Genomic DNA, 54,967 nt, shown 5'->3' with positions numbered 1-54,967 from the left:
CATCGAACACACGCCTTCCGAGACCCAGCCCACGCAGAACGTGCACGGCTGGGAGCGCATCGGCTCGGTGGCCGGTGGCGTGATGATGGTGGGCAAAGGCCTGCGCCGTGGCGGGATTTTCGGCTTGATCCAGGTGGCGATCGGCGGCGTGGCGCTGGCCCGTGGCTTTACCGGTCACAGCTCGCTCAAGGACAAGCTGGAACAGGGCCGCCAGGAAATGAACACGGTGCGCACGAAGATCGAACGCGCCGGGGCCGAGCTGAAGAACCTGAAGACCAAGGCTGAAGTGGCGGCCGAGAAGGCCACCAAGACCACCGGCTAACGCAGCAGCTTGTTGTCCAGCACCACCGACGACTCGCCGATGATACTTTCAGCCAGTTGCACGAACTCCGCGGTGGTGATGCTGTTGGCCCGCATCACCGCCTGCGCGAGGTCATCCAGCGAGCGCTTGTTATGCGTCTTTACGCGGATCTCGCGGTCCAGCTCCTGCAACACCACCACCGCCCGTGACACCGTCGCACCGCTGGCGTGTTCGCCGCGCAGGCTGGTCACATCTTTGCCTTCCTTGTTCAAGCGCGCCTGTATCGCCTGATACCGTTCGTCGGTGATGCCACCTGCCCGACGCACCAGCTCAATGGCGTAGTACTCGGCCAGGCCTTCGCTGATCCAGTCACTGGTGTCGTGGTCATTGAAACGCCCAATCGCCTGCACCACTTCGCGGATCAACGGGCTGCTGCCGTTTTCGCTGACCAGCGGCGTCCGGCTGTTGAGGTAGACCGAATCCCGCGCCGAGAACGCGCCACGGCGCATCGGATCACTGGCGCCCACCACCAGCAGCTTGGCCGGATGGCGCGGGAAGGCCGCTTCCACTTGCGGCCAAACGAAGGTCAGCAACGTCAACACATCCATGCGGCGCATGGCCTGGCCTTTGGGCGAAGCCACGGTGACTTCCGTCTCGCCCAGGCGCACGCGGCGGCTGCCGAGGTTGCCGGCGAGCATCCAGCCGGTGGGCCGGTCGAACAGGCGGGAGACGTTGTCGATGCGGAACTTGTTCTTGCCGATGCGCGGCCAAGCGGTTTCGACGCTTTTCCAGCCGGCCGGCAGTTCGAACACCAGGCGTGAGACCAACTCGACGCCGTCCTGCTGGTCGAGCCGCGCCGTCGGCACCAGGTCTTCGCCGCGAAACAACGCCCAGCCCGGCGTCACCCGCGCTTCATAGAGACCGGCCTTGCGTGCATGGGTGAGGCGTACGCGGTAAGTCAGACTGGCCTTGTTGGCGCTGGGCTGCCACAGGCCACGATGTTCGGTGATGCTCCACTGGCCGTCAGCCTTGAAGTCGCTGTAGTCACCGTCAGGGCCGAGGTCGAAGTTCAGGCTGCGCACCGCCGAGCCTTGGGACAGGCTCACCCGCACCTCGGCCTGATCCGTCTGGGGCAACAGTTTGACGTGATAATCCAGGTCGACTTTCTTCGCGCACCACGCGGATGTACTCAGCGCCAGCAACACCACAGATGCCGCCAGCTTGATTGCCCCCCTCATACCCACTCCTTGTCAGCCCGCGCGGAAAATCAGGTAATCCTCCCAGTCATCCTCAGGCACGCTGCCTTCGCTGAGCATGCGCCCGGACTGGGAAATGCGTTCGTGGTGCACGGCATCGCGGTCGCCGCAGACCAAGTGGTGCCACAGTGGCAGGTCCTTGCGTTCGCTGACCAGGCGATAGCCGCAGGTGGGCGGCAACCATTTGAACTGGTCGGCCTGTCCCGGCGTGAGCTGGATGCAGTCCGGCACCGAGGCGCGACGGTTGGGGTAGTCGGTGCACTGGCAGGTTTTCAGGTCGAGCAGTTTGCAGGCGATCCGCGTGTAATAGACGCTGTTGTCGTCTTCATCCTCAAGCTTTTGCAGGCAGCACAGGCCACAGCCGTCGCACAACGACTCCCACTCCTCCTGGTCGAGGTGTTCAAGGGTTTTGCGTATCCAGAAAGGTTCGACTTTGGCGGCCATGGCTCTACATCAGTATCGGTAGGTGAAAAGGCCGCCAGTCTAGTGCCCAAGGCCCCTGGGGCCAAGCGCTTACGACTGGCGGTGTAACAACACTTGTCAGTCTAGTGGCCGCGCAGTAGTTTTGAGCGCCGAATTGACGATCAGGAACTGCTCCATGACACGTGTTGCCGATTATCCGATCCACACCCAGTTCACCGACCGTTGGTCGCCTCGCGCCTTCACCGGCGAGAGCATTGACCAGGAAACCCTGCTGAGCTTCTTCGAAGCCGCGCGCTGGGCGCCGTCCGCCTACAACTCGCAGCCATGGCGCTTTCTCTACGCGCGCCGCGACACGCCGGACTGGGAGCGTTTCCTGGGCTTGCTGAATGAATTCAACCGCAACTGGGCGCAGCATGCGTCGGCTCTGGTGATCATCGCCTCGAAAACCGACTTCACCGCCCCCGGCGCTACGGAAGAAACCCCGGCGCTGTGGCACACCTTTGACACCGGTTCGGCCTGGGGCCACCTGGCGCTGCAAGCCAGCCTCAGCGGTTGGCACACCCACGGCATGGCCGGTTTCGATCAGGAACTGACCCGCAAAGAGCTGAAAATCCCGGAAGGTTATGCCCTGCATGCCGCCGTGGCGATCGGCAAGCTGGGGGACAAGTCGACCTTGCCCGAGTACCTGCAAGGTCGTGAGGCGCCGAGCCCGCGTCGGCCGTTGAGCGAGTTGGTCTCGGAAGGTGATTTCAGCCTGTAATGCCAAGAGGAGCCGGCATGCCGGCTCCTCCGCTATCAGTAACCGCGCTCGAAATCCACGTTCCCGCGCAAAGCTTGCTTGGCCTGATACGCCCGCACATTTTGTACGAACAGCTCTACCATCAATGCCGGTGACGTCGGCGCCGAACTGTGACCCGTCAGCAGAAGGCCCCACGCCGTCCAGAACGGATGACGTTGCGGCAACGGTTCCTGGCGGCACACATCAATCACCGCACCGGCCAAATGCCCTTCTTTCAAGGCCTCGACCAAGTCCGCGTCCACTACCGACACACCACGCCCGACGTTGATAAACAACCCGGTCGGCTTGAATTGCTTGAACAGCGCCGCGTCGTACAGGTCATGAGTGCTTGGCGTGTTAGGCAGCAGATTGATCACGTAATCCACCTCGCCCACCAGGCGACCCAGGGCTTCAAGCCCGGCCACTTCGATAAACGGCGCCTGTTCCCGAGCGGAACTGGCGATGCCGTACAGCTTCACGCCGAAGGGCACCAGGAACTCGGCAACGCTCTGGCCGATGTCGCCGGTGCCGACGATCAGCACCTTGCGCCCCGCCAGGCTCTGGCCCATGCGGTTGTCCCATTTGCGCTCGACCTGGCTGACCAGGCGCGCCAACACTTCACGTTCATGGCCGAGCATATAGGTGAGCACGAATTCGGCCATGACCTGGCCATAAATACCGACCGCACGGGTCAGGCGATAGTCGCGTGGCAAACCTTCAGCCAGCAGCGGTGTTATGCCCGCCCAAGTCGATTGCAGCCATTGCGGCTGATGGCCTTGGCGCAACAGCGTCGCCAGCAAGTCCGGCTGGCCCAGCCAGACCGGGCAATCGGCGGCCAGGCGCGACAGTTCGGCCGAGTCGCCACTGGTCAGCACTTCAAGGTCCGGTGCCGCTTCGCCGAGCAATTGGGCGTAGAGCGGGTGATCCTGTTCAGCAATCAGAACACGCATGCATAAAACCTTTCAAAACAGTACGGACGGCTGCCCGCATCCTTACGGCCACCGCCCACTTATACGATTCCATTGAAGCACGTGCCCCGGACGGAGCACGGGTCGATCACATCGGGTCGTTGCGACGCAGCAGCTCTTCGGGCAAGTGTTCGATGTACTCGTCCTCGGGTGGCGGCATTTGCAGGTGGTAACCCTGTTTGTCGAGGTTTTCCAGCACCTGCACGATGTCTTCCTGTTGCAGCTTGCGCTCAGGCGTCAGCACCAGGTTGAACGCGTGTACCGGCTTGCCGAATACGGTGAGCAGGCCTTCAGGCACGCGCTCGAGGGCATCGCTTTTCAGGACATAAAGGTACATGCCGGCGCGTTTAGGGCTGCGGTAGATGGAGCAGATACGTTTCAAGGCTGTTCTCCGGCGGAGGCCAGGCTGTCGAGCAGCGCTTGGCCCATCAACTCGCGGCGCCAGCCACGCAGCGAGTCTGGCAATTTATAAGGCCCATCGGGGTAGCCACTTTTGACCAGGGCTTCGAGGGTTTTCTTGCGCAGCATCAGTTCCGGCGCCATCTCCAGGCGTTCGGCCTCTGCCTGGCCAAGGGCGCGCAGTTGCTTGATCAGTGCGGCGGCATCCACCGGCAACGGTTCGGCAACGGCGGGTGGCCATTGGTCCATCGGCACGCTGCCGGCACGTTTGATCAGGTCCAGCAGGAACTGGCCGTCCTGACGCACGGTGCGCGGGTGCATGTCTTCGATCTTGCCCAGGGCGGCGAGGTTATCCGGCTGGGATTTGGCCAGGGGCCACAATGAGTGTTCGCGAATGATGCGGTTACGCGGCAGGTCACGGGCGCGGGCCTGCTGCTCGCGCCAGGCGCAGAGTTCACGCAGCACGGCGAGTTGGGCGCGGGACAGTTTCCAGGCCAGCTTGGCGTCGCGGTACACCTCGTACGGGTCGACTTCGCGGCGCAGGTTGGCGACCAACTCCGCGCCGTCTTCCAGCACCCAGGCGTACTTGTCGTCCGACAGTTGGGGACGCAGGCGGGTGTAAACCTCGGCCAAGTGCACCGCGTCTTCGGCGGCGTAGCTGACCTGCGTCTCGGACAAGGGCCGCTGCAGCCAGTCGGAACGGGTCTCGCCCTTGGGCAACTCGATATCCAGCACGGCTTGCACCAGGCGCGAGTAGCCCATGGAGAAACCAAGATTCAGGTAAGCGGCGGCCAATTGGGTGTCGAACAACGGCACTGGCAGGCTGCCGGTCAAGCGCAGCAACACTTCGAGGTCTTCGCTGCAGGCATGCACCACCTTGATCACCGCCTGGTTCTCCAGCAAGGCGGCCAAGGGTTGCCAGTTGTCGATGGTCAGGGGATCGATCAGGTAAGCGCGTACGCCATCACCAATCTGGATCAGCCCGGCAATGGGATAAAAGGTGTCGACCCGCATGAATTCGGTGTCGAGGGCGACGAATGGCAACTGCTGCCATTCGGCGCAATGCTGGCCGAGGCTATCGTTGTCGCAGATCCAGTGAATATCGATGGCCACACGGCTCTCCCTTGAAGAATGGCGCGCAGTATATATCGCGAAAGGGGCTAGCGAGCATCCGCAGTGCACAGGCAACCATGAAAACTCAGACAGGAGTTGAAGAATAGTCCGACAGGCGGGAGTTATCCTCTCTTACGCAGCACGTAGACCCGCCACAGGCTTGATCCTGGCATGAATTCCTGATGATGCAGGACCTTGAAGCCCGCCTGGCGGAACTCCTCTTCGACGGCAGTACGGGAATGGACCGAGACAATCACCGTGTCGCGGCTGACCCGGTGGAACTCCCGCAGCAGGGCCGAGCGCCCTTCACTGCTGGGCACATGGCGAAACAATTCCAGGCAGAAAATGCAGTCCACCGCATTCGCCGACAAACCGATGGAAAACGCTGAGCCCTGGAACGTCTTGACGCGCTTGAGCAACGACGCCGGGTGATGGGTGCGGGCATGGTCGAGCATGTCCTGGGAGTTGTCCGACGCCAGGATCACCCGATTGACGTGTTCGGCCAGCACGGGCCAAAAGCGCCCCGAGCCACAGGCCAGGTCCAACACCAACCCAGGCTCGCCCGCGACTTTCAGCGCCTGGCGCACCATCCACTCGTCGCGCCACGACGCCAGGCGCTGCCGCAGCCCTGGCGGGCGTGTATCGCCGCAGACCCTGGCGTGTTCGCGGTCACAGCGCTCGGCGTATTCGATCTCGATGGATGAGGGTGGTTGTGGCGACATCGCGGGCTCATGTGGGTGGAACGGCAGTGAACGACCTTGATTCGCAGCTTAACCAGTGCAATGTCAAAAAAAGGTCGAAACGTTCACCACCGAAGCCGGTTCACGCCTGATGCAGATACCAACGCCAATCCTGCTCGCCCACCTCGCCCATGAACTGGCGGTATTCGGCGCGCTTGACCGCCAGGTACACGCCGAGGAATTCACTGCCAAACGCGTCCCGCGCCCAGCTCGACCCTTCCAGGGCGCGCAAGGTGGTCAGCCAGTCGGTGGGCAGCAACTCCTTGGCCTGGGCGTAGCCATTGCCTTCAACCGGGGCGCCAGGGTCGCGCTGTTCGCGGATACCGCGATGGATGCCGGCCAGGATCGCGGCAGCGGCCAGGTAGGGGTTGGCGTCGGCGCCGCAGATGCGGTGCTCGATATGCCGGGAATTCGCCGGACCGCCCGGCACGCGCAGGCTGACGGTGCGGTTGTCCACGCCCCAGGTGGCGGCCAGCGGGGCGTAGCTGTTGGTCTGGAAGCGGCGGTAGGAGTTGGCATTCGGGCAGAACATCAGCAAGGAATCAAGCAAGGTGCTGAGCATGCCACCCACGGCGTGGCGCAACAGCGGCGTACCGTCGGTGGCTTCGCTGGCGAACAGGTTGTTGCCCTCGGCGTCTGCCAGGCTGACGTGCATGTGCATGCCGGTGCCAGCCAGGTCGTCGAATGGCTTGGCCATGAAGCAGGCGGTCATCCCGTGTTTATGCGCCACACCCTTGACCAGGCGCTTGTAGCGCACCGCTTCGTCCATGGCTTGCAGGGCGTCGGCGCGGTGTTCCAGGGTGATTTCCACCTGGCCAGGGGCGTATTCGGAGATGGCCGTGCGCGCCGGGATGCCTTGCAGTTTGCAGGCGCTATAGAGATCAGCGAGGAAAGGCTCGATCTGCTCCAGCTCGCGCAAGCCGTAGACCTGAGTCGAACGCGGGCGACCGCCGTCCACATCCCGCGCCGGCTGCGGGCGGCCGTGGCTGTCAGGTTTCTGGTCGAGCAGGTAGAACTCCAGTTCCGCCGCCATCACCGGGTAATAGCCGTCGGCCTTGAGTCCGTCAATCACCTTGGCCAGCAAATGCCGGGGGTCGGCGACGGTGGCGGGCAGGCCTTCGGTGGGGTGCATGCTGACTTGCACGGCCGCTGTCGGAATCAGGCGCCACGGCATGCGCTGCAAACTGCCGCTGATCGGGTAGGCGCGGCAATCGATATCACCCACTTCCCATACCAGCCCGGAGTTTTCCACGTCGTCGCCATTGATGGTCAGGCCAAGAATGGTACTGGGCAAAGGCCGGCCACTTTCATACACCGCCAGCAACTCATCGCGGTGCAGCAACTTGCCGCGTGGCACGCCATTGTTATCGAGGATAAACAGCTCGAACATCTCAATGTCCGGGTTCTGTTCAAGGAAGGACTGGGCTTCGTGCAGGCAGGCAAAGACACTCATGGGCATTCTCATACGTGTGGGTCAGGCAGGCGCGCAGGTGCGCGCCATCCAGGGGATGGATCAACGTAGGAATGCAATATCTGGTGGGCGTGCGTGTCGGCAGTGGAACAGGGCCCAGAACGCGAGATCGGACGGCAGTGTCGCGGGGTGGGTGTCGGAAGAGCCGTCCATGCGGGGATCACAGTGCTAGAGATAACCGCCAGCGTCACACGCCAGCACAGGTGATTAAATTCAGGGTTGGCGGAGTTTGGTTGCGACTTGGCTAAACATTCGCCACACCTTGCTACCGTGCCCGGTGCTGGAAATAATGAGCGCCCACGCCCATGCCCCAAGGACTCGACCGCATGAAAGCTCCTTTCGCCCTCTGTGTACTGGCAAGTCTGGCCACCAGCGCCCTGGCCGACACCGCGCCGTCGCGCCTTGACCAGGTGTTGCAACGCGGCACGCTGACGGTCTGCACCACCGGCGACTACAAGCCCTACACCTCGCTGCGCGCCGACGGCCGCTACGAAGGCATCGACATTGCCATGGCCGAGTCCCTGGCCAAGAGCCTCAACGCAAAGATCCAATGGGTGCCGACCACCTGGAAAACCCTGATGCCGGACTTCCTGGCCCAGCGCTGTGACATCGCCGTAGGCGGCATTTCGGTGTCGCTGGAGCGCCAGAAAAAAGCCTTCTTCAGTCAGTCCCTGGGCGTCGACGGCAAGATCCCGTTGGTACGCTGTGCCGATGTGCAGCGCTACCAGAGCGTCGAACAGATCAACCAACCCCAGGTGCGCGTGATCGAACCGGCCGGCGGCACCAACGAAGTATTCGCCCGTGCCCACTTGGGCCAGGCGCAGATTCGCCTGCACGACAACGTGACCATTTTCGACGAACTGCTGGCGGGCAAGGCCGATGTGATGATCACCGACGCCAGCGAAGCCCGTTACCAGCAGAAGCTCAAGCCGGGGCTGTGCGCGGTGAACCCCGAGCGGCAGATGCAGTACAGCGAAAAAGCCTTCCTGTTGCCCCGTGATGATGTGGCCTGGAAAAGCTACGTCGACCAATGGCTGCACCTGAGCCAGGCCACGGGGGCCTATGACGCTGTCGTCAGCCAGTGGCTGGCCGCGCCTTGATCAACGCCACGAAGGCGCGACACGCGGCACTGCGATAGGCGCCCTTGCGGCTCAACAGTGCCACGGTGCGTTGGGGTAATGCCGGGCTGATCGCCACCGCGTTCAACCCTGGCTGGGCCTCGGCGATCGCGCTGGGCAGGATGGTCGCCAGCGCCGTGCTGCGCACGATTTCGATGATCGCGCTGATGGAGTTGGCCTCCATCGCAATCAACGGGCTTATCCCCTGGGCACGGCAGTAATCATCGATGTAGCGGCGGGTCGCAAAGCCAGTGTTCAACAACACCAGGGGTTGCGCCAGCCACTGCTGGCTATCCAGGCCCGGATGGTTCTCGCCGACCACCCCACTCAGCGTTTCAACAAACAGCCCTTCGCACTCGATGTCCGGCAGATGCTCGCCGGTAAAACCAATGCCGATATCCAGCGCGTCTTCCGCCAAGGCGGTTTCCATGCGGTCCTGGGTCAGTTCCTCGATGCTCACGGTAATGCCCGGATAGCGCTGGTTGAACTGCGCCAGCAACGGCCCGATCAGGTAGGCGGTAAAGGTCGGCGTCATGGCCAGGCGCAGGTTGCCTCGGCTCAAGTCCTGCACGTCATGCATGGCGCGGGTGCCGGCCTGCAGGTCCTGCAAGGCCAGCCGCGCAAAGCGCACATAGGCTTCACCGGCATCGGTCAGGCTGACGCTGCGCCCGGAGCGGTCCAACAGCGGCGCACCCAAGGTGTCTTCCAACTGCTTGATCTGCTGCGACAAGGTCGGCTGCGACACATGCAGTGCCTCGGCGGCACGGGTGAAATTGCGGTGTTCAGCCACCGCCAGCAGGTAACGGATATGGCGCAGCAGCATCGAAGCCCCCAACTATAGGCATGACCAATAGAAACCATAATAAGCCGGTCTTGGACGCTATAGCTAAAAACTTCCATCCTTGCCTCATCAGCGACGCAAGGAGAACTTCCCATGCAACATCTCATCGACGGCTTTCGCAAATTTCAGGCCGAAGCCTTTGCCCAACGCAGCGACCTGTTCAAACACCTGGCGACCACGCAAACCCCGGGCACGCTGTTTGTGTCGTGTTCCGACAGCCGCGTGGTCCCCGAGCTGCTGACCCAGCAGGAACCGGGTGACCTGTTCGTGATCCGCAACGCCGGCAACATCGTGCCGTCCTACGGCCCGGAGCCGGGTGGTGTGTCGGCCACCGTCGAATACGCGGTGGCGGTGCTGGGGGTCAGTGACATTGTGATCTGCGGCCATTCCGACTGCGGCGCGATGACCGCCATCTCCACCTGCAAATGCCTGGATCACCTGCCGGCCGTGGCCAACTGGCTGCGCCATGCCGAGTCGGCCAAGGTGATCAACGCCGCACGCCAGCACACATCCGATGCCGCCCGCTTGAGCGACTTGGTGCGCGAAAACGTGATCGCCCAGTTGGCCAATCTCAAGACCCACCCCTCCGTCGCCCTGGCCCTGGAACAAGGTCGGCTGACGCTACACGGCTGGGTGTACGACATCGAAACCGGCGCCATCGACGCCCTGGACAGCCGCAGCGGGCGCTTCGTGTCGCTGCTCAATCAGATCCACGCTGCCTGACCCCATTTCAACCCAGAGGACAACACCATGTTGCAATCCAACTTCTCCCAAACCCCACGCCTGGCCCTGGCCGACACTATCATCGACCTCAAGGCCCGCAAGAGCCTTTCCTGGCAGGACCTCACCGACGGCACCGGGCTCAGCCTGGCGTTCGTCACCGCCGCCCTGCTCGGCCAGCACCCGCTGCCCAAGGACGCTGCGGATGCGGTCTGCGACAAGCTCGGCCTGGACCAGGACGCCAGCCGCCTGCTGCAGAGCGTGCCCCTGCGCGGCAGCTTCCCCGGCGGCGTGCCGACCGACCCGACGATGTACCGTTTCTACGAAATGCTCCAGGTCTACGGCACCACCCTCAAGGCGCTGGTCCATGAGCAGTTTGGCGACGGCATCATCAGTGCGATCAACTTCAAGCTGGACATCAAGAAGGTCGAGGACCCGGACGGTGGTTCCCGCGCAGTGATCACCCTGGATGGCAAGTACCTGCCGACCAAACCCTTCTGAGTCGCCCGCGACCGTCTACGCTCTTGTCACACCAACAAGAACGAGGGACGGATAATGAAGGCAGTGTTCCGACTCACCTGGCTGCTGCTGTTGTGTTTCAGCCAGGTGCACGCCGCAACGACTCAGGATGAAGACGCCCAGGCGGCCAAGGCGCTGCTGGAAAAAGCCTTGGCCTACTACCAGAGCAACGGCGACAAAGCGTTTGCCGCCTTCAGCCGACAGGGCGAATTCGTCGACCACGACCGCTATGTGTTCGTGGTCGACACCCAAGGCATCCTGCTGGCCAGCGGTGGCCCCTCCTCCGCCTTGATTGGCCGCGATGTATCCGAAGTGCTCGGGCCGGATTTGCGCCAGTCCTTCAAGGATGCGCTGAAGGTGCCGGAAGGCCAGGGCATCCAGCAGGCCGATTATCGCTGGCAGAACTGGAACGATGGCAAGGTCGAACACAAGCATGTGTTTTATCAGCGCGTGGGCGAACGCATTCTCGCGGTGGGTTATTACCTGCCACGGGCCACGCCGGAACAGGCCCGGGCCCTGCGCAACAAAGCGGCAACCGCCATGCTCAAGGATGAAACCGGCACACTCAAGGCCATCAACTCATTGCAGGGCGGTTTCCTGCAGGATGACCTTTATGTGTTCGTGGTGGACCTCGATACCCAGCGCTATGTAGCCCACGGCACCAACCTGCGACTGGTCAACACCGACTTCAGCAAGATCAAGGACCCGGACGGCAAGCCCGTGGGCGAGCCGATCCTCAAGTTGATGGCCGAGCAGGATCAGGGCGAATACAAATACCGCTGGAAAAACCCGGTGACCGACAAGGTCGAGAACAAGCATGCGTATGTGCGCAAGGCCGGGCATTTCATGGTGGCGGTGGGTTATTACAGCCCCTGATTGGACTTGAAATACGATCTCCTGTGGGAGCTGGCTTGCCTGCGATAGCGATGTATCAGTTAAATCATTGGCCACTGAAACACCGCTATCGCAGGCAAGCCAGCTTGTGTCTTCAAGATCTCTTAAACTCAGAAGGGTGAGAGCAGTGGATGGCAGACTGAAAGCCAGCGGTGCTTAAAGCACGAGTGGGAGCCAAGTCGCCATCCACCTCTCACTCTGACCAGAAGCCCGAACAGTTGGATGAGCGGCAAAACTCGAAATCACAAGCTAGGGATAGGTCAGAGTGCTCTCACTTCTTGAGTGTAAGAGGGTTTGGCGATGATTTCCTACTATGTTGGTCTCGATGTTTCGAAAGCGACTGTGGATGTGGGGTTTCTTCCTGCGAATTACACGCAGTTTCAGGTCAGTAATGACCTTGAGGGCTTCACTCGGCTGATCACATGCCTGAACGAGCTTGAGGTGGGAAGGGTCTTGCTTGAAGCCACCGGCGGCTATGAAAGGGCATTGCTCAGAGCCTTGCGGTTGGAGGGTTTGAATGTCTTTCGCGTCAATCCAAAACGCGCTCGCGACTATGCGAGAGCAATGGGCAAGATAGCTAAAACCGATAAGATCGATGCTCAGATGCTGGCGAAATTTGCGAGAGATTTCGAGGACTTGCCGCATGTTGAACCGAATAAGGATCGGGATGAGCTGGGCGAATTGCTCAAGCTGCGAGGCAGCTTGGTCAAGAGCCGGGACAGCGACAAGCGCCGGATGAAGCAAACCACATGCGCTAAAGCCATATCCACTTACACCGATCACATCGCTTACCTGGAGGGCCAGATCAAGTCATTGGGTAAGGAGATTGAGGATGCCTCGACCGTGCTGGATCAGGAGAAAGCCAGACGACTGAGGTCGGTGAAAGGGATCGGAGCCATCACCTGCGGAACGCTCTTGGCATTTCTTCCTGAGCTTGGAACCGTGTCGGGACGCAAGATTGCGGCTTTGGCAGGGTTAGCGCCCTACAACAACGATAGCGGCAAGAAGAGCGGCCCTAGATCAATCGAGGGCGGGCGCTATACGGTGCGTGGCGCAACCTATATGTCGACCTGGTCAATGGTTCAGCACGATCCGCAAGTCAAAGCCGAATATGAGGCTCTGCGAGCGCGAGGCAAGCTTGCGAAGGTCGCTGTTGTGGCATGCATGCGAAAGCTCTTGATTCGTCTAAACGCAATGCTGCGAGATGGCACGGGTTGGAGAGAGCAGAAATCTCAGGTCCCCGCAGCCTGATGACAAATGAGGGGCACTTTACTGAAGCGCGGGCTTCGCCAGTAATACCGCTACGCGGTATTACTGGCGAAGCCATGTCCGAAAGGATTATTTTTAAAATAAATCCTCAAAGACAGTTGCTCCCACATTTGGTTTTTCATGGTGTCAGTTATTTTGCTTTGTCTTCGCGGCCACGCAGCACCCGATTGGGCATCGCAATCGCCGCCGCCAGCCCCAGCAGTGACACCGCCGCACTGACCATCAGCAAATGCCGGAACGTCACCGCCAACTCCCCGCGCAGGGCATCCTGCGCCGGGCCGGGGGCGGCATTGAGGCCGTCGAGCAGCACGTTGCCGGAACTGCCTTCGGCCACCAGCGCGCCGCTGGCCAGGTGGGCGAAGCTGGAATCCTGCAACAGCGCCAGCAACAGCGCCGACATGCACGCCACCCCCACCGCCCCGCCCAGGGAGCGGAACAGGTTGGTGGTGCTGGTGGCGACGCCGATATCGCGCTGTTCCACCGAATTCTGAGTGCCCACCAGGGAGGTCGGGAATTGCATGCCCGCAGCGATCCCGCACAACAACATAAACAGGGCCGTCAGCCCCACCGCCTGGGGCGCGCTCAAGGCCATGCCGAGAATCGCGAAGGGGCTCAGCAATGCGCCGCTGAGGATCATCGGTTTATAACGCCCGGTCACCGAGGTCATGCGCCCGGCAAAATAAGCCCCCATCGGCAAGCCCATGGCCAACGGCAACAGGTGCAACGCCGCGCTGTCCGCACCCGAACCGGTCACCGTCTGATACCGCAGCGGCATCAGCACCGTCAGGGAAATCGCCTGGAAGCTAGTGAAAAAGATCGTGCACCAGCACAACACCGCGCTGCGGTTGGCAAACAAATGCATCGGCAACAACGGCTCTCGCGCCCGGCGCTCGTGCCAGACAAACACCGTCAACGCCACCAGCGCACACACCAGCAAGCCCAGCACCTGATTGTCACGCCAGTGATGGCCCTGGCCGATTTCGGTAATGCCCAGCAGCAAGGCGGTCAAGCCGATGATCATCAGCACAGTGCCAAGGTAATCAATGATCGGCTTGCGCTGCGGCACCGGCAGGCCCACCAGCGTGCGATGGGCCACGTACCAGGCGCCGGCGCCCAAGGGCAGGTTGATCAGGAACACCCAGCGCCACGAGAGGTATTCGGTCATGTAGCCGCCCAGCACCGGCCCGGCCACGCTGGCCACCGCGTACATGCTGCTGAAATAGCCTTGGTAGCGGCCGCGTTCGCGGGGCGGGATGATGTCGCCGATGATCGCCTGGCTCACCGAAATCATGCCGCCGGCGCCGATGCCCTGGAGGATCCGCGCCAGCACCAGTTGCTCCATGCTTTGCGCCATGCCGCAGAACAGTGAGGCCAGGGTGAACAGACCCATGCCGATCAGCATCATCGGCCGCCGCCCGTACAGGTCGCCGAGCTTGCCGTAGATCGGCACCGCCACGGTCATCGCCACCATGTAGCCGGAGATGACCCAGGCCAGCAGGTTGACGTCGTGGAACTGGGCGGAAATAGCGGGCATGGACACGGCGACAATGGTCTGGTCCAACGCCCCCAAGAAGATCGCCATCATCAGTGAGGCGAGAATACTGCGCACAGCGGGCAGTGGCGGAGCAGGCTGATTGAGGTGCGTCACGGCAAGACCTTCGAGCAAGGCCCGTGGGAAAAGGCGGCCCACGGGAATGCTCGATACGATAGCAGGCTATTCGATAGCTTCGTAAGGAAGTCCGACGTAATTTTCTGCGATGGTCTTGCGCCCCGCCTCGGAGTGGATGAAGTAGTCAAGTTCACTCTCGGCGATGCGCTGGCTGAAACCGTCGGCCTCGGGAAACTGGTGCAACATTGAGGTCATCCACCAGGAAAACCGCTCGGCCTTCCACACCCGCCGCAGGCAGATGGCGGAGTAACGCTCCAGAAGATCCACGCGCCCTTCGCCGTAGACCTTGAGCAGAATCCGGTACAGCGTACTCACATCACTGGCCGCCAGGTTCAAGCCCTTGGCTCCGGTCGGCGGCACGATATGCGCCGCGTCGCCGAGCAGGAACAGGCGCCCGTACTGCATCGGTTCCACTACAAAACTGCGCAGCGGTGCGATGCTTTTTTCGATCGAAGGGCCGGTCACCAACTGATCGGCGAGGTGGCTGGGCAGGCGGGTTTTCAGTTCATCCCAGAAGCGGGCGTCGGACCATTCGTCAATCGGTTCCTCCACCGGCACCTGCAGGTAATACCGGCTGCGCGTCGGCGAACGCATGCTGCACAGCGCAAAACCCCTCGCGTGCTTGGCGTAGACCAACTCAGGGTGAACGGGCGGCGTGTCAGCGAGGATGCCCAGCCAGCCGAACGGGTAGACACGTTCAAAGACCTTGAGCGATTCAGCCGGGATCGATTGGCGCGCAATGCCGTGATAACCGTCGCAACCGGCGATGTAATCGCACTCCAGGCGGAACGCTTGGCCCTGATGCTCAAAGGTCAGCCAGGGTCGATCACTTTTGAGAGCGTGGGGCTGCACATTGCGCGCTTCATACAGGGTGGTGGCACCGGCGGCGGCACGGGCGGCCATCAGGTCGCGGGTGACTTCGGTCTGGCCGTAGATCATCACCGATTGACCGCCGGTCAGGCCCTTGAGATCGATATGGGTCAACCGGCCGTTCAACGCCAACTCGAAACCGTCATGCACCAGGCCTTCGTTGTCCATACGCTGGCTGACGCCGGCCTGCCGCAGCAGGTCGACCATGCCTTGTTCCAGCACGCCGGCACGGATGCGGCTTTGCACGTAATCGGCGCTCTGGCGCTCTAGAATAAGGGTCTCGATCCCTGCCTGATGCAGCAGTTGGCCAAGCAGCAGTCCGGAAGGACCGGCGCCGATAATGGCGACTTGGGTTTTCAGCGTTTTCATTATTTTTATGGCCCGCAAGTTCCACTCGAACGGATCGGGTGAAAGAGTTGTCATTGGTCTTGTTGCTGACATTTTTCACTTGAGTGAGCGGCATAAGAAGGTGAAAACTGCGCCAAAGCCTGCGCTTTTTGCCAATCGGGGCGATTACCGCACCACTCTTCCGAGTATCGGGTTGAAACCATGACCAAAACCGCAATTCCGGTCTTCAAGCTTTACGGGGAACACCAGCAATGGCCCACCCCCGATTTGTTGCACTGCGAAACCATTTCCCGGCGCAGTCGGGAATACCAGTGGGAAATCCAACCCCACCGGCACGCGGATCTGTGCCAGTTGCTCTACGTGCACAAAGGCCAGGCACAGTTGGAAATCGAAGGCCAGCGCACCACCCTGAACGAAGCAACCCTGCAAGTCCTGCCACCCTTGTGCGTGCACGGGTTCCGTTTTCCTGAGGACGTCGAAGGCTACGTAGTGACGCTTTCCGCGCCGTTGGTCAGCCACCTGCAAGCACAATTGGGCGCCACCGTGGACGGTTTACAAACGCTCGGCAGTTACCCGGCGGGCAAAGACAGTGATTACCTGAACAGCCAGTTCGCCCGCTTGCAGGATGAATACGCCGATGAACAACCGGCACGGGACATGATGATGCACGCGTTGGTCAGCGTGTTGCTGGTATGGATCAGCCGCCAAGCCATCCAGCGCCGTCACCCACGGGCGCCACGGGGGCGTGAATACTTCCGGCGCTTCACCCAGTTGGTCGAGCAGCATTACCGCGAACACCCCAAGATCGAGGATCTTGCCCACAAGCTGGGGATCTCGGTCTCACACCTGAACGGGACGTGTCGGGAATTGGGTGGGCAACCTGCGTTGCAGATCATGCATGACCGCCAATTGCTCGAAGCCAAACGCCTGCTGACGTACACCAGCATGACCATCAATGAGATGTCGGAGGTGTTGGGTTTTTCCGACCCCACCAACTTCTCTCGGCTGTTCCGCCGACGGGTCGGGTTCTCACCCAAGGCGTTTCGCGAGCAGTTGAAAGCCGAACCATCGGCTATCTGAGCGCGCTGAAACTGCCGGTGCGGGGCACGCATTGATCCTGATGGCAGCTGATCGCAAAGGTCGGCTGCATACGGGTCTGCTCCACGCGGTAGGCGGCGGTCCCGTAAAGTGCGCTGACAATGGCGCACAGGCTGAAAATCATCAGGTACTTTCTGGTTTTAATGCTCATGGCACAGACCTCTGCGGATCTACAGGGTGCTGTCTAAAGCATAGGTCAACCAGGCCAAGTTGCCATTATCGGACGACATTCAACCGGCTGATCCCAGCCTAGAGCCCGACATCCCACGCCGGCTCTTCCGGAAACCTCAGCACCAGGAAATCCAACAGGCTGCGCAACGCCGACGGCATGTGCTTGCGCGAGGCGTACACCGCGTAGATGTTCATCTGCCGTGGCTCGGCGTCGGGCAGCAGGCGCACCAGTTCGCCGCGCCGGATGTAATCGCCGGCCTGGTAAGTGGGCAACATCGACACTCCGGCACCGGCCAACGTCACGCGTAACAACGTACTGGCCTCGTTGGAAGTGATATTGCCGTTGATCGGCACCGAGACAGGCTCGCCCCGCTCCTCGAAATGCCACAGGCTTTTGCCGAAATAGGAATGGGTGAGGCAATTATGTCCGGCGAGGTCTTCGACCTTCTGCGGCGCTGGATGCTCCAGCAGGTAGGCCGGCGAGGCACACACCACCGAGCGGCACACCGTGAGGCGCCGGGCGATGAGGTTGGGGTCCAGGTCGTTGCTGGTGCGGATAGCCAGGTCAATGCGCTCATCCACCAGGTTCACCGTGCGATCGAGCATCTGCAGGTCGACCGTCACCAGCGGGTAGCGCTTGACGTATTCGGCAATGGCCTGGGCCAATTGCGCCTGGCCGAACGAGGTGCTGACGCTCAAACGCAGCAAACCACGAGGCGCTTCATCGGGCTCGCTGACGGCGGCTTGCATGTCGCAACACAATTCCAGCAATTGCCGACAGCGTGGCAGGGTTTCACTGCCCGCTGCCGTCAGGCTGAGCTTGCGCGTGGTGCGGTGCAACAAACGGGCGCCGACCCAGTCTTCCAGCTCCGCCAAATAACGCGACACCACCGGCCGCGACAGGTCCAGATGATCGGCGGCGGCCGACTGGCTGCCCAGGTCCACCACCGTGACGAACACGCGCATTGCTTGAAGACGATCCATGATCTGCCCGCTTTCAGAAACAAACTATGTCCCAGCATCGCATTTTTAGTCTGGTTTTGTGCAACTAAGCTCTGTGCATCCTTTACCGATGCTGGAGCTGCCCGATGTTCTCAACCTTCAAGCGCCTGACCCTCGCCACCGCCGCCCTGGCGTTCGCCGCCCATGCGGCCGCGGCCGAGCTGAAGCTGGATGTGTACAACCCTGGCGAGGCAGCGATCTTCCCGGTCAGCTCGGTGCTGGTCAGCGGCGCCAAGGACGCGATCCTGGTGGACGCCCAATTCGGCAAAGGCCAGGCCGAGCAACTGGTGCAAAAGATCCGCGCTAGCGGCAAGCACCTCACCACCATCTACATCAGCCATGGCGACCCGGACTACTACTTCGGCCTCGACACCCTCACCGCCGCCTTCCCCGACGCCAAGGTGCTGGCGCCACAACCGGTGGTCGACCACATCAAGGCCACCGTCGCCGGCAAGCTGGAGTTCTGGGGCCCGAAAATGGGCGCCGACAAGCCGTCTAAAACCATCGTGCCGCAGGTCCTCGAAGGTCACCGCCTGAACCTGGAAGGCCAGCCACTGGAGGTCATCGGCCTGGATGGCCCGCAGCCGGATCGCAGCTTTGTGTGGATCCCGTCGATCAAGGCCGTGGTCGGTGGCGTGGTTGTCTCCGAAAACATCCATCTGTGGATGGCCGATACCCAGAGCGCGAAGTCCCATAAAGACTGGCTGGCGACACTGCAACGCATCCAACAGCTGAAACCAAAGACCGTGATCCCGGGCCACTACCTCGGCACACCGACGCTGCAATCGGTGGCCTTTACCGCCGACTACATCAAGGCCTTCGACGCCGAGACCGCCAAGGCCAAGGATTCTGCCGCCCTGATCGCGGCCATGAAAAAGCGTTACCCCACCCTCGCCGACGAAAGCTCGCTGGAACTGAGCGCCAAAGTCGCCAAGGGCGAAATGAAGTGGTGAACCGTTTCAAACCCTAACGTACTGGAGAACGTCATGAGCAAGATTGCAATCATTGGGGCCACCGGCCGTGCCGGTAGCCAATTGCTGGAAGAAGCGCTGCGTCGCGGGCACACCGTCACCGCCATCGCACGCAATACCGACACGCTGGCCGTGCGCCCTGGCGTCACCGTCAAACAAGTCGACGCCCTGGACGCCAACGCCCTGCAACAGGCGGTGAGTGGCAGCGACGTGGTGATCAGTGCGGCGCACTTCGCCACCCTGCCCGCCAGCGCCGTGATCGAGCCGGTGAAAAAGGCCGGGGTAAAACGTCTGCTGGTGGTGGGCGGCGCCGGTTCGCTGCTGCTGCCGGGTGGCGGGCGGGTCATCGACAGCGTGGGTTTCCCTGAGGAATACAAAGCGGAAGCCACGGCGGGTGCGGCGTTTCTTGAGGCACTGCGCCAGGAGAAGGAACTGGACTGGACGTTCCTGTCGCCGTCGGCGGAGTTCGTCGAGACCGAGCGCACCGGTCAATTCCGAGTGGGCCAGGATGACTTGTTGGTGAGCAGTGAAGGTCGCAGTTGGATCAGTTTTGCGGACTATGCGATTGCGTTGATCGACGAAGTTGAATCGCCGAAGCACTCACGCCAGCGTTTCACCGTAGGTTACTGATACGCCCCTTCTCTGTAGGAGCCCGGCTTGCCGGCTCCTACAGGGGGGACTTGGCGTTCATGACCAACCAATCCATCAGAGCTTTAAGACCGGCCGAAGGTTCGGTGCCTGGCGGATACACCAAGTAATACCCCATCCCCGTCGGCACCCGCAGCTCAAACGGCATCACCAACCGCCCCGCCTTCAAATCCTCGCCAATCAACGCACTGTCGCCAATCGCCACACCGGAACCCTGGGACGCCACCGTCATCGCCAGATCCAGCGTTTCAAAATGATGCCCCTGGCCCAGATTGCCCAATCGCGTCTTCGCCGCCTTGAGCCACAACGCCCAATCCCGTTCATCCCGCGTGGGGTGCAGCAAGACCTGTTGCTGCAAATCTGCCGGAGTGTTCAAGCCCGTGAGCAGTGCCGGCGCGCAGACCGGTGTGAGCTGTTCATCGAACAGATGTCGCGCCTCGGCCGATTGCTCGGCGATGGGCGCATAGATCACCGCCGCGTCGAATTGCTCGCGGCGAAAGTCCACGGTGTAGGCCACGGTGGTGGTGAGTTCCACTGGCACGTCCGGGCGTTCCTTCTGCCATTGCATCAGGCGCGGCAGCAGCCAGCGCATCACACAGGTGGACGCCTTGAGCTGCAGGACCTGACGACGACTGCCGATCTGCTCCACCGCTTCGCCGAGCAGGCCAAACACCTGCTGTGCGCGCAGTGACCATTCGCGGCCTTCTTCGGTCAGGCTCAAGCCACGCGCCTGGCGCTGGAACAGCGCATAACCCAAATGACTTTCCAGCCCGGCAATCTGCCGGCTCACGGCGCCCTGGGTGATGTGCAGTTGCTCGGCGGCGCGGGTGAAGTTGCAGCACTGGGCCGTGACCCAGAAGGTGTGCAGCGCGGGCAGTGGCGGGAGGCGTTTCATCGGGGCGCAGCCATGACGTGAGGACATGGCTAGTATGACTTTTTATCGATTGTTGCCGCTACAGGCCAGCCGGTCCAATAACGCCTTACCTCAACAATAAGAGCGACCTATATGGCGACCTGCGGCGAAGTATTGGTCAACCTCCTGGAAGGCTACGGCGTGGACCAGGTGTTTGGCATCCCCGGCGTGCACACCGTGGAGTTGTACCGCGGCCTGGCCCGTTCCAGCATCCGTCACGTCACCCCGCGCCACGAGCAGGGCGCCGGCTTCATGGCCGACGGTTACGCGCGCACCAGCGGCAAACCCGGCGTGTGCTTCATTATCACCGGCCCCGGCATGACCAATATCACCACCGCCATGGGCCAGGCTTATGCCGACTCGATCCCGATGCTGGTGATTTCCAGCGTGCAGTCGCGCAGCCAATTGGGCGGCGGGCGCGGCAAGCTGCATGAGCTGCCGAACCAGGGCGCGATGATGTCCGGCGTGGCGGCGTTCTCACATACCCTGATGTCAGCGGCGGAGTTGCCCGGCGTGTTGGCGCGGGCGTTTGCGTTGTTCCAGGCCGGGCGGCCGCGCCCGGTGCACATCGAAATCCCGCTGGATGTGCTGGTGGAAAATGCCGATGCGCTGCTGGGCAGTGAACCGGTCAGCGTGGCCCGTGCCGGTGCCGCGCCGTCGGCGGTCAAGCAAATGAGCCAGTTGCTCGCAGCCGCCAAGAAACCCTTGATCCTGGCCGGTGGCGGCGCCATCGACGCGGCGCCGGAACTGACCCGACTGGCCGAAGCCCTCGGCGCGCCGGTGGCCCTGACCATCAACGCCAAAGGCATGCTGCCCGCCCGCCACCCACTGCTGATCGGCTCGACTCAGACCCTGGTCGCCACCCGCGCACTGGTGGCCGAAGCGGACGTGGTGCTGGCCATCGGCACCGAGCTGGCGGAAACCGACTACGACGTGACCTTCGCCGGTGGTTTCGAGATGCCCGGCGCGCTGCTGCGCATCGATATCGACCCCGACCAGACCGTGCGCAACTACCCGCCGCAAGTGGCCTTGGTGGCTGATGCACAAATCGCCGCAGCGGCCTTGCTGACCGAACTGAGCAGCAAACCCTTGCCACCGCGTAACAGCGCGTGGGGCGCTGAACGCGTAGCGCGCCTGTGGGCGGAACTGACGCCCAGCTGGGACGCCGCCACCCGCGCGCAAACCCTGTTCCTCAAGACCGTCTTCGAAGAATTGCCCAACGCCGTACTGGTGGGCGACTCCACCCAACCGGTGTACAGCGGCAACCTGACCCTGAATCTCGACCACCCGCGCCGCTGGTTCAACTCGTCCACCGGCTACGGCACCTTGGGCTACGCCCTGCCCGCCGCCATCGGCGCCTGGCTGGGGCGTGGCGATGGGCAGCCGGTGGTGTGCCTGATCGGCGACGGCGGCCTGCAATTCACCCTCCCGGAACTGGCCAGCGCGGTGGAAGCGCGCACGCCGGTGATCGTGTTGCTGTGGAATAACCACGGCTATGAAGAGATCAAGAAATACATGGTCAACCGCGCCATCGAGCCGGTCGGCGTGGACATCTACACGCCGGACTTTATCGGCGTGGCCAAGGCACTCGGTTGCGCCGCCGACAGCATCCAAGGGATTGAGTCGCTGCGCGCGGCACTACGCGCAGCGGCTGATCGCCAGGGGCCGACGCTGATTGAAATCGAACAGGGGCTGTGGATGAAGGCGGTGGCGGTATGAGCGCGGTATTGAACGGTGTGTATATCAATGGGGCATGGCGTGCCGGACTGGCCTCGCTTGAGGTGATCAACCCTGCGACTGAAGCCGTCCTGGCCCACGTCAGCGTCGGCGATGCGAGCACGGTCACCCAGGCGGTCGACGCCGCCAGCGCCGCGTTCATCGACTGGTCAAAAAGCACCGGCCGCGACCGCGCCGCGCTGTTGCGCAAGATCGCCCAAGGCGTCAGTGAGCAGCGCGAACAGCTGATGCACCTGCAGTCGAGCAACAACGGCAAACCGCTGTTTGAAGCCGCGATTGATGTGGACGATGTGATCGCCACCTTCGACTATTACGCCAGCGTGGCCGAAGCGATGGATGCCAGCCAGGATAGCCCGGTGGCATTGCCCAGCGCGGATTTCAGCGCACGCCTGCGCCGTGAGCCGTGCGGTGTGGTCGGGCTGATCGTGCCGTGGAATTTCCCGATGGTGACCACCGCCTGGAAACTCGCTCCCGCCCTGGCGGCCGGTTGCTGCGTGGTGCTCAAGCCGTCGGAAGTCACGCCGTTGGCGGAACTGCAACTGGCGCGGATTATCGCCGAGGCCGGCTTGCCGGCTGGGGTGTTCAACCTGGTGTGCGGCACGGGCCTGGAAGTGGGCGCGCCACTGGCGACGGATCGCCGCGTGGCGAAGATTTCCTTCACCGGCAGCAACGCCGTCGGCGTGCAAGTGATGCAGCGCGCCGCCGAAACCATCAAGGGTGTGAGCCTGGAACTGGGCGGCAAATCTTCCCTGCTGGTGTTGGCCGATGCCGACCTGGACCTGGCGGTGGAACTGGCCTGTGGCGGTGGGTTTTTCAACGCCGGGCAGATGTGTTCGGCCACCAGTCGCGTGCTGGTAGCCGACAGCCTGGCGGATGAATTCCTGCAACGTGTACAGGCACGGGCTGAAGGCATTCGCGTGGCTGACCCGTTTGCCGATGACGTGGAAATGGGCGCGTTGATCAACCGCGTGCAATATCAACGCGTGCTGGGGCACATCCAGCGCGGCGTTGCGGATGGCGCACGCTTGCTGTGTGGCGGTGAACGCCCGGCGGACCTGCCGAAGGGTTTTTTCATCCGCCCGACCGTGTTCACCGACGTACCGCTGGACAGCGCGCTGTGGAACGAAGAGATCTTTGGCCCGGTGCTCTGTGTACGACGTTTCACCTCGCAAGCCGAGGCCATTGCCCTGGCCAACGACAGCGATTTCGGCCTGGTGGCGAGTGTGGTCAGCGCCAGCCATGAAACCGCCGAGCGCGTGGCAAATGCCTTGCAGGCCGGGCTGGTGTGGATCAACGCACCGCAGGTGATCTTCCCGCAAGCCGCGTGGGGCGGTTACAAACAGAGCAGCCTCGGCCGCGAGTTGGGGCCTTGGGGGTTGGCGGCGTTTCAGGAGATCAAGCATGTGATCCGGTCCCTTTAGCCCATAACGATCTTTTGTGGCGAGGGAGCTTGCTCCCTCGCCACAAAGTCATCCGCATTTTTTAGATAGCCCCTGCGACTTTCTCATTTGCCCCCCTCCTCCACTCATGGCCTGATTCGCCCTTGTTCACTCAAGGCCGTCCCATGGAAACCGTCCAAACAAAACCCACCACCGCCGTCTGGCTGATGATCAGCGTCGTGCTGGTCGCCCTCAACCTACGCCCGTCGATGGCTGCTGTCGGCCCACTGTTGTCCTCGATTCGCGGCGACGTGCCCTTGAGTTTCAGCAGCGCTGCGTTACCGACCATGTTGCCGGTGATGGCCATGGGCTTGGCGATGTTTTTTGGCATGGGCGTGGCCAAGCGATTTGGCGAGCACCGCAGCATCGTGGTGTCGCTGCTGGTGATTGGCGTGGCGACGTTGTCGAGGCTGTTCCTCGATTCAGCACTGGAGTTGATTGTCAGCGCCATCGCCGCCGGTGTGGGGATTGCGATGATCCAGGCATTGATGCCGGCACTGATCAAGTCGCGGTTCAGTGACAATGTCTCGCTGTTCATGGGCCTGTACGTCACCGCGATCATGGGCGGCGCGGCGCTGGCGGCGTCGTTTGCACCGTTCGTGCAGGTGCAGACCGGCAGTTGGCGCATCGGCCTGGCGATCTGGTCGGTGCTGGCGTTGCTGGCCTGGATGTTTTGGTACGCGCAACGCTCGGTGTTGCCGCCACTGCCCCAAGCCGCTGCGGGCCCTCAAGAATCATTTTTCGGCAACGGTCGCGCCTGGTTGCTCGCGGTGTTTTTCGGACTCGGTACCGCGTCCTACACCTGCGTGCTCGCCTGGCTGGCGCCGTATTACGTGGAGCAAGGTTGGAGTGAACAGAACGCCGGCTTGCTGCTGGGTTTCCTGACGGCGATGGAAGTTGTGTCCGGCCTGATCACCCCCGCTATCGCCAACCGTCGCCAGGATAAACGCGGCGTAGTCGCGGTGTTGCTGGTGCTGATCATCCTGGGTTTCTGCGGCCTGATCCTCAGCCCGCAACACCTGAGCCTGCTGTGGCCTTGCCTGCTCGGCCTGGGCATCGGCGGCCTGTTCCCGATGAGCCTGATCCTGTCCCTCGACCACCTGGAGAACCCGCGCCGCGCCGGTGGCCTCACCGCGTTTGTGCAAGGCATCGGCTACCTGATTGCCGGGCTGTCGCCGCTGATCGCCGGGATGATCCGCGATCAACTGGGCAGCTTCGAATGGGCCTGGTGGTCGCTCACGGCAGTGATCGTGGTGATGCTGTTGATCGTCACGCGCTTCAACCCAAAGCATTACGCACGACATATCCGCTGAGGTCGTGTTGCAAACAGTATTTGTCTCACGCCAAACATAGAAACGCCCTACAGAGCATTCTATTGGCACGCTCGTTCCGTTAAGCTTTTGTGCTGTCTTGTACTGAGTTCGGTACAAAGGGTTTACGGACGAAACCGATGCTAAACAGTAACTTGCTCAGAAAGCTCGATATGCAGGACTTGATGGTGTTTATCGCCGTCTATGACCAGAGCAGCGTTACCGAGGTGTCTGAAACGCTGTTTGTCAGCCAGTCCACCGTGAGCTACAGCCTGAAGAAGCTGCGCACCAGTTTTGAAGACGAGCTGTTTATCAACACGCGCGCCGGCATGCGCCCGACGTACAAGGCCACCACCATGTACGGCCATGTGCAGAAGATCCTCGAAAGCATCAACCTGTGCCACGCCGGCAGCCAAGCCTTCGATCCGACGCTGAAGGCCGTGACCTTCAACGTGTGTGCGCCGGAATATTTCGAACAGTTGATCCTGCCGCGCCTGTTGAAAAACTTCGACCGCGCCGACCTGCCGGTGATCGTCAATGTGCAGAAGCTGGAAACCGACATCCCCGCCGACGACCTGCGCGAAGGTCGCCTCGATCTGGTGATCTGCTTCGGCCCCAACTTCCACCGCGCCCACAAAGACTTCCGCACCCAAATGCTGCTGGAGGACGACTTGGTGTGCGTATTCGACAAACGCTCGGCGCCACGGGAGCCGGCCTTCAGCCTGCAGTCCTTCGTCGAGCGCCGCCACGTGTTCCCCACGCCGTGGACCTCCGACACCAACATGATCGACGGCTGGCTCGCACGCCAGGCCCACAAGCGCCAGGTCATCGCCCGTGCCAACAGCTACAGCGCAGCCTTGAAGATGATCACCGGCACCGACTTCATCGTCACCCTGCCGCGCCGCGTGCAAAAATTGCTGGCGCCGTCCACGGTGTTCGGCCATTGCGAAGCGCCGAACGGTTTGCCGGGGTTCACCCTGGAGATGCAGTGGAATGAAACCAGTGAACAGGACAGTGCCAATACCTGGTTTCGTGAGCAGGTGGTGAAGGTGTGTGCGGATCAGGGCTTGTTGTAGGGCTTAACCGATTGCGACCTTGCTGTAGGAATCGCGATCCATATCCACCAACAGAACACTCAGCTGAACCTGTACGCCCGCCGGCCAGTCGCCAAGGTCCTGCAAGGCAGCCAACAGGCTTTCCGACAACTGCTTCTTGACCTGCGGCGACCGCCCGCTGAGCAGCGACAGCTTCACCGCGATAAAACCGCGAGGGTCGAGGGAGGTGCCCACCTGGAACGTCTCGACCTTGACCGCACGGCTTTTGATATCGAATTCGGAACCGAACTGGCCAGACACCATCAACACGTTGTTGAGCCGTAGCAGGGTTTTCTCAACGGCCAGGTTCGTCAGGTTGGCGGTGTATTCCAGATGCAGGTGTGGCATGTAGGGCTCCGAGTCTTTGGTAGGAAGAATCCTAGATATACCACGGAGTCAGGCCTTGGTCGCCAACTCACGATCACTCATGAACGCTTCCAGTCGTGAGCGTACCCAGCGCTCGGCCGGGTCAGTGTCCACGTGGCTGAGCCAGACCATGGACAAATCCAGGGTCGGCGTCTCGAACGGGAACGGCTCGCAGAACAGGTGGCCCGACACGGCCATGGCCTCGGCGGTGTAGTCCGGCAGGCTGGCGATCAGGTCGGTGCCGGCGAGCAACGCCGGCAGTGCGCTGTATTGCGGCACCGACAACACCACGTGGCGCTTGCGGCCGATTTCCGCCAGCCATTCATCGGCGAACCCCGCCACGTTGGCGGTGTGGGACACCAGCACGTGAGGCCGTGAGCAGTATTCGTCAAGGGTCAGCGGTGTGTCCGAGGCATCGGCACGCAGGATGCGCGGGCGGATATGGCGCAGCAGCTTGCGCTTGGCATTCGCTGGCAGGCCACGGGTCTGGGTGATGCCGACGGTGATATCGCCGGAGGCCAGCAGATCCGGGATGCGCCAGTAGTCCACATGTTGCACCACGAACACCACTTGCGGCGCTTCCTGGCGCAGGGCGCGCAGCAACGGCGGCAACAGGCCGAACTCGACATCATCGGACAGGCCGATGCGAAAGGTCATGGTACTGATCGACGGGTCGAAGTCATGGGTCAGGCTCAAGGCCGAGGACAACGAGTCCAGCGCTGGCGACAAATGCTGGATGATTTCCTCGGCCCGCGCCGTGGGCTCCATGCGGTGGCCGACGCGAATGAACAGCGGGTCATTGAATAAGGTACGCAAGCGGTTGAGGGCCGAGCTGATGGTCGGTTGGCCGAGAAACAGCTTCTCTGCCACCCGCGTCACGTTGCGTTCCAGCATCAGTGCTTCGAACACCACCATCAGGTTGATGTCGGCCTTGCGTAATTCATTGCGATTCATCGGCGCCTGCCCCTTTCCCCAAGACAAGCCGCAGTGTAGAAAGCCGCGTTGCCGGCGTCTACGTGTAGGACGCTTCGCTGGCCTGTGCGCCACGCTCAGGCTCGTGCCCCATGCGCAACCGCAGCGCCGCAATAGCCGCCACCACCAATACCAGCGCAATTACCTTCAGGCCGTTCATGGGATTGCCGGTGCTTTGCTCGATCACGCCCATTACCGAGGGGCCGACAAACCCGCCGAGCAGCCCGCAGGCGTTGACGAAACCCAGCCCACCCGCCAGCGCAACGCCCTTGAGACGCGAAGCCGGGTACAGAAAAATGATCGACTGCACCACAAAGAACATCACCGCCGACAGGCAAAAACCGAGCAGGCTGAACACCGGCCCCGATATCGACGCGATGCCCAGGCCCAGCGCCATGGTCAGCAGCCCTGTGACTAGCAACCGCCGGCAGCGTCCGGGCGTCGTGGCGAAACGCGGAATCAACAAGGCCCCGAGTGCCGCCGCGATCCATGGCAACGAGGTCAGCAGGCCGACGCTCATGGTGCTCAGCTCGCCGTATTTGCTGATGATGCTCGGCAGGAAAAAGATCACCGTGTAGATGGTGATCTGGTGACAGAAGTACACAAAGATCGCCAGCAGGATTTGCGGGGTCAGCCAGTTTTTCAACGAGTGACCACCCTCGCCCGCGCCCTCTTCGGTTTCCTGGGCGATGCGCTGTTCGATGCCGCGCGCTTCCTCGGTCGACAGCCATGGCGCCTTGCTCGGACGGTCCGGCAGTTTGCGCCAGACCACCCAGGCAAACGCCACCGCCGGCAGGCCTTCGAGCATGAACATCCACTGCCAGCCGTGCCAGCCGAGCATGCCGTCCATGCGCATCAAGGCCGCACCCACAGGGCCGCCGATGATGTTGGCGAAGCACACGCCGAGTAGGAAATAACCGGTGGCGCGTGCCCGCTGTTCGCGGTTGAACCAGTAGGTGAGGTAGAGCATGACGCCGGGGAAGAGTCCGGCTTCGGCAATGCCCAGCAACAGGCGCAGCACATAGAACGAGGTCTCGCCCTGCACAAAGGCCATGGCCGCCGAGATCAGGCCCCAGGTCACCATGATCCGCGCGATCCAGAACCGCGCGCCGACCTTGTGCATGATCAGGTTGCTGGGGATTTCCGACAGTGCATACGTCAGGAAAAACAGCCCCGCGCCCAACCCGTACGCCGCGGCGGAAATGCCCAGGTCGACGTCCAGGTGATGCTTGGCCAGGGCGATGTTGGTGCGGTCCAGGAAGCTCAGGATGTAGGCGATGATCAGCAAGGGCATCAGCTTGACGAACATCAGTTTGTTCAACGCCTGCGGTGTGCGGGCGGAAGTCGCGGTAGTCATCGGCAATTCCTCTTGGCGCCCCGCCAGCCGGGCTGGGGGGCGCATCGGTGTTGTTCTAGGAGTCGAGTTGCATAGCCAACGCCTGGGGGCGATGGGAAAACAGTTGCAGCAACGCGCCGCCCAGGGCGCAGCCGGCCATCACGAAGAAACACACGGTGTAGCCGTGCAGCGTGGTCCAGCCGCCGCCCATGGCGATCAGGCTGCCCATCAGCACCGGCGCCAGGCCGCCACCGATGAACATCGCGGTGGTGATGATGCCGTTGGCGGTCGACGTCGCCGACGGTTCGGCCGAGTCGCAGGCCACGGCGTAATAGATCGGCCATACCGCGTTGGCCACCAGGCCGAACAGCAGTTGCACGACGACGATCAGCGTCAGGGTGTTGGCGAAGTAGAACGCGCCGACACTCGCCGCCATCCACACGCCGCAGATGATCAGGGTGGTGCGTCGGCCGATGATGTCCGACAGCGACGGCCACACCAGTTGCCCGAGGATGCCGGTGAGGGTGAACACCACGCTCATCCCCGCCGACTCGGCCAGGGACAATCCGGCGATGTTGTAGAGGTAGGCCGGCAGCACGATGTTGACGCCCATGTACACCACTTGGGTCAGCATCGTATTGCCCGCCGTGAGGGCGATGTTGCGGTTGCGCAAGGTGGCGACAAAGGTGCGCCAGGCTTCGCCTTTTACCGAGCTGGCCGGGGCATTGTCGGGCGGGGTCATGCCTTTGGCGGCGATGTCGACGTACAACGCAGTGATGCGCTCGGCCGTGGAATAACGCGCCCAGAAAATCATCAGCGGCAGCGCCACCACGAAGGCAAAGAAGAACACATAGCGCCAGTTGTCCTCACCAAACACGGTGATGACAAAACTCGCGACGATACCGCTGAGCATCGCGCCAATCGGGTAACCCGTATGGTGCGCACCCAGGGCAAAACCGCGACGCTCAACCGGCCACCATTCGGCGGTGTTGCTCACGCCCACCGGCTCGCCCCAGCCAGCGCCGAGGTTGACGCCGACGCGTAGGGCAATGAAGGTGGCGAGGTTGCCGCTCAACGCCTTGAAGCCGGACAGAAACGAGATCGCGGTGTAGCCCAGCACCAGCGGCACCTGGAAGCGCGCACGTTTCCAGCCGCCGCCGTAACGGTCGCTCCACATCGAACCGGGGATATCCAGCAGCGCCAGGGCCAGCATCACCACCGTGGCCACGGTGCCCCATTGGTCGGCGGATAAGTCGAAATGCTTGGAAATGGTCGGCCCCAGGCGCAGCACGATCTCACGGTCGTAGGCGTTGAGGATCCAGATCATCCAGCAGACCAGCAGCGACACCCAGGAATGCCGGTGAATACTGCGCAGCGACGCTTTTTTAATAGTTGCCATTGGCCTCTCCAGGCGCGCGAGGGCGCGCACTGACACAAGGTTGCGAAGGAATATGCCTTGTCACACACACGCGCTAGCTGGCGAACCGTCGCTCGGCTATTCCTTGCACGCCCAACCCAGTAATGGCGAACAGCGCTCCGCGCTGCTGGCCGTCTGCCGGAAAACGCGGCAGCGGCGGCTTGGCCATGGAGGTCACAAACAGGGTGTCCAGGTTCGGCCCGCCAAAGGTCAGGCTGGTAACCTTTTTCACCGGCATCTGAATGATGCGATCGACGTGGCCGTCGGGGGTGTAGCGCACCAGTTTCCCGGCGTAGACCAGCGCCTGCCACAGGCAGCCTTCGGCATCCACGGTGCAACCATCGGCGGCGCCCCCGTCGGAGGTGTCGACCTTGGCGAAGGTGCGACGGTTGCTGACGTTGCCGGTGGCCGAGTCATAGTCGTAGGCCCAGATCTCGCCGGACCAGGTGTCGCAGAAGTAGAAGGTGTCACCCGATGGGCTCCAGCACGGGCCGTTGGACACGATGATGCCTTCGTCCAGGGTGTGCAGGCTCAGGTCAGCGTCCAGGCGGTAAAGCTTGGCGCTGGCGCTGTCTTCCAACGTGTCCATGGAGCCGAAGATAAAACGGCCTTGGCGGTCGATCTTGCCGTCATTGAGGCGGTTGTTGGGCAGGTGCGGTTCCGGATCAGCGACAAGGTCAAGTTCGCCCCTGTTGAGGTCGAGGGTGTGCACGCCGTTTTGCAGGGCGACGATGGCCGACTCGCCGTCACGGCGCAGGGCCATGGAGCCGATTTTCTGGCCCACGTCCCAGGCCCGCAGTTCGCGGCCGTCGTCGGTGCAGCGCAGGATGCGGCCGTCAGCGCTGTCGATCCAATACAAGCGTTGTTGCTCGACGTCCCACACCGGGCCTTCGCCCAGGGTGGTCTTGACGTCGACGAGCACTTCGATACGCATGGTGATCCCCTTATTGTTGTTGTGCGGGATGCAAGCCGCGCCTTGACGCGGCGGTTTGTTGGGTTAGAAGTTGACCTGATCGCGCCCCTTGAGCCCGAGGATTTCCCGCGCTTCATCCGGCGTGGCGACGCGGTGGCCGAGGGCTTCGATCACGGTACGAATACGCCGGACCTGATCGGCATTCGACGCCGCCAGTTTGCCCGGTCCATCCCACAGCGAATCCTCAAGCCCCACGCGCGCATTGCTGCCCATGGACAGGCCCATGGTCGCCAGCGGAATCTGCCCACGCCCGGCGCCGAGGATCGACCACACGTAGTCGTCGCCAAACAGACGGTCGGCGGTACGGCGCATGTGAGCCAAATCTTCCGGATGCCCGCCGATGCCGCCACGCAAGCCGAACACCGACTGAATAAACAACGGCGGCTTGAGCAGGCCGCGCTCCAAGAAATGCGCGGCGGTGTAGAGGTGGCCGATGTCGTAACACTCGATCTCAAAACGCGTACGGTTTTCGGCGCAGGAATTGAGGATGTGAGTGATGTCGCGGAAGGTGTTGCGGAAGATCCGGTCGTCACTTTCTTCCAGGTACGGCCGCTCCCAGTCGTGCTTGAAATCGGTGAAGCGGTTGAGCATTTCGTACAGGCCGAAGTTCATCGAGCCCATGTTCAGCGAAGCCAGTTCCGGCTTGAACTGCATCACCGGTTGCAGGCGTTCTTCGACGCCCATGGTCGGTGCGCCGCCGGTGGTGATGTTGATCACCACGTCGCTGGCGTCCTTGATCTGCGGCAGGAATTCGGCGAACAGCGCCGGGTCCTGGCTGGGGCGGCCGTCGTTGGGGTCACGGGCATGCAGGTGCACAATCGCGGCGCCGGCTTCGGCCGCACCGATGGCGGCGTCGGCAATTTCCTGGGCGGTGATCGGCAAATGCGGTGACATCGACGGCGTATGAATCGCACCGGTAACGGCGCACGTGATGATGACAGGACGATTTTTGGACATGACGAATCTCCGACTTTTATTCTTATGAAAAAAATCCTGGGTGCAGCGCGATGTGTTCTTCCGTGGCTTACAGGTACTCGACGTTACCGTCGACGCTGATCGCCTGGCCGGTCACGTTGCGTGCGGCGGGCGAGCAGAGGAACAACGCCATGGCGGCCACGTCTTCGGCGGTGACCATGCGCTTGAGGGAAATCTTGTTGAGGTATTCCTGGCGCATCTCGGCTTCGGGCACGCCAACCTGTTCGGCACGGGCGCGGATCACGCCGTCCATGCGCGGGCCTTCGACGATGCCGGGCAGCAAGGCGTTGACGCGGATATCACTCTCGCCCAACTCCGAGGCCAGGGATTTCATCAAGCCGACGATCGCCCATTTGGTCGCCGCATAGGGCGTGCGCCACGCGTAACCCAAGCGCCCCGCCACCGAGGCGATATGCAGCAAATGGCCGTGGGACGATTCCTTGAGCATCGGCACCGCGTGGTGGGCAAAGCGGTATTGTGCGGTGAGGTTGATATTGATGGTGGCTTGCCACTCGGCGTCGCTGATCGCATCGATCCCGCCGGTAGGCCCGGCGATCCCGGCATTGTTGACCAGCACATCGAGGCCGCCGAACTGCTCGCGCTGCACCTGGAACACCGCCTCGATCTGCGCGGCATCGCTGACATCCGCGCGGGTGGCGACGCTGCCTGGATATTTGTCGCGAAACACGGCCAGGGCCGGCTCACTCACATCACACACATGCACCTGCGCACCGGCTTCCAGATACGCCGCTGCCAGCACTTCACCAATGCCGGCAGCCCCGCCGGAAATCAACACACGTAACCCAGGATAGGGCTGCAGCCGTTGTAGGACACTCATGCACGTTTACCTCCTGAAGCAGACGACCGCGAACGGTCGTTCTTGACGAGCAGACGCGCCAGGGAATCGGCGGCCTGCATGATGTCATCGGTCACCGCCGCGCGTGCGCCGGCGCCATCGCGGGCGGCCAGGGCTTCGACGATGCGCGTGTGCGCCTCCATCGAGCGTTGCAGGTGAGCTTTATCCGGGGCGACCAGTGCAAAGCACGGGCCCATGTGCAGCCAGAAGTTTTCCACCGCAGCCATGGTCAACTCGGCCTGCGCCACGGCGTAGATGCGCCGGTGAAACGCAAAGTTGGTCCACAGATAGCGCGATACGTCGACTTCATCAGCGGCGTGTTGCATCTGCTGGCAAAGGTCGGTGATTTCGTCTAGGTCGGCTTTTTGCAGGAGCAGCACCGCCTTTTCGGCGAGCAAACCTTCGAGGGCGACCCGCGCATCACGGATTTCGCGCAAGCGTTCGACCGTCATCAGGCGCACACGCAGACGGGAGGTTTCGGTGACTTCAAAGGCGTTTTCGGCGCTGAGGCGTTGCAGCGCTTCGCGCACTGGCATCGGGCTGGAACCGAGCGCTTCGGCGAGACCGCGGATGGTGAGTTTCTGGCCAGGCTGGAAACGGCCACTCATCAAGGCTTCGCGGATCTGGCGGTAGACCTGGTCTTGCAAGGTATCGCGGGACACCTGGCGCAGGGTGGGCAGGAGGAGCGGACCATCTGTCATGAGGCAAAACCTGTGTTGTCGTTCTTATGGCCTCAATATGTGATCACAAATCAAATATGTCAAATAGTTTCCTTTTTAAGCGCATTGAAGGGTTCGTGACGCATTCAATGACTCTCGAGCCTTTGGTCCAGAAACGAAGGCTGAAACGATTTACTGTCGAAATCGACAGTAGTTTTGCCCCACAGACTCGATAACGTACAAAGCCGCATCACCTAAAAAATCAGTTCTGACCTGGTACGAGGACATGAAAATGAGCAGCTCAACCACCGCACCAACAACCGGATATTTACGCGCAACGCTTGGAGGTACGCCTTGGACAGCGGCCTCTGTGGTGTTTATTTCCAGTGGCCCTAGCTTTCAAGTGGGCGGCCCGGAAGGTGGGATCATCCACGAGGGTGTGTTTTTCACTTTTCCATCTACCATCCAGCCAGGCGAGTACCAGATGAATGCAGCCACTCAATGTGGTGGCTGGTACAACCCCGGGCAAAACGCAAGTAGCTGGCTGCCGAACACCACAGACGTTAACAACAAGGTCACGGTGCGCAGCGTTTCCGTAGCAACGTCCGAGATCGAAATAAGTTTCGATTTTGAGGTGATTGAGCGCTTTGCCCCTAACCGCCGGTTGAAAATCGTAGGCGATGCAAAATTTGGAGGCGCTTCCGCAAGCACAGCGGTGTACAAACAACCTTAATCAGTATTCTGTAAATGGCAGCGGTGAGAGACCTACTCACCGCTGCAAAGCTGTTCGTACGCTAAACATTGCGCACTTCAGTCTTCAGGGCGTGAGCGGGCGCTCCTGATCCCGCTCGGAAAGCTCCGTGCCGTCGTCCGGATGTTTCCAGGTCTGTGGTTTCTCTTCCTCTCGCCGCCGGGGTTGTTCACGCTCCGGCTCACCGTGCTTCTGCTGTTCATTCCCCATCACCGCCTCCCATCCGTATGAATTGGTTACACCTTCAAGCATAGAACAGCACAGAATCTTTGGTGGCCACACCGATTGATAGCCAATACACATCAATCTATCCAAATTTGTCACTTATCATTTCTAAATGTGTCAGCCACTATTCTCGGTCTTAGGCGAAACAAGCACTTTAAAAAGAACGCTGGAGACACAAAACCATGACTAGCCCTACCCGACCCGACTCTGCCCGCTCGAAAGTGGGCGCGGTTTTCCGCGTGACTTCGGGCAACTTCCTCGAACAGTTCGACTTCTTCCTGTTCGGTTTTTACGCCACCTACATCGCTGCCGCGTTCTTCCCTGCCGCTAATGAGTTTGCGTCATTAATGATGACCTTCGCCGTGTTCGGCGCAGGCTTCCTGATGCGTCCATTGGGCGCGATCATCCTGGGTGCCTACATTGATGACGTCGGTCGCCGCAAAGGACTGATCGTGACTCTGTCGATCATGGCCAGCGGCACGCTGCTGATCGTGCTGGTGCCGGGTTATCACACCATCGGCCTGTGGGCACCGCTGCTGGTGCTGCTTGGCCGTCTGTTGCAAGGTTTCTCGGCCGGCGCGGAACTGGGCGGCGTGTCGGTGTACCTGTCCGAAATGGCCACGCCCGGTCGCAAAGGCTTCTACACCAGCTGGCAGTCGGGCAGCCAACAGATCTCCATCGTGGTCGCCGCCGCACTGGGTTATGGCCTGAACGTGTGGATGGAACCTGCCGTGGTGGCCGATTGGGGCTGGCGCATTCCGTTCGCCATCGGCTGTGTGATCATCCCGTTCATCTTCATCCTGCGTCGCAACCTGCAGGAAACCGAGGAGTTCGCCAACCGCAAACATCGCCCGACCATGCGTGAAGTGCTGGCGACCCTGGTGAAGAACTGGACCGTAGTCATCGGCGGCATGCTGATGGTGGCCATGACCACTACCGCGTTCTACCTGATCACCGTGTATGCACCGACCTTCGGCAAGACCGTGCTGCAATTGAGCACCTCCGACGCGCTGTTGGTGACCCTGCTGGTGGCGGTGTCGAACTTTGTCTGGCTGCCGATCGGCGGCACCCTGAGCGACCGTTTCGGCCGCAAGCCGGTGCTGATCGCCATGACCGTGCTGACGGTTCTCACGGCTTATCCAGCACTGTCCTACGTGGTAAATGCCCCAAGCTTCGCCCACATGCTGGAAACCCTGCTGTGGTTCTCCTTCCTCTACGGCATGTATAACGGCGCCATGATCCCGGCCCTGACCGAAATCATGCCGGTGGAAGTGCGTGTGGCAGGTTTCTCCCTGGCCTACAGCCTGGCGACTGCGATTTTCGGCGGCTTCACCCCGGCGATCTCCACCTGGTTCATCCACATCACCGAAGACAAGGCCTCGCCGGCCTACTGGATGATGTTCGCCGCCGCCTGCGCATTGTGTTCAACCCTGGCGCTGTATCGTCGCGCCAATACCCGTGGCCAGGTGATGCAGGAGGCGGCGTGATGAAGCCGTTGCTCAAGACCCTGACGGCCCTGGCCCTCGGCGCCCTGGCGCTGTCGGCCCAGGCCGAACAGCTCAAGGTGATGACGTCGGGTGGTTTCACCGCCGCGTATAAGTTGCTTGGCCCGCAGTACGCCAAGCAAAGCGGTGACAGCCTCGACACCATTCTGGGCCCGTCCATGGGCAAGGCGCCGGAAGCGATTCCCAACCGGCTCGCCCGTGGCGAACACGCCGACGTGGTGATCATGGTCGGCTACGCCCTGGATGACCTGATCAAGCAAGGCAAGGTCGACCCGGCTTCCCGTGTAGAACTGGCGGACTCGCGCATCGGCCTGGTGGTGAAGGCCGGCGCGGTCAAACCTGCAATCGGTACGGATGCCGAATTGAAAGCCGCGCTGAGCAAGGCCAAATCCGTGGCGTACTCGGACAGCGCCAGCGGTGTGTATGTCGAGAAGGAGCTGTTCAAGAAGCTCGGCATGCCAGCCAAAGGTACCATGATCGAACGCCTGCCAGTGGCCGAACAGGTCGCCAAGGGTGACTACGAAGTGGGCCTGCAGCAGGTCGCGGAATTGCTGCCGGTGGCGGGTGTGACCTACGTCGGAAAGATCCCGGAAGACGTGCAATCGGTGACGCGGTTCGCCGCCGGTATCCCGGTGAATGCCGAACACCCTGAGCAGGCCAAGGCCTTGTTGCAATACCTGGCGTCGCCCCAGGCGCAACCGGTGGTGCAAGCCACCGGCCTGGACTCGGTGTCACGCTGACCGAAACGGCATCTCCCGCACCAACCGCTCCAACTCCAGCGCCGCTGGCGGCAAGGTCCGCCCGCGGCGTTTTATCAGGCCCACATTGCGCATCACCTGCGGCTCCACCAGCGGCACACTCACCAGGATCGGATGCTCGCCGGCCGGCATCGCAATCGACGGCACCATCGCCACCCCCAACCCTGCCTCCACCAGCCCGATCATCGTCGTGACGTGGTGCGTCTCGCAGATACTCGGCTTTTTCACCCGCACGCCGCGCAACGCCTGATCGAGCAGGAAGCGGTTGCCGGAGGTCTTGTCCACGGTGATGTAGTCGTGTTCGTAGGCCTCGGACCAGGTCACGCTGTCACGCTGGGCCAGGGGATGATCGCGGCGACAGGCCAGCACATAACGCTCCTGCAGCAACAGTTCGAACTCCACTTCATCGGCCAGGCTGCCGCTGAAACTCACGCCGAAATCCGCCTCGCCACTTTCTACGGCATTGCACACTTCACCGGCGCTGGCATCCAGCACCCGCAGGCGAATTTTCGGATACAACTTGTGGAATTCAGAGATCACGTGGGGCATGAAGTAGTACGCAGTGGACGGCACGCAGGCGATGGTGACATTGCCCATGCGTGTGGACGCGACATTGCTGATGCCCATGAGCGCGACATCGAGATCGTCGAGCATGCGCTCGACCTGCGGCAGGAATGCGCGGCCGACCATGGTCAGGCTGACGCGCCGCGTGGTGCGTTCGAACAGCTTCACATCCAGGGCGGTCTCAAGCTTTTCGATACGCCGGCTGAGGGCCGGCTGCGAGATCCGGATAGCTTCGGCGGCACCGCGAAAACTGCCCTTGTCTACCACGGCGCGAAAGGCTTGGAGGTCGTTGAGGTCGAAGTTGATGATCACGGGAGTGCCAATGTGGTCGAGGTGGCAGGCATTATCGTATGGGAGCCGATGGCGCGCCATGCTTGCCGGGACCGGCTTGTCGTAGTAACCCTGCTACAAATATGAAGTCATACATATCAGTGGGTTATTGGGTTTTTTGCGGCCACGCAATCGTCGAAATGGGTCAATACTTGCGGCCTGACCTTCACAACGGGAGATATAGCACGCATGGAAACCCATTACTTCTGGACAGACGACGAGATGCTGGATATCGGCATCGATCAGTTGCTTCTTGCATCACGCCAGTGGTCAAGTAGGATTGAATCCTACTCTCCTTCGGCGGACTTCCACATGCGCTCAACTCAGCAAATGAGCATTACCTTGCCCATCGAAATGGCAGCCCTGGTCAAAGCCAAGGTCGCGGCCGGTGAGTATGCATCCGAAAGTGAAGTGATCCGCGACGGCCTGAGGGTCTTGCTGGCACGTGATCGCGCCATGGAAGACTGGCTGCGGGACGAGGTGATCCCCGCTGCGGCAGCCCTCAAGGCCGAGCCCGAGCGCGCGCTGTCCGTCGAACAGGTTCGAGAACACATGGCAGCCAAGCGTCAGCGAAAAGGCACCGGGAAAGCGTGAGTTACGCGGTAGCCTTTTCGCCTGAAGCCTTGGCGCAACTCGACGCCCTTGAAGACTACATCAGTGATGCCAGTTCCCCAGTTATAGCTGCACGCTTTATCGACAGCCTCATCCGCTACTGCGAAGGCCTTTGCCTGTTTCCCTTGCGCGGCACCCGCCGTGATGACCTGCTCAAAGACTTGCGCATCACTCACTATCGGCGCACCACCGTTATCGCATTCATGGTGGACTCCGATACTGAAACGGTCTCGATCCTGGGGCTTTTTTACGGCGGGCAGGACTACACGGCATTGTTGCAGGGCGATGGGGAGTAATCCCTGACCAACAAGAGTGATCAATGAACAAGACAGATGGAAGAATGAGCAGCGCTGCGTACCGAGCACTCAAGCCGGGCCTCTGGGTAATCGGCCTGCTGTGCTCCGCCACCCTGGGCTTTTTCGCCTGGCAAAGCTTCTACCCTGTCAGCGCAGCCCGCGGCTGGAGCGTGCAGGTGCTGCATCGCGATGTGCCCAAGGCCGCTTCGTTGATGCCCTTGGCGGATGGGTCGTTGATGGTCAGCCAGGAACTTGATGACGCCAAGGGCAGCATTGTGCGCATCCTCAAGGACGGCACCCGTGAAGTGGTGGTGGGCAGTCTGTCCAAACCCGATGGTTTGTTCGCCACCCGCGGTGGTTGGGTATTCAGCCAGGAGTCCACTGACCTGCCCGTGAGTTTTCTCAAGGACGGTGTCGTCACCGAACTGTTCAGAGGCGAAAGCGTGCAGGGTCTGTGGGATGACGGTGACTACCTCTATGCCATCGAGGACCGCAAGCCTTTCGGGCGACTGTTGCGTTATCGCTGGAGCGATCAGTCACTGACCGTATTGCGTGATCAGCTTCAGGAAGGCGAGTCCATCGTGCGTTGCACCGATGGGCGCATGCTCTACACCGAGAAGAAAAAAGGTGTGGTACGAGAACTGACAGAAGACGGCAATGATCCGGTAGTACTGACTGGCTTGAACAAACCGACGTTTTTGATGTGCGATGAGCGCGGGCTGTGGGTCAATGAGGACTCCACGCATCGGGCGAGGTTGTTGCTGATAGACAAGCTGGGGCACCAGCGGACGATCTTATCGTTCCTGAAGGCGCCGCAGTCGATTGTGCCAACCGGTCGAGGGACCTATCTGCTGGCCGAGGGTGGGCGGGACCGAGTGTTGGAGCTGGTACCCGACACAGGTAAACCCTTACCGTAAACACCGCACCATCGCCTCATCCATGCGTTGAGGCGGTGGACACAGGTTAAAGCGGCCCCCAAACCTGCGGGCCATTAAAAAACGCCCGCGCATTGCTATCCAACGTCTCCAGGTGATACCCGCCCTCCTGCACGATCACGCACGGCAATCCCAACCCGCGAATGCACTCACCCAACCGCGCGAAACCCTCCCGTGTAACGGCGACTTTGCTCTGCGGGTCCAGCTCGTAGATATCGAAACCCAGTGACAGCACCAGCACATCTGCCGAGAAGCTTTTCACCGCCGCCAAGGCCAGTTCCAGTTTTTCGAAGAACACCGCCTCGCTGGCACCGTGGGGCATTGGCAGGTTGAGATTAAAGCCTTCACCTGCTGCGCTACCGCGCTCTTCGGCGAAGCCGGCAACGCCAGGGTAGAAGTTGGTGGGGTCACCGTGAATCGAGACGTAAAGCACGTCGTCACGGTCGTAGAAAATCTCCTGGATACCTTGGCCGTGGTGCATGTCGGTATCGAGTACGACGACGCGCTGGAAACCTTCCCGCAATGCCTGGGCAGCTACCGCAGCGTTGTTGATGTAACAGAATCCTCCTGCCGCATCGTAACGCGCATGGTGGCCCGGTGGACGACAGAGGGCGTAGGCGGCCGGTGCGCCATCAAGAATGTCCTGGGCGGCAGCCACGGCGCTCTGGGCCGACCAGTAGGCCGAGCGCCAGGTCAGTTCGCCGATCGGGCAACTGCCATCTGCGAGGTAACGCGCAGCCTGGGCAAGGATGCCGCGCAGGGCGTTGGGTTCGCGCACGAAGATATTGGACATGACTTCGTCGCCCCAGTCTTCGGGGATCTCCTTCCAGCGTTGGTGGGCTTCCTGCAGGAAAGCCAGGTAGGGCGCACCGTGTACGGCCAGCAAGGGATCGAGGCCGTAGTCCTGCGGCTGCTGGATGTCGAAACCCAAGGTTTGCGCGGCCAACAGCAGGTTACGGGCCCGCTCGGGAACCTCTTGCGGCGTACGCATCTGGCCACGGGAGTAGTAGCTGCGCGGATGATGCAAAAGTTGTTCGGGATGAAAAAACGTACGCATGAAGAAATCTCCTTACTGAACCTGGCCGGCGCGTTTCAACACGGCGTTGAGCAATACGTCGGTGCCCTGGCGCACGTCCTCGGGCAACACGTCTTCGGCTTCGTTGTGACTGAGGCCGCCGACACAAGGGATGAAGATCATCGCCGTCGGGCAATAGCGCGCCAGGTGGATGGCGTCGTGGCCGGCGCCGCTGACGATGCGTTGTTGGCTATAACCCAGGGCATCCACGGCGGTTTGCACGCAGGCGACGCAATCGGCGTCGAAAGGTGTAGCCGGGCTGATCCAGTGTGGGCTGACGGTCACGGACAATCCGCGTTGCTCGGCGATGGCCTGCAATTGTTGGCGCACCTGCTGTTCCATGGCATCGATATCGCCGTCGCGGTGATGACGCAAGTCGACGGTAAAGTTCAGCAGTCCAGGGATGGTGTTGCGCGACGATTTGGCGATGCTCAATTCACCCACGGTGGTCAGGCCTTCCGGGGCAAAATCCGCCGCCAGGTTCTCCAGCGCCTGGATCATCTGTGCGGCGCCATACAAGGCATCTTTACGCAGCGGCATCGGCGTAGTGCCAGCGTGGGCAGCCATGCCTTCGACGCGCACATCCAGCCAACGAATGGCCTGCCCGCCGGTGACCACACCGATGCTCTTGGCGTTGTCCTCAAGAATCGGGCCCTGCTCGATATGCGCTTCGAAATACGCATCCACCGCACCGCCCAAGGGGCGTGAGCCGTTGTAGCCGGTAGCACGCAAAGCCTCGGCCACACGGATGCCATCGACATCGGCGGTGGCCAGGGCCTTGTCCAGTGCCAGGGTGCCGGTGAATACCGCCGAACCGAGCATGGCTGGCGTAAAGCGGGCGCCCTCCTCGTTGGTCCATACCGCGATTTCCAGTGGTTTGCGTGTCTGGATCCCATGATCGTCAAGGCTACGGATCACCTCAAGACCCGCCAATACACCGTAGACACCGTCAAAACGCCCACCTTCGGGTTGGGTGTCGAGGTGGCTGCCCATCATCACTGGCGCCGCGTCGTTGTCCGTACCGGGACGACGGGCGAACAGGTTGCCGATGGCATCCACGCTCAGGGTCAGCCCGGCTGCCGTGCACCAGTGGCTGAGCAGTTCGCGACCGGCTTTGTCTTCGGCGCTCAAAGCCAGGCGGCAACTGCCGCCGCGTGCCGTGGCGCCAATCTCGGCCATGGCCATCAGGCTGGCCCACAGGCGCTCGCCATTGATCTTCAACATTACACAAACTCCATCAAACGCTATGGGCCATTTCATGACGGTGGGCGGTGGCATGCCGGCGCGACAACGCCAGCACACACACCAGCGAGACCGCCGCGATCAAGCTGTAAAACACTGCCATCGGCCACCATTGGCCTTGGTATTCGTGGGCCAGCCAGGTGCCGATCAACGGCGTAAGACCGCCCGCCAGCGCGCCGCAAACCTGGTAGGCCAGGGAGATCGCGGTGTAGCGCACACGGGTTTCAAACAGGCCGCTGACGAAGCCGGCGATCACGGCATAAAACGAGGCCATGCACACCACCGCCAAGGCGATGCCGAGGATGATCAAGGGTGCCTGGCCGCTGCTGACCAGCACAAACATGGGATAAGGCGAAGCCATGGCCAGCACCGTCATTGCGCACAGGAAACGCGTGGCACCGACCTTCTCCGCGACCCAGGCGGCCAGTGGCTGGACGCAGAACTGGATGATGGCGACGAAGAACAGGCACTCCAGAATCAACGAACGCGGTAGGCCCAATTGCTGAGTGCTGTAGGCAATCATGAAGGTGTTGGTGAAATACACACCGGCAATGCCCAAGGTGTTGGCACCGATACACAGCAGCAGCGGACGCCAGGCGGTTCGCAGCACTTCAATGACTGGGGCCTGGTCTTTCTTGATCGCCCGCGCTTTTTCCGCCAAGGCTTTGTCTTCAAGAAATTCCGGCGACTCATTCACGCCCAGACGAATCGCCAGGCCAACCACCAACAGCAACGCGCTGGCCAGGAACGGCAAGCGCCAGCCCCAACTCATTAACGCGTCTTCCGGCAGACGGGTGACCGCACTGAACGCGAGCAGCGACAGGATCAGCCCAGCCGGGCTGCCCAATTGCGCGAAGGAAGCAAAGAAGTTGCGCCGGCCTTTCGGCGCATGCTCGCCCGCCATCAATACCGCACCGCCCCACTCGCCGCCAACGGCAATACCCTGCACCACACGCAGCAGGATCAGTAGCACCGGCGCAGCCGCACCGATCTGCGCGTAGGTCGGCAGCAGGCCGATGCACACGGTGACCACACCCATCATCACCAGGGTAATCACCAAGGATTTCTTGCGGCCGATCCGGTCACCGATGTGCCCGAACACAATGCCGCCCAGCGGCCGCGCGAAGAAACCCACGGCAAAGGTACCGAACGCCGCCATGGTGCTGAAGAGTTTGTCTTCGGAGGGAAAAAACAGTTGGCCAAACACCAGCGCCGCGGCGGTGGCATAGATGTAAAAGTCGTACCACTCGATCATGGTGCCGATAAAAGCGGCGGCCGCAGCACGGCGAGGCTGGGGCGAAGCGGAAGGCTTCATGGGGCTGGCTCCTTTGGTTATTTTTTTGGCAGGAGAAAGGTCGAACGCATGCGCTCTGATGGCGCTTGTTGAGAGTGATTTATCGTCTTGGGGCTATGATTAGTCAATTTTCTATTTATTATTCCAATTATAAATCCTGCTTATTATCGAGCTGCGCCATGCCCGAAGCCCGCCGCGACATTCACCCCTTGCTCAACGACCGCCTGGACTGGAATCTGCTGCGCACCTTCCGTGTGATTGGCCAGGAGCTGAGCATCAGCCGAGCCGCCGCCCGCCTGCACCTGACCCAGCCGGCGATCAGTCAGGCGCTCAAGCGCCTGGAAGAACAGCTCGATTGCCAACTCATCGTCCGCCGTGGTCCGCGCTTTGTGTTGACGGAGGCCGGCGAGCAGATCTTCGCCATCGCCGGCGAGATGTACGGCCAGGTGTCGCAGATGAGCAATGCCCTGCAAAAACCGGGTGATGAAGTGATCGGCAAAGTGCGTTTGCTGATGATCAGCCGGATCAACTCGGACACATTCGATGAATTCCTGGCGGATTTTCATCGTGAACATCCTCGGGTCGACCTGGAAGTCGAGGTGATGCGTAGCTCGGACATCGTCGCCGCGCTCCTGGAAAAAACCGCGACCCTGGGATTGAGCCTTAACCGCCGACCGCAGCCCCGCTTGGAACAGCACCTGTTCCTGCGCCAGCGCTATGCGTTTTTTTGTGGCCGCCATCACCCGCTGTTCGGGCGCATTGGTTTGGCGGAGGGTGATCTGCAGTCGGAGAACTTCGTGAGCTTCACCAGTGACCAGATCGGCGGAATGCTCTCGCCATTGACGATTTTCCGCGACCAGCAGGGGTTCAGCGGGCGGATTGTGGCGTCGTCCTCAAGCCTGGAAGAAGTGCGGCGTCTGGTGATCGCCGGCTTTGGTCTTGGCTGCCTGCCGATCCATGTGGTGGCGGACGATGTGAAGAATGGACTGCTGTGGCGGCTACCGCCGGACGAGGGCATTACGGACGTGGACATCCATCTGCTGTGGAACCGGGAACAGAAGATGAGCCGGGCGGAAACGGTATTTATCGACAGTCTTTCTGAAAAACTCGCGCGATGAGCGAACCTGGCCCCCGTGGTCGATGAGACCACGGGGACTTTCCCGACCTAATCGAAGTGACTCAGCGTCAACGCGCTTTATTGGCCTGAGAAAGCACCGACGCCGCAAGCGCCTTCGTGTCTTCGTTGTATTTATCGCTGCCCAGCACCTTGCCAGCCGTCTCCTCCATCTCTGCGCTGGTCTGCTTGTCGGTGCCTTTCTGGGCTAGCGCTGAAGCGGCAAGACTTCTGGCAATGACTGATGAGGTTGGGCTGTTGAGCGTATCCGCTGCCAATGTCGCGATCTTGCCCGAGGTTTTCTTGGTGTTTTTGCTCATGCTGCAACTCCTTTGCAGTGGGAAGCGCCTGATCGTGTGCGCAACCACACACTAATCAGTCGCCGGTGGCATCGCAATGCACTGCCTGTAGGCAATGTTTGAGAAGTCCGCCTGAAAGGTGCATGGGTCACGTAGTGCGTGCTAGAGCGTCGCATCGATAGCACTGATGATTACTATCGAAACGAGCGCCTGCCCGATTTCCAGCACTGATTCCTATAATCGCCTCCACTTTCCCTCCCCCTCGCCTCACTTCGGGCGACGTTCACCCTGGAACCCAACACCATGCCAAGTGCCAGCCAGGCCCCTCGCGGCCTCCCCGAACATAATCAACAAAGCGTCAAACAGCAGTGGCTGGCGATTCTCTCGGTCGCCGTGGGCGCTTTTGCCCTGGTGACCAGCGAATTCCTACCCGTGGGCGTTCTCAACGACGTTGCCGCAGACCTGGGTATCAGTGCCGGCCACGCCGGCCTGATGGTCACCCTGCCCGGCATCATGGCTGCGCTGGCGGCACCTTTGCTGTCAGTGATCATTGGCGCCATGGACCGCCGTTACCTGCTGATCGGCCTGACGCTGATCATGATCATCGCCAACATGGTCGTGGCCTTCGCCAGCGACTTCAGCTTGCTGTTGTTCGGGCGCGTATTGCTGGGCATCAGCATCGGCGGATTCTGGGCCACGGCCATCGCCCTCAGCGGCCGCCTGGCGCCCAAAGGCGTGGACGTCGCGAAGGCCACTTCGATCATCATGATGGGTGTGACCCTTGCCACCGTGTTGGGCGTACCGGTCGGCACCTGGCTCAGCGGCCTGATGGGCTGGCGCATGACCTTCCTGGTTACCGCGCTGGTGGGCCTTCCGGTGCTGTTGGCGCAGGTCCTTCTGCTGCCATTGCTCAAGCCGGAAAAAGCCATTCTTGTCAGCGACCTGCCAGCGTTGTTCATCAACCCACGGGCTCGGGTCGGCTTGATCGCGGTACTGCTGATCGGCCTGGCGCACTTTGCCGCGTACACCTACGTCGCGCCCTTCTTCAAGAACAGCTCCGGCTTCGATGGCCCGACCATCGGCTCACTGCTGCTGATGTTTGGCATAGCCGGTGTGGCGGGTAACATTTTTGCCGGTTTCGCCGCCAACCGCAGCGTGCGCTACACCCTGCTGCTGGTTGCGCTGATGATCGGCACCAGCACCGCCCTGTTCCCCTACTTCGCCACCGGCCTGACCGGCGCCGCCATGCTGATCGCGCTCTGGGGCTTCGCCTTCGGCGCCTTCCCGGCCTGCGCCAGTATCTGGATGTTTGTGGTAGCGCCCAAGGATGTGGAGCGTGGTATGCCGCTGTTTGTCGCGCTGTTCCAGGTGATCATTGCGCTGGGGTCGTTCTTTGGCGGGCGGATCGTTGATCAGATGGGCACTTCGGTGCTGTTGAGCCTGGCGACGGCGTTGGTGGGCGTGGGTTTTGTGACGGTGCTGGTGCTGGGGCGCAATGTCAGCAATAGCTTGGCGGCGCAACCTGCCTGACCAGACAAGTACTGACTGAAAAGCCTGCTGAGTGTTGAGCTCAGCAGGCTTTTTCGTTTAATGGGGATGAGTGTCTGGGGTGGCACCTGACTGACTTGCATCCTTAGTCAGAATAAATGAGCTAAACGCCAGAAAATCCCCTAGATGCTGAGTAATGATCGCAACGGTAATCGGCAATTGAAGGGTTTGATACTCATGAACGGCGATATTACGAAAACCGACCATATTCTTCAGGTTGGTCAACAAGGACGGGCTCACCCACCCACCTTGGGATAGCAATTGGAACACGTCGCGTGCGCCCTGAGGGACGCCCAGCCGCTCACGACGGATCAAATGCTGCCCCATATCCAGTGCAGCTTCGCAGGCACGCTGAATGTTGAGAATCGCCGCATCCTGCCGAGTGAAATCAGTCGCGAAACTGTCAGGGTCCTTGTCGTACTCCTCGCGAGCGCGAGCCACAAAGCGCTCAATGCTCGAAGCCTTGTTGATGAGCACATCATCGACCATGCACTTTTCCTTCCTTCTGAATATCGGCCAACAGCGCTGCCCTTGCAGTGTCCAGCGCGGTTTTTTCGCTGAGGATATAGCTCTCGAAAATACCTGCCTGACTGTCCTTGTTCCAGAGCCGACGCCCGGTTGTTATTAGCTGATATTGCATGGCCGTGGAGGCCGCGCGCAGGTCCAGCAGATCGACGGGCACCGCCACGATGTCAGCAAGCTCCCCCGCTGTCTGCCACAGCAGTAGCGGGTCCACTGTGCCGGCAGCAAGCACTGCCAGGTCGAGATCGCTGTCGGCATTCGCCTCACCCGTCGCTTGACTGCCAAACACATAGACAGCCATCAGATCAGGGACACTCGCCAATAACTGCGCCAACACTGCTTCAACGTTCATGTTGCGACTCATGGTGCCATCCGATGAGTGACCGTAGCAGAATTCATCTTCAAATTTCTGCCCCAAACAAAAAACCCCCGACAACCTTTAGGTTATCGGGGGTTTTTCGTTATTCAATAATGGCGGAGAGATAGGGATTCGAACCCTAGGTACCGGTGAAGGTACAACGGATTTCGAATCCGTCCCATTCGGCCACTCTGGCATCTCTCCAACGGCGCGCATCATAACAGCGTGACTCAGGAAAGCAAAGCTCGAAGCGAGATTTTTTTCCGTGCTATCAGATGCTTGCGTCGATTAAAGCGGTACGCCCAGACGGTTGGCGACTTCTTCGTAGGCTTCGATGACGTCACCGAGGCCCTGGCGGAAGCGGTCCTTGTCCATCTTCTTCTTGGTGTCTTTGTCCCACAGACGGCAGCCGTCCGGGCTGAATTCGTCGCCCAGGACGATGGAGCCGTCGTGGAACACGCCGAATTCCAGCTTGAAGTCCACCAGCAGCAGGCCGGCGTCGTCGAACAGTTTGCTCAGCACGTCGTTGACCTTGAGGGACAACTCCTTCATGCGTGCCAGTTGCTCAGCTGTGCCCCAGCCGAATGCCACGACGTGGGATTCGTTGATGAACGGGTCGCCCTTGGCGTCGTCCTTCAGGAACAGCTCGAAGGTGTAGGGGTTGAGCTTGAGGCCCTCTTCCACGCCCAGGCGCTTGACCAGGCTGCCGGCGGCGTAGTTACGCACGACGCATTCCACCGGGATCATATCGAGCTTCTTGACCAGGCACTCGTTGTCGCCCAGCAGCTTGTCGAATTGGGTCGGAATGCCGGCCTCTTCGAGTTTCTGCATGATGAAGGCGTTGAACTTGTTGTTCACCAGGCCTTTGCGATCAAGTTGTTCGATGCGCTTGCCGTCGAACGCCGAAGTGTCGTTGCGAAACAGCAGGATCAGGCGGTTGGCGTCGTCGGTCTTGTACACCGACTTGGCTTTGCCGCGGTAGAGTTCTTCACGTTTTTCCATGATGGGCTCCGCTTGCTAAATGGTGGGCTAGGCGATGTGTCGCCAGTCGAGCCCTGAATCTTGATCGGCCAGTTGCAGCCAGTCCGGGTCGCACCCAAGGGTGTCGACAAAACATTGCCGGGCCAGCTGCGGCAGGTTGTTCTTGCTGCTCAGGTGGGCCAGGACCAGGTGTTGCAAGTCTTGCCAGCCCAACTCATACACCAGGTACGCCGCCTGGTGGTTGTTCAAATGTCCCAGTTCGCCGCCCACCCGCTGCTTGAGAAAGCGGGGGTAATGGCCGCGAGCCAACAGGTCTCGGCAGTGGTTGGACTCGATCATCAACGCATCGAGGTCGCGATAACCGTCCAGCACCTTCGCACAGTAGGAACCCAGGTCGGTGAGTACGCCGAAGCGTCGCTCACCATCGCTGAAGACATATTGCGTCGGCTCCTGGGCGTCGTGCGCCACGGCAATCACATCGATGCTCAGGGCACCGATTTGCAGCTGCTCGCCACCGGCCAGGAAACCTGCGGGTTCAATGGGTTTGCGCATCCCGCGCAAGGTACCGCGACTGAGGTACACCGGAAGATTGTAGCGCCGAGACAGCAAACCCACGCCATGCACGTGGTCGGCATGTTCGTGGGTCACCAGAATCGCGCTCAGCTGCGCAGGGTGAACCCCCAGGCGCAGCAGGCGCCGCTCGGTTTCCCGTAACGAGAAACCACAATCCACCAGCACGTACGTGTCGTCGTGGGCGACCAGCGTACCGTTCCCTTGGCTACCGCTGCCGAGAACGGCAAAACGCACCGGATCAGCCCAGGTTGTCTTGAATCACGCCCAACACTTTGCGCGCTGTTTCAGCGGGTGCAACGGTGTTGATGTTCTTCTCGACGGTGACCTGCACGCTTTCGCCAACCTTGCTCAAACGAACCTGGTAACGCTCGGCACGGGTCTCGATTTCTTCCTTGGTCGGCTGGCTGCCGAACAGTTTGCTGAAGAAACCTGGCTCTTCATCTTTACGCTCGGCCTTTTCAGCCACGTTGATGTAGTACAGGCCCAGGCTGCGGTTGATGTCTTCTACACGCCAAGGGCCCTGCTCCAATGCACGGCCAACACTGGCCCAGGCACGGTCGAGGTCTTCACCCAGGTTCAGCACCACGTTGCCGCTGCCGTCTTCTGTCAGGCTGACGCGGCTCGGGGTGTCGTAATCACGTGCGGCGAGCAGGGAAACCGAACCGCCCTTCTCGGAGATACGGCTCATGCTGGCCAGCATCTCGTCGACCAGCGCCGAGTCGACACCGGTGTTGACCGAACGATTGGTGAAATCAACGTTGGCGGTGCTGCCGGCCGGACGCTCGGCGCTGACCACGTAGACTTCACTGGTATTGCGCTGCACGCCTGGCTCGATGCGCACACGCACACGGGCTTCGCTGTCGGCGGCTACACCACCGGCCTGCAGGCGCTTGGCCATGGTGGCGGACAATTCGCTGCCCTGCTGCCATGCTGTGGTGAACTCACCGGTCTGCGGACGCTGCTCGTCGATGCGGAAACCGTTGTCCTGGAAGAACTGCACGGCCACTGGCCAGACTTCAGCAGGTGGGCGCTGGGCCACGATCCAGCGGGAATCACCGCTCTTCTGCAGGCTGTAGTCGCTGGCATCCGCCACGGCCGAGATCGGCTGTGGACGTGGCACCACGTACTCACCCTTGGTGGTGTCGTCGGCGACGTTACGCGGAATCGGCAGCAACGGGTCAAGGCGCTTGGCGACGTTGACGCCCGGCGGCAATTCCATCGGTTTGGTAGGTTGGGCTTCCAGGTAATCGCTACCGCGGTCACGGAAGTAGCCTTCCGGGCCCCAGATCCAACCGCAGCCACTGGTGCTGGAGATAATCAAGGCAAGTGCGGAAAGTCCGGCCAATCGCTTCATGCGTAGTGCTTCCTCAATTAAACCAGGACGCCGGACTGGCGCAGGGCCTGTCGCAGCGGTTCGTGACAGGCTTCGCTGAGACGGGTGAGCGGCAGACGGATACCGTCCGGCATCATGCCCATTTCAGTCAGTGCCCACTTCACGGGAATAGGGTTGGATTCGATAAACAGTGTCTTGTTGAGCGGCATCAGTTTTTCGTGGATCGCGCGGGCGGTCACGGCGTCACCGGCAATGGCGGCGGCGCACATTTCGCTCATGGCACGCGGGGCCACGTTGGCGGTTACGGAGATGTTGCCCTTGCCGCCCAGCAGGATCAGCTCTACGGCGGTGGCGTCGTCACCGGAATACAGCAGGAAATCACTGCTCACGCCGGCCAGGATGTCCTTGGCGCGCTGCAGGTCGCCGGTGGCTTCCTTGATACCGATGATGTTCGGCACGGTGGACAAGCGGATCACGGTCGCGGCCTGCATGTCGCAGGCCGTGCGGCCTGGCACGTTGTAGAGGATCTGCGGAATGTCGACGGCTTCGGCGATGGCGCGGAAGTGCTGGTACAGGCCTTCCTGGGTCGGCTTGTTGTAGTACGGGGTCACCAGCAGGCAGGCATCGGCGCCGGCCTTCTTGGCGTTCTTGGTCAACTCGATCGCTTCACGCGTCGAGTTGGCGCCCGTACCGGCGATCACGGCAATACGGCCCGCGACGCGCTTGACCACGAATTCGATGACCTGGATGTGTTCTTCCACATCGAGGGTGGCCGATTCACCGGTGGTGCCGACCGCCACGATGGCGTTGGTGCCTTCTTGCAGGTGGAAGTCCACCAGTTTGCCCAGGCTGTCCCAGTCGAGATGACCTTGTGCATCCATGGGTGTGACCAGTGCCACCATACTGCCCGCAATCATGCAACCGCTCCTGCCGGAAAAAGAGAGCCGTAATGGTACTGGCGCCAAGATGCTTGCACAAGCGAAGTACCGCCTGAGGATGCGTTATGGCGCAACTAAACGACGGGCAATGCCATCATTGGGCCAAAGCCTGCCTTGGAGCACGGTGAAATCGAGCCGATCACGCAATGAAAACGCCACCTCCTATCCCTTGGCGACGGTTTTCGCTACCCTTCATCCTTTGATCGATACAGCCCGCACAGTATCGACCGCTCATCGTTTTAGGAAGGCTGCATGTCCACCCCCACAGTTCGCGAACAATTCCTTGTTATCAGTGCCCTCGGCGCCAACCCCATGGAGCTGACCAACGTCCTGTGCCGCGCCAGCCATGAAAACCGCTGCGCCGTCGTGACCTCCCGCCTGACCCGCCACGGCGAGTGCAGCGCACTGGTCCTGCAGATCTCCGGCACCTGGGATGCCCTGGCGCGCCTGGAAACCGGCCTGCCGGGCCTGGCCAAGAAGCATGATTTCACGGTCAATGTGGTGCGCAGTGCCGCCCTGGAGAATCGTCCCCAGGCCCTGCCTTATGTGGCGTATGTCAGCTCGGCGTATCGCTCGGACATCGTCAACGAGCTGTGCCAGTTCTTCATCGACCACAACGTCGAGCTGGAGAACCTGACCTGCGACACCTACCAGGCCCCGCAAACCGGCGGCACTATGCTGAACGCCACGTTCACCGTGACCTTGCCGGCCGGCGTGCAGATCAGTTGGCTGCGCGATCAGTTCCTGGATTTCGCCGATGCCCTGAACCTCGACGCACTGATCGAGCCATGGCGCCCACAGAACCCAATGTAAGGAAGTTTTCATGGCGGTAGTCATCGACAAACCGGTAGCCGATTTCGAAGCCCAGGCCACCAGCGGCCAGACCTTCAGCCTTGCAGCCCTCAAGGGCAAGCAAGTGGTGATCTACTTTTACCCGAAGGACAGCACGCCAGGCTGCACCACCGAAGGCCAGGGTTTTCGCGACCAGTACGCAGCATTCAAAGCGGCCAACACCGAAGTGTTTGGCGTGTCGCGGGACAGCGTGAAGTCTCACGAGAACTTCAAGGGCAAGCAGGCATTCCCCTTCGAGCTGATCAGCGACAAGGATGAAGCGGTCTGCCAGCTGTTTGATGTGATCAAGCTGAAGAAGCTGTACGGCAAGGAATACCTGGGTGTGGATCGCAGCACGTTCCTCATCGACAAGGACGGCGTGCTACGTCAGGAATGGCGTGGCGTGAAAGTGCCGGGCCATGTGGATACGGTTCTGGCGGCGGCGCAGGCTTTGAACAAAGCCTGAAACGCAGTGGGCTGTTGTGGTGAGCGGGCTTGCCCGCTCACCACAGAAGGCTAAACCGCTACAACAGCGGCGCGACGACAGGCTCCTGCCTCGGCCACGCATCCAGCACCGCCTTGAACAGCGTCGCCAGAGGGATTGCAAAGAACACGCCCCAGAACCCCCACAGCCCACCAAACAACAGCACCGCGCAGATGATCGCGACCGGGTGCAGGTTGACCGCCTCCGAGAACAGCAGCGGCACCAGCACGTTGCCATCCAACGTCTGGATGATTCCGTACACCGCCATCAGGTAGATGAACTGGTCGCTCCAGCCCCACTGGAACAGCGCGATCAGCGCCACCGGAACGGTCACCACCACGGCGCCGACGTACGGCACTACCACTGAAATACCCACCAACAACGCCAGCAACGCCGCGTAGTTCAGGTCCAGGGCGATAAAGGCGATGTAGGTCACGCCGCCGCAGATAATGATCTCGATGACCTTGCCGCGAATATAGTTGGCAATTTGCCGGTTCATTTCCTCGGCCACCCGGGTAATCAGCGCACGTTCGCGCGGCAGATAGCCACGTACCCAACGGCCGATCATGGCGCGGTCCTTGAGGAAGAAGAACACCAAGATCGGCACCAGCACCAGGTAGATCATGATGTTGACCAGCAACGGCAGGCTGGACAGGGAAAAGGTCAGCGCCCATTGCCCGAATTTTCCGATCTCGCCGCGCGCTGCTTCGATGGCCTGCAACACCTGTTCGTCCGACACCAGATGCGGGTAGCGCTCCGGCAACAGCAGCAACAGTGACTGCCATTTGGCGAGCATGCCCGGCAGCTCGTTGAACAACGTGATCAACTGATGCCACAGCAGCGGCAGTACTACCACGATAAACAGCACCAGCAGCCCCATGAACAAGGCGAACACCAGGCCCACGGCGGCTCCGCCTGGCAAGCGCAAGCGCTCCAGTGTGGTGACCAAGCCTTGCATCAGATACGCCAACACCATCCCCGCCAATACCGGCGCCAGCATGCCGCCCAAGGTGAGCACGGCCGTAAAGGCCAGAAACAGCAGGACCGCCAGCACCACGGCCTCCTCATCGGAGAAGTAGCGCTGGATCCAGTCTCGTAACACTTTGAACATCAATCAACCTCGGCGGGTAGGGGCAAACGGTTCAGGCCTTGCGCAACCAGTAACGGTACACACCGGCGGCGTCTTCTTCATGGAGCAGGGTGTGGCCGGCGAGCTTGGCAAAGGTGCGGAAATCGCGCTGGGAGCCCGCGTCCGTGGCGGTCACCTTGAGCACCGCACCACTGGCCAGACGATTGAGTTCCAACTTGGCCTTGAGCAAGGGCAACGGGCAATTGAGGCCGCTGGCATCGAGTTCGGCATCAAAGGCTACAGCGTCGGTCATGGTTTACTCCAGGCAAGCGTCGGGGATGCTTAGAATATCTGGTCCGAAGCTCAGTGTCCGGCTACAGTAAGCTCTTTGTCGAAAGGCTTTGTGCATGACTTTTTTGCGCCCTACCCTGTTGACGCTGGCTTGCCTGCTGGCCTCCCCAGGCTTCGCTGACGACCTGCCGTCACTCGGCGACGCCAGCTCTGCCATTGTCTCGCCACAACAGGAATACCAGTTGGGCCGCGCCTGGCTGGCCTACCTTCGGGGCCAGGTCTCGCAACTCAACGACCCGCAGCTCAAGGATTACGTCGAAACCAGCGTCTACAAGCTGGTGGAGACCAGCCAGGTCAACGACCGACGCCTGGAGTTCATCCTGATCAACAGCCCGCAATTGAACGCCTTTGCCGCGCCTGGTGGAATTGTCGGGGTCAACGGCGGCCTGTTCCTCAACGCCCAGACCGAAGGGGAATATGCCTCGGTACTGGCCCACGAACTGGCGCACTTGTCCCAGCGTCACTTCGCCCGTGGCGTGGAAGCGCAACAGCGTATGCAAATCCCAATGATGGCGGCCCTGCTGGGTGGCATCATTGCCGCAGCAGCCGGCGCGGGCGACGCGGGTATTGCCGCGATTGCCGGCACCCAGGCGGCGGCGATCCAGGAACAGCGCCGGTTCTCCCGCCAGAACGAACAAGAGGCGGACCGTATCGGCATACTCAACCTGGAAAAAGCTGGCTACGACCCGCGCTCCATGCCGACCATGTTCGAACGCCTGATGCGCCAATACCGCTTCGACGCCAAGCCGCCAGAATTCCTGCTGACTCACCCAGTCACCGAATCGCGGATTGCCGACACCCGCAACCGCGCCGAGCAAGCCAAAGCCGGCGGTAAGGAAGACAGCCTGCGTTATCAACTGATTCGCGCACGGGTGCAGCTGCAATACGAAGACACGTCAGGCCTCGCCGCCAAGCGCTTCCAGGCGCAGCTGGACGAGAACCCGAAGAACGATGTGGCGCGTTATGGCCTGGCTATCGCCCAGATCAAGGGTTCTCAGTTCAAGCAAGCTCGGGAAAATCTGACAGCGTTACTCGCCAAGGCGCCGAACGACATCACCTACAACTTGGCGCTGATCCAACTTGAGATAGACAACAACCATCTGCCTGATGCCCAGCAACGTACTGATCGAATGCTGACTCAATATCCGGGCAACTACCCATTGAATCAGCTACGCGTGGATCTTCTGCTCAAGCAGAACCGCACCGCCGATGCGGAAAAAGCATTGGATAGCTTGCTCAAGTCTCGTCCGGATGATCCAGACGTGTGGTACCAGGTCGCAGAGACACGCGGCTTGTCCGGCAACATTATTGGCCTGCACCAAGCCCGTGCTGAATACTTTGCGCT

At 61.2% G+C, this 54,967-nt stretch carries 60 protein-coding genes and 1 tRNA gene (2 of these 61 only partly in view); 25 read left to right on the top strand and 36 right to left on the bottom strand.

The features are described 5' to 3' along the window. Positions 1-322: the 3' portion of a YgaP family membrane protein gene (locus OZ428_RS09280; protein ID WP_269133183.1), read on the top strand. The gene continues 29 nt to the left of window position 1, outside the view; the window shows 322 of its 351 coding nt (coding positions 30-351); its start codon lies off the left edge, out of view; it ends in the stop codon at positions 320-322. Here the strand turns inward: OZ428_RS09280 and OZ428_RS09275 are convergent. Together OZ428_RS09275 and OZ428_RS09270 are read right to left on the bottom strand one after the other, a co-directional pair. Continuing rightward, on the bottom strand, positions 319-1,539 hold the full coding sequence (locus tag OZ428_RS09275; RefSeq protein WP_269133182.1) for a hypothetical protein: 1,221 nt from the start codon (positions 1,537-1,539) through the stop codon (positions 319-321). The genes OZ428_RS09280 and OZ428_RS09275 overlap by 4 nt on opposite strands. A 12-nt stretch (positions 1,540-1,551) precedes the next feature. Beyond that, on the bottom strand, positions 1,552-2,001 hold the full coding sequence (locus tag OZ428_RS09270; protein WP_003172524.1) for a YcgN family cysteine cluster protein: 450 nt from the start codon (positions 1,999-2,001) through the stop codon (positions 1,552-1,554). Between the two features lie 154 nt (positions 2,002-2,155). Here OZ428_RS09270 and OZ428_RS09265 point away from each other — a divergent pair, with 154 nt between their 5' ends. After that, the gene (locus OZ428_RS09265; protein WP_269133181.1) at positions 2,156-2,740 is read left to right on the top strand and encodes a nitroreductase family protein; all 585 of its coding nucleotides are present in this window, start codon (positions 2,156-2,158) and stop codon (positions 2,738-2,740) included. A gap of 35 nt (positions 2,741-2,775) precedes the next feature. On the opposite strand, the gene OZ428_RS09260 is transcribed toward OZ428_RS09265, so the two are convergent. The 5 genes from OZ428_RS09260 to OZ428_RS09240 form a co-directional block, all read right to left on the bottom strand. Next, positions 2,776-3,708: a D-2-hydroxyacid dehydrogenase gene (locus OZ428_RS09260; RefSeq protein WP_269133180.1), complete on the bottom strand. Its 933-nt coding sequence runs from the start codon at positions 3,706-3,708 to the stop codon at positions 2,776-2,778. A 106-nt stretch (positions 3,709-3,814) separates the two neighbouring features. Beyond that, positions 3,815-4,108: a YcgL domain-containing protein gene (locus OZ428_RS09255; protein ID WP_033902606.1), complete on the bottom strand. Its 294-nt coding sequence runs from the start codon at positions 4,106-4,108 to the stop codon at positions 3,815-3,817. Beyond that, on the bottom strand, positions 4,105-5,238 hold the full coding sequence (rnd, locus tag OZ428_RS09250; protein ID WP_269133179.1) for a ribonuclease D: 1,134 nt from the start codon (positions 5,236-5,238) through the stop codon (positions 4,105-4,107). Before rnd ends, OZ428_RS09255 begins: the two co-directional genes overlap by 4 nt. Positions 5,239-5,360: 122 nt before the next feature. Beyond that, positions 5,361-5,960 carry a class I SAM-dependent methyltransferase gene (locus OZ428_RS09245; protein WP_269133178.1) on the bottom strand — a complete coding sequence of 200 codons (600 nt, stop codon included), beginning with the start codon at positions 5,958-5,960 and terminating at the stop codon, positions 5,361-5,363. Between the two features lie 100 nt (positions 5,961-6,060). After that, positions 6,061-7,431, bottom strand: coding sequence for a glutamine synthetase family protein (locus OZ428_RS09240; RefSeq protein WP_033902609.1), 1,371 nt, complete (start codon positions 7,429-7,431; stop codon positions 6,061-6,063). A gap of 344 nt (positions 7,432-7,775) precedes the next feature. On the opposite strand from OZ428_RS09240, the gene OZ428_RS09235 reads away from it, so the two are divergent. Continuing rightward, the gene (locus OZ428_RS09235; protein ID WP_177110845.1) at positions 7,776-8,549 is read left to right on the top strand and encodes a transporter substrate-binding domain-containing protein; all 774 of its coding nucleotides are present in this window, start codon (positions 7,776-7,778) and stop codon (positions 8,547-8,549) included. On the opposite strand, the gene cynR is transcribed toward OZ428_RS09235, so the two are convergent. Next, a complete protein-coding gene (gene cynR, locus OZ428_RS09230; protein ID WP_269133177.1) occupies positions 8,524-9,390 on the bottom strand; it encodes a transcriptional regulator CynR in 867 nt (288 codons plus the stop codon). The genes OZ428_RS09235 and cynR overlap by 26 nt on opposite strands. 111 nt (positions 9,391-9,501) lie before the next feature. Between cynR and OZ428_RS09225 the strand changes: the two genes are divergently transcribed. From OZ428_RS09225 to OZ428_RS09210, 4 genes are all read left to right on the top strand, one after another. Next, positions 9,502-10,131, top strand: coding sequence for a carbonic anhydrase (locus tag OZ428_RS09225; RefSeq protein WP_033902612.1), 630 nt, complete (start codon positions 9,502-9,504; stop codon positions 10,129-10,131). Between the two features lie 27 nt (positions 10,132-10,158). Further along, positions 10,159-10,629 carry a cyanase gene (cynS, locus tag OZ428_RS09220; RefSeq protein WP_269133176.1) on the top strand — a complete coding sequence of 157 codons (471 nt, stop codon included), beginning with the start codon at positions 10,159-10,161 and terminating at the stop codon, positions 10,627-10,629. A 54-nt stretch (positions 10,630-10,683) separates the two neighbouring features. Then, the gene (locus OZ428_RS09215) at positions 10,684-11,523 is read left to right on the top strand and encodes a cache domain-containing protein (RefSeq protein ID WP_269133175.1); all 840 of its coding nucleotides are present in this window, start codon (positions 10,684-10,686) and stop codon (positions 11,521-11,523) included. A 318-nt stretch (positions 11,524-11,841) separates the two neighbouring features. Beyond that, positions 11,842-12,792: a transposase gene (locus tag OZ428_RS09210; RefSeq protein WP_269131116.1), complete on the top strand. Its 951-nt coding sequence runs from the start codon at positions 11,842-11,844 to the stop codon at positions 12,790-12,792. A 148-nt stretch (positions 12,793-12,940) separates the two neighbouring features. Here the strand turns inward: OZ428_RS09210 and OZ428_RS09205 are convergent, their stop codons facing one another. Next, positions 12,941-14,458 (bottom strand): MDR family MFS transporter, encoded by a 1,518-nt coding sequence (locus OZ428_RS09205; protein WP_177110871.1) that lies wholly within the window; start codon positions 14,456-14,458, stop codon positions 12,941-12,943. A 66-nt stretch (positions 14,459-14,524) separates the two neighbouring features. After that, a complete protein-coding gene (gene pobA, locus OZ428_RS09200) occupies positions 14,525-15,718 on the bottom strand; it encodes a 4-hydroxybenzoate 3-monooxygenase (RefSeq protein WP_269133174.1) in 1,194 nt (397 codons plus the stop codon). A gap of 180 nt (positions 15,719-15,898) precedes the next feature. On the opposite strand from pobA, the gene OZ428_RS09195 reads away from it, so the two are divergent. Further along, positions 15,899-16,777, top strand: a complete 879-nt coding sequence (locus tag OZ428_RS09195; RefSeq protein WP_269133173.1) for a helix-turn-helix domain-containing protein — start codon at positions 15,899-15,901, stop codon at positions 16,775-16,777. Here OZ428_RS09195 and OZ428_RS09190 read toward each other — a convergent pair. After that, positions 16,770-16,946 carry a hypothetical protein gene (locus OZ428_RS09190; RefSeq protein ID WP_269133172.1) on the bottom strand — a complete coding sequence of 59 codons (177 nt, stop codon included), beginning with the start codon at positions 16,944-16,946 and terminating at the stop codon, positions 16,770-16,772. The two genes, OZ428_RS09195 and OZ428_RS09190, sit on opposite strands and share 8 nt — an antisense overlap. A 98-nt stretch (positions 16,947-17,044) precedes the next feature. After that, positions 17,045-17,950 (bottom strand): LysR family transcriptional regulator, encoded by a 906-nt coding sequence (locus OZ428_RS09185; protein WP_269133171.1) that lies wholly within the window; start codon positions 17,948-17,950, stop codon positions 17,045-17,047. Between the two features lie 104 nt (positions 17,951-18,054). On the opposite strand from OZ428_RS09185, the gene OZ428_RS09180 reads away from it, so the two are divergent. Together OZ428_RS09180 and OZ428_RS09175 are read left to right on the top strand one after the other, a co-directional pair. After that, positions 18,055-18,921, top strand: coding sequence for an MBL fold metallo-hydrolase (locus OZ428_RS09180; RefSeq protein WP_269133170.1), 867 nt, complete (start codon positions 18,055-18,057; stop codon positions 18,919-18,921). A 33-nt stretch (positions 18,922-18,954) separates the two neighbouring features. Continuing rightward, entirely contained in the window at positions 18,955-19,569 is a 615-nt protein-coding gene (locus OZ428_RS09175) for an NAD(P)-dependent oxidoreductase (protein WP_269133169.1), read from the top strand. Positions 19,570-19,606: 37 nt separating this feature from the next. On the opposite strand, the gene OZ428_RS09170 is transcribed toward OZ428_RS09175, so the two are convergent. Continuing rightward, the gene (locus OZ428_RS09170; protein ID WP_269133168.1) at positions 19,607-20,482 is read right to left on the bottom strand and encodes a LysR substrate-binding domain-containing protein; all 876 of its coding nucleotides are present in this window, start codon (positions 20,480-20,482) and stop codon (positions 19,607-19,609) included. 111 nt (positions 20,483-20,593) lie between these two features. Between OZ428_RS09170 and OZ428_RS09165 the strand changes: the two genes are divergently transcribed. The 4 genes from OZ428_RS09165 to OZ428_RS09150 all read left to right on the top strand — a co-directional run bounded on the left by OZ428_RS09165 (position 20,594) and on the right by OZ428_RS09150 (position 26,062). Continuing rightward, positions 20,594-22,219 carry a 5-guanidino-2-oxopentanoate decarboxylase gene (locus tag OZ428_RS09165; protein ID WP_269133167.1) on the top strand — a complete coding sequence of 542 codons (1,626 nt, stop codon included), beginning with the start codon at positions 20,594-20,596 and terminating at the stop codon, positions 22,217-22,219. After that, complete coding sequence (locus tag OZ428_RS09160; RefSeq protein WP_269133166.1) at positions 22,216-23,658, top strand: aldehyde dehydrogenase family protein; 1,443 nt, start codon at positions 22,216-22,218, stop codon at positions 23,656-23,658. Before OZ428_RS09165 ends, OZ428_RS09160 begins: the two co-directional genes overlap by 4 nt. A gap of 143 nt (positions 23,659-23,801) precedes the next feature. Beyond that, positions 23,802-24,989, top strand: a complete 1,188-nt coding sequence (locus OZ428_RS09155) for a cyanate transporter (protein ID WP_269133165.1) — start codon at positions 23,802-23,804, stop codon at positions 24,987-24,989. A 137-nt stretch (positions 24,990-25,126) separates the two neighbouring features. Next, positions 25,127-26,062: a LysR family transcriptional regulator gene (locus OZ428_RS09150; protein ID WP_133074306.1), complete on the top strand. Its 936-nt coding sequence runs from the start codon at positions 25,127-25,129 to the stop codon at positions 26,060-26,062. A gap of 3 nt (positions 26,063-26,065) precedes the next feature. Here OZ428_RS09150 and OZ428_RS09145 read toward each other — a convergent pair whose 3' ends face one another. The 8 genes from OZ428_RS09145 to OZ428_RS09110 form a co-directional block, all read right to left on the bottom strand. Further along, complete coding sequence (locus tag OZ428_RS09145) at positions 26,066-26,428, bottom strand: 5-carboxymethyl-2-hydroxymuconate Delta-isomerase (RefSeq protein ID WP_028619369.1); 363 nt, start codon at positions 26,426-26,428, stop codon at positions 26,066-26,068. A 48-nt stretch (positions 26,429-26,476) separates the two neighbouring features. Next, positions 26,477-27,400 carry a LysR substrate-binding domain-containing protein gene (locus tag OZ428_RS09140; RefSeq protein WP_269133164.1) on the bottom strand — a complete coding sequence of 308 codons (924 nt, stop codon included), beginning with the start codon at positions 27,398-27,400 and terminating at the stop codon, positions 26,477-26,479. A 58-nt stretch (positions 27,401-27,458) separates the two neighbouring features. Beyond that, entirely contained in the window at positions 27,459-28,775 is a 1,317-nt protein-coding gene (locus OZ428_RS09135; RefSeq protein ID WP_269133163.1) for an MFS transporter, read from the bottom strand. Between the two features lie 55 nt (positions 28,776-28,830). Then, positions 28,831-30,153: an MFS transporter gene (locus tag OZ428_RS09130; RefSeq protein WP_033902628.1), complete on the bottom strand. Its 1,323-nt coding sequence runs from the start codon at positions 30,151-30,153 to the stop codon at positions 28,831-28,833. Positions 30,154-30,226: 73 nt separating this feature from the next. Continuing rightward, on the bottom strand, positions 30,227-31,105 hold the full coding sequence (locus OZ428_RS09125) for an SMP-30/gluconolactonase/LRE family protein (protein ID WP_269133162.1): 879 nt from the start codon (positions 31,103-31,105) through the stop codon (positions 30,227-30,229). Positions 31,106-31,168: 63 nt separating this feature from the next. Continuing rightward, on the bottom strand, positions 31,169-32,101 hold the full coding sequence (locus tag OZ428_RS09120) for a 3-keto-5-aminohexanoate cleavage protein (protein WP_269133161.1): 933 nt from the start codon (positions 32,099-32,101) through the stop codon (positions 31,169-31,171). A 67-nt stretch (positions 32,102-32,168) separates the two neighbouring features. Beyond that, on the bottom strand, positions 32,169-32,957 hold the full coding sequence (locus tag OZ428_RS09115; protein ID WP_269133160.1) for an SDR family oxidoreductase: 789 nt from the start codon (positions 32,955-32,957) through the stop codon (positions 32,169-32,171). Then, positions 32,954-33,676 (bottom strand): GntR family transcriptional regulator, encoded by a 723-nt coding sequence (locus OZ428_RS09110; protein WP_016975198.1) that lies wholly within the window; start codon positions 33,674-33,676, stop codon positions 32,954-32,956. The genes OZ428_RS09115 and OZ428_RS09110 overlap by 4 nt, the downstream gene beginning before the upstream one ends. A gap of 250 nt (positions 33,677-33,926) precedes the next feature. Here OZ428_RS09110 and OZ428_RS09105 point away from each other — a divergent pair, with 250 nt between their 5' ends. Then, a complete protein-coding gene (locus OZ428_RS09105) occupies positions 33,927-34,367 on the top strand; it encodes a hypothetical protein (RefSeq protein WP_133074311.1) in 441 nt (146 codons plus the stop codon). 84 nt (positions 34,368-34,451) lie between these two features. On the opposite strand, the gene OZ428_RS09100 is transcribed toward OZ428_RS09105, so the two are convergent. Then, positions 34,452-34,595, bottom strand: coding sequence for a hypothetical protein (locus OZ428_RS09100; RefSeq protein ID WP_269133159.1), 144 nt, complete (start codon positions 34,593-34,595; stop codon positions 34,452-34,454). Between the two features lie 197 nt (positions 34,596-34,792). Here OZ428_RS09100 and OZ428_RS09095 point away from each other — a divergent pair, with 197 nt between their 5' ends. Continuing rightward, positions 34,793-36,097, top strand: coding sequence for an MFS transporter (locus OZ428_RS09095; RefSeq protein ID WP_016975196.1), 1,305 nt, complete (start codon positions 34,793-34,795; stop codon positions 36,095-36,097). Next, positions 36,097-36,855, top strand: coding sequence for a substrate-binding domain-containing protein (locus OZ428_RS09090; RefSeq protein WP_033902631.1), 759 nt, complete (start codon positions 36,097-36,099; stop codon positions 36,853-36,855). The genes OZ428_RS09095 and OZ428_RS09090 overlap by 1 nt, the downstream gene beginning before the upstream one ends. On the opposite strand, the gene OZ428_RS09085 is transcribed toward OZ428_RS09090, so the two are convergent. Beyond that, entirely contained in the window at positions 36,847-37,749 is a 903-nt protein-coding gene (locus tag OZ428_RS09085) for a LysR family transcriptional regulator (protein ID WP_095017547.1), read from the bottom strand. The genes OZ428_RS09090 and OZ428_RS09085 overlap by 9 nt on opposite strands. Before the next feature lie 207 nt (positions 37,750-37,956). On the opposite strand from OZ428_RS09085, the gene OZ428_RS09080 reads away from it, so the two are divergent. The 3 genes from OZ428_RS09080 to OZ428_RS09070 are packed head-to-tail and all read left to right on the top strand — an operon-like array spanning position 37,957 to position 39,592. After that, positions 37,957-38,361, top strand: a complete 405-nt coding sequence (locus OZ428_RS09080) for a ribbon-helix-helix domain-containing protein (RefSeq protein ID WP_269133158.1) — start codon at positions 37,957-37,959, stop codon at positions 38,359-38,361. Further along, complete coding sequence (locus OZ428_RS09075; RefSeq protein ID WP_133074315.1) at positions 38,358-38,675, top strand: type II toxin-antitoxin system RelE/ParE family toxin; 318 nt, start codon at positions 38,358-38,360, stop codon at positions 38,673-38,675. The genes OZ428_RS09080 and OZ428_RS09075 overlap by 4 nt, the downstream gene beginning before the upstream one ends. Positions 38,676-38,698: 23 nt before the next feature. Further along, positions 38,699-39,592: a hypothetical protein gene (locus tag OZ428_RS09070; protein ID WP_269133157.1), complete on the top strand. Its 894-nt coding sequence runs from the start codon at positions 38,699-38,701 to the stop codon at positions 39,590-39,592. A gap of 46 nt (positions 39,593-39,638) precedes the next feature. Here the strand turns inward: OZ428_RS09070 and OZ428_RS09065 are convergent, their stop codons facing one another. The 3 genes from OZ428_RS09065 to OZ428_RS09055 are packed head-to-tail and all read right to left on the bottom strand — an operon-like array spanning position 39,639 to position 43,242. After that, entirely contained in the window at positions 39,639-40,667 is a 1,029-nt protein-coding gene (locus tag OZ428_RS09065) for a histone deacetylase family protein (RefSeq protein WP_269133156.1), read from the bottom strand. Positions 40,668-40,679: 12 nt separating this feature from the next. Then, positions 40,680-41,909: a Zn-dependent hydrolase gene (locus tag OZ428_RS09060; protein ID WP_133074317.1), complete on the bottom strand. Its 1,230-nt coding sequence runs from the start codon at positions 41,907-41,909 to the stop codon at positions 40,680-40,682. 13 nt (positions 41,910-41,922) lie between these two features. Further along, positions 41,923-43,242, bottom strand: a complete 1,320-nt coding sequence (locus tag OZ428_RS09055; RefSeq protein ID WP_016975188.1) for an MFS transporter — start codon at positions 43,240-43,242, stop codon at positions 41,923-41,925. Between the two features lie 158 nt (positions 43,243-43,400). On the opposite strand from OZ428_RS09055, the gene OZ428_RS09050 reads away from it, so the two are divergent. Beyond that, a complete protein-coding gene (locus OZ428_RS09050) occupies positions 43,401-44,339 on the top strand; it encodes a LysR family transcriptional regulator (protein ID WP_033902641.1) in 939 nt (312 codons plus the stop codon). Positions 44,340-44,406: 67 nt separating this feature from the next. Here the strand turns inward: OZ428_RS09050 and OZ428_RS09045 are convergent, their stop codons facing one another. Next, a complete protein-coding gene (locus OZ428_RS09045; protein WP_033902642.1) occupies positions 44,407-44,655 on the bottom strand; it encodes a hypothetical protein in 249 nt (82 codons plus the stop codon). Between the two features lie 282 nt (positions 44,656-44,937). Between OZ428_RS09045 and OZ428_RS09040 the strand changes: the two genes are divergently transcribed. Then, entirely contained in the window at positions 44,938-46,164 is a 1,227-nt protein-coding gene (locus tag OZ428_RS09040; RefSeq protein ID WP_269133155.1) for an MFS transporter, read from the top strand. A 57-nt stretch (positions 46,165-46,221) separates the two neighbouring features. Here OZ428_RS09040 and hepT read toward each other — a convergent pair whose 3' ends face one another. The 7 genes from hepT to dapA all read right to left on the bottom strand — a co-directional run bounded on the left by hepT (position 46,222) and on the right by dapA (position 50,866). Continuing rightward, positions 46,222-46,671: a type VII toxin-antitoxin system HepT family RNase toxin gene (gene hepT / locus OZ428_RS09035; RefSeq protein ID WP_133074319.1), complete on the bottom strand. Its 450-nt coding sequence runs from the start codon at positions 46,669-46,671 to the stop codon at positions 46,222-46,224. Next, on the bottom strand, positions 46,661-47,056 hold the full coding sequence (mntA, locus tag OZ428_RS09030; protein WP_133074320.1) for a type VII toxin-antitoxin system MntA family adenylyltransferase antitoxin: 396 nt from the start codon (positions 47,054-47,056) through the stop codon (positions 46,661-46,663). The genes hepT and mntA overlap by 11 nt, the downstream gene beginning before the upstream one ends. 120 nt (positions 47,057-47,176) lie before the next feature. Beyond that, positions 47,177-47,266 (bottom strand) — tRNA-Ser (locus tag OZ428_RS09025). 84 nt (positions 47,267-47,350) lie between these two features. Further along, a complete protein-coding gene (gene purC / locus OZ428_RS09020) occupies positions 47,351-48,064 on the bottom strand; it encodes a phosphoribosylaminoimidazolesuccinocarboxamide synthase (RefSeq protein WP_033902646.1) in 714 nt (237 codons plus the stop codon). Positions 48,065-48,091: 27 nt separating this feature from the next. Next, positions 48,092-48,850: an MBL fold metallo-hydrolase gene (locus OZ428_RS09015; protein ID WP_033902647.1), complete on the bottom strand. Its 759-nt coding sequence runs from the start codon at positions 48,848-48,850 to the stop codon at positions 48,092-48,094. A 4-nt stretch (positions 48,851-48,854) separates the two neighbouring features. Further along, on the bottom strand, positions 48,855-49,970 hold the full coding sequence (gene bamC, locus OZ428_RS09010) for an outer membrane protein assembly factor BamC (RefSeq protein ID WP_028619346.1): 1,116 nt from the start codon (positions 49,968-49,970) through the stop codon (positions 48,855-48,857). A 17-nt stretch (positions 49,971-49,987) separates the two neighbouring features. Beyond that, complete coding sequence (gene dapA / locus OZ428_RS09005; RefSeq protein WP_033902649.1) at positions 49,988-50,866, bottom strand: 4-hydroxy-tetrahydrodipicolinate synthase; 879 nt, start codon at positions 50,864-50,866, stop codon at positions 49,988-49,990. Between the two features lie 273 nt (positions 50,867-51,139). On the opposite strand from dapA, the gene OZ428_RS09000 reads away from it, so the two are divergent. Both OZ428_RS09000 and OZ428_RS08995 read left to right on the top strand, forming a co-directional pair. Beyond that, on the top strand, positions 51,140-51,700 hold the full coding sequence (locus OZ428_RS09000; protein WP_003172487.1) for a glycine cleavage system protein R: 561 nt from the start codon (positions 51,140-51,142) through the stop codon (positions 51,698-51,700). A 10-nt stretch (positions 51,701-51,710) separates the two neighbouring features. Continuing rightward, positions 51,711-52,184, top strand: coding sequence for a peroxiredoxin (locus tag OZ428_RS08995; RefSeq protein WP_269133154.1), 474 nt, complete (start codon positions 51,711-51,713; stop codon positions 52,182-52,184). 58 nt (positions 52,185-52,242) lie between these two features. Here OZ428_RS08995 and OZ428_RS08990 read toward each other — a convergent pair whose 3' ends face one another. Then, positions 52,243-53,313, bottom strand: a complete 1,071-nt coding sequence (locus tag OZ428_RS08990; protein WP_033902651.1) for an AI-2E family transporter — start codon at positions 53,311-53,313, stop codon at positions 52,243-52,245. 31 nt (positions 53,314-53,344) lie between these two features. Beyond that, positions 53,345-53,584, bottom strand: a complete 240-nt coding sequence (locus OZ428_RS08985; RefSeq protein ID WP_269133153.1) for a sulfurtransferase TusA family protein — start codon at positions 53,582-53,584, stop codon at positions 53,345-53,347. A 94-nt stretch (positions 53,585-53,678) separates the two neighbouring features. On the opposite strand from OZ428_RS08985, the gene OZ428_RS08980 reads away from it, so the two are divergent. Then, positions 53,679-54,967: the 5' portion of a M48 family metalloprotease gene (locus OZ428_RS08980; RefSeq protein WP_016975171.1), read on the top strand. Its footprint extends 145 nt past the window's final position; 1,289 of the gene's 1,434 nt are visible here — the first part of the coding sequence; the start codon lies at positions 53,679-53,681; its stop codon lies off the right edge, out of view.

This window comes from Pseudomonas sp. GXZC, assembly GCF_026967615.1.
Lineage (GTDB): Bacteria > Pseudomonadota > Gammaproteobacteria > Pseudomonadales > Pseudomonadaceae > Aquipseudomonas > Aquipseudomonas azotoformans_A.
This window is presented reverse-complemented; position numbering and strand designations above follow the sequence as displayed.

Coding starts and splice junctions, on each gene's coding strand:
- OZ428_RS08985 (WP_269133153.1), bottom strand. CDS start 53,584: ATGACCGACGCTGTAGCCTTTGATGCCGAACTCGATGCCAGCGGCCTC.
- OZ428_RS09040 (WP_269133155.1), top strand. CDS start 44,938: ATGCCAAGTGCCAGCCAGGCCCCTCGCGGCCTCCCCGAACATAATCAA.
- OZ428_RS08990 (WP_033902651.1), bottom strand. CDS start 53,313: ATGTTCAAAGTGTTACGAGACTGGATCCAGCGCTACTTCTCCGATGAG.
- OZ428_RS09190 (WP_269133172.1), bottom strand. CDS start 16,946: ATGAGCATTAAAACCAGAAAGTACCTGATGATTTTCAGCCTGTGCGCC.
- OZ428_RS09175 (WP_269133169.1), top strand. CDS start 18,955: ATGAGCAAGATTGCAATCATTGGGGCCACCGGCCGTGCCGGTAGCCAA.
- OZ428_RS09150 (WP_133074306.1), top strand. CDS start 25,127: ATGCTAAACAGTAACTTGCTCAGAAAGCTCGATATGCAGGACTTGATG.
- OZ428_RS09170 (WP_269133168.1), bottom strand. CDS start 20,482: ATGAAACGCCTCCCGCCACTGCCCGCGCTGCACACCTTCTGGGTCACG.
- OZ428_RS09135 (WP_269133163.1), bottom strand. CDS start 28,775: ATGACTACCGCGACTTCCGCCCGCACACCGCAGGCGTTGAACAAACTG.
- OZ428_RS09145 (WP_028619369.1), bottom strand. CDS start 26,428: ATGCCACACCTGCATCTGGAATACACCGCCAACCTGACGAACCTGGCC.
- OZ428_RS09210 (WP_269131116.1), top strand. CDS start 11,842: ATGATTTCCTACTATGTTGGTCTCGATGTTTCGAAAGCGACTGTGGAT.
- OZ428_RS09235 (WP_177110845.1), top strand. CDS start 7,776: ATGAAAGCTCCTTTCGCCCTCTGTGTACTGGCAAGTCTGGCCACCAGC.
- OZ428_RS09100 (WP_269133159.1), bottom strand. CDS start 34,595: ATGGGGAATGAACAGCAGAAGCACGGTGAGCCGGAGCGTGAACAACCC.
- pobA (WP_269133174.1), bottom strand. CDS start 15,718: ATGAAAACGCTGAAAACCCAAGTCGCCATTATCGGCGCCGGTCCTTCC.
- OZ428_RS09125 (WP_269133162.1), bottom strand. CDS start 31,105: ATGCGTATCGAAGTGCTCGTCGACGTCAAGACCACCCTGGGCGAAGGC.
- cynS (WP_269133176.1), top strand. CDS start 10,159: ATGTTGCAATCCAACTTCTCCCAAACCCCACGCCTGGCCCTGGCCGAC.
- OZ428_RS09095 (WP_016975196.1), top strand. CDS start 34,793: ATGACTAGCCCTACCCGACCCGACTCTGCCCGCTCGAAAGTGGGCGCG.
- OZ428_RS09065 (WP_269133156.1), bottom strand. CDS start 40,667: ATGCGTACGTTTTTTCATCCCGAACAACTTTTGCATCATCCGCGCAGC.
- OZ428_RS09045 (WP_033902642.1), bottom strand. CDS start 44,655: ATGAGCAAAAACACCAAGAAAACCTCGGGCAAGATCGCGACATTGGCA.
- purC (WP_033902646.1), bottom strand. CDS start 48,064: ATGGAAAAACGTGAAGAACTCTACCGCGGCAAAGCCAAGTCGGTGTAC.
- mntA (WP_133074320.1), bottom strand. CDS start 47,056: ATGAACGTTGAAGCAGTGTTGGCGCAGTTATTGGCGAGTGTCCCTGAT.
- OZ428_RS09245 (WP_269133178.1), bottom strand. CDS start 5,960: ATGTCGCCACAACCACCCTCATCCATCGAGATCGAATACGCCGAGCGC.
- OZ428_RS09055 (WP_016975188.1), bottom strand. CDS start 43,242: ATGAAGCCTTCCGCTTCGCCCCAGCCTCGCCGTGCTGCGGCCGCCGCT.
- OZ428_RS09275 (WP_269133182.1), bottom strand. CDS start 1,539: ATGAGGGGGGCAATCAAGCTGGCGGCATCTGTGGTGTTGCTGGCGCTG.
- OZ428_RS09260 (WP_269133180.1), bottom strand. CDS start 3,708: ATGCGTGTTCTGATTGCTGAACAGGATCACCCGCTCTACGCCCAATTG.
- OZ428_RS09070 (WP_269133157.1), top strand. CDS start 38,699: ATGAACAAGACAGATGGAAGAATGAGCAGCGCTGCGTACCGAGCACTC.
- OZ428_RS09160 (WP_269133166.1), top strand. CDS start 22,216: ATGAGCGCGGTATTGAACGGTGTGTATATCAATGGGGCATGGCGTGCC.
- hepT (WP_133074319.1), bottom strand. CDS start 46,671: ATGGTCGATGATGTGCTCATCAACAAGGCTTCGAGCATTGAGCGCTTT.
- dapA (WP_033902649.1), bottom strand. CDS start 50,866: ATGATTGCGGGCAGTATGGTGGCACTGGTCACACCCATGGATGCACAA.
- OZ428_RS09115 (WP_269133160.1), bottom strand. CDS start 32,957: ATGAGTGTCCTACAACGGCTGCAGCCCTATCCTGGGTTACGTGTGTTG.
- bamC (WP_028619346.1), bottom strand. CDS start 49,970: ATGAAGCGATTGGCCGGACTTTCCGCACTTGCCTTGATTATCTCCAGC.
- OZ428_RS09165 (WP_269133167.1), top strand. CDS start 20,594: ATGGCGACCTGCGGCGAAGTATTGGTCAACCTCCTGGAAGGCTACGGC.
- OZ428_RS09120 (WP_269133161.1), bottom strand. CDS start 32,101: ATGTCCAAAAATCGTCCTGTCATCATCACGTGCGCCGTTACCGGTGCG.
- OZ428_RS09180 (WP_269133170.1), top strand. CDS start 18,055: ATGTTCTCAACCTTCAAGCGCCTGACCCTCGCCACCGCCGCCCTGGCG.
- OZ428_RS08995 (WP_269133154.1), top strand. CDS start 51,711: ATGGCGGTAGTCATCGACAAACCGGTAGCCGATTTCGAAGCCCAGGCC.
- OZ428_RS09240 (WP_033902609.1), bottom strand. CDS start 7,431: ATGAGTGTCTTTGCCTGCCTGCACGAAGCCCAGTCCTTCCTTGAACAG.
- OZ428_RS09060 (WP_133074317.1), bottom strand. CDS start 41,909: ATGTTGAAGATCAATGGCGAGCGCCTGTGGGCCAGCCTGATGGCCATG.
- cynR (WP_269133177.1), bottom strand. CDS start 9,390: ATGCTGCTGCGCCATATCCGTTACCTGCTGGCGGTGGCTGAACACCGC.
- OZ428_RS09185 (WP_269133171.1), bottom strand. CDS start 17,950: ATGGATCGTCTTCAAGCAATGCGCGTGTTCGTCACGGTGGTGGACCTG.
- OZ428_RS09215 (WP_269133175.1), top strand. CDS start 10,684: ATGAAGGCAGTGTTCCGACTCACCTGGCTGCTGCTGTTGTGTTTCAGC.
- OZ428_RS09105 (WP_133074311.1), top strand. CDS start 33,927: ATGAGCAGCTCAACCACCGCACCAACAACCGGATATTTACGCGCAACG.
- OZ428_RS09080 (WP_269133158.1), top strand. CDS start 37,957: ATGGAAACCCATTACTTCTGGACAGACGACGAGATGCTGGATATCGGC.
- OZ428_RS09195 (WP_269133173.1), top strand. CDS start 15,899: ATGACCAAAACCGCAATTCCGGTCTTCAAGCTTTACGGGGAACACCAG.
- OZ428_RS09155 (WP_269133165.1), top strand. CDS start 23,802: ATGGAAACCGTCCAAACAAAACCCACCACCGCCGTCTGGCTGATGATC.
- OZ428_RS09050 (WP_033902641.1), top strand. CDS start 43,401: ATGCCCGAAGCCCGCCGCGACATTCACCCCTTGCTCAACGACCGCCTG.
- OZ428_RS09000 (WP_003172487.1), top strand. CDS start 51,140: ATGTCCACCCCCACAGTTCGCGAACAATTCCTTGTTATCAGTGCCCTC.
- OZ428_RS09140 (WP_269133164.1), bottom strand. CDS start 27,400: ATGAATCGCAATGAATTACGCAAGGCCGACATCAACCTGATGGTGGTG.
- OZ428_RS09090 (WP_033902631.1), top strand. CDS start 36,097: ATGAAGCCGTTGCTCAAGACCCTGACGGCCCTGGCCCTCGGCGCCCTG.
- OZ428_RS09270 (WP_003172524.1), bottom strand. CDS start 2,001: ATGGCCGCCAAAGTCGAACCTTTCTGGATACGCAAAACCCTTGAACAC.
- OZ428_RS09110 (WP_016975198.1), bottom strand. CDS start 33,676: ATGACAGATGGTCCGCTCCTCCTGCCCACCCTGCGCCAGGTGTCCCGC.
- OZ428_RS09265 (WP_269133181.1), top strand. CDS start 2,156: ATGACACGTGTTGCCGATTATCCGATCCACACCCAGTTCACCGACCGT.
- OZ428_RS09130 (WP_033902628.1), bottom strand. CDS start 30,153: ATGGCAACTATTAAAAAAGCGTCGCTGCGCAGTATTCACCGGCATTCC.
- OZ428_RS09225 (WP_033902612.1), top strand. CDS start 9,502: ATGCAACATCTCATCGACGGCTTTCGCAAATTTCAGGCCGAAGCCTTT.